This is a genomic window from Bacillus sp. BPN334, from assembly GCF_008368885.1.
Taxonomy (GTDB): Bacteria; Bacillota; Bacilli; order Bacillales; family Bacillaceae_G; genus Bacillus_A; species Bacillus_A wiedmannii.
Genome location: NZ_QOZW01000002.1, coordinates 1 through 57,671 on the forward strand (window position 1 = coordinate 1; position 57,671 = coordinate 57,671).

Sequence of the window (57,671 nt, forward strand, 5' to 3'; positions counted from 1 at the left end):
AATAACGATAAGAAAGAATTCATTTAAATATGAATTCTTTCTTATCGTTATTTATGCAATACTCTAATGAGATTATTTTTCACTTTTTCTCTTGCTTTTTTATCACTTGCGTAGTAAAGTGATAGTAAGATTCACGATAGGAAGTGATCAAACATGCGTGATAATACGATAGGGTCATTAATATGGTTACGCTTAATACGATTTACGAACCAAAGTAATCAGATGTCAAATGAGTTTTTAAAACGGTTTGATTTAACGACAGCTCAATTTGATGTGCTTTTGCAAATACGTACGTATCAGCCACTCACACAAATGGAGTTAGCTGAAAAGGTAACTGTTACACAAGGCGGTATTTCTCGAATGTTAACTCGTCTTGAAAAAGAAGGATATATTGTACGAAAACAAGATTGGAAAACGAAAACAATTAGTCTTACAGAGCAAGGGGAAGCAGCTTTAGAGAGAGCATTGCCAGAGCAACTTGCATTTCAATCATCGTTTTTTGATGATGTATTAAATGAAGAAGAGCAGAAAATATTATACGAGCTAATGACGAAAGTTCATAAGCATAGCGAAAAAAAAGAATTGCCGCAAGAGTAATTTTTTTTACACTATCAATTGACTAATCAAGTGAAAAATAATTGAAGAATATGAATACGACTGAATTAAAGGAGAGAGCAACTATGGAAAAATACCGTATGGATACAAGTAAAGGAATAGAGTTTGGATTATATTCAATTGGGGATCATGTTTTAAATCCGCATAATGGAGAGAAAATTAGTGCAGAACAAAGAATTCATGAATTAATTGAAACAGCTAAGTTAGCGGATGAAGCTGGACTTGATGTATTTGCTGTCGGTGAAAGTCATCAAACTCATTTTACAACGCAAGCTCATACAGTTATTTTAGGAGCTATTGCACAAGCTACGAAAAATATAAAAATTGCAAGTTCAGCAACGATAGTAAGCACATCTGATCCGGTACGAGTATATGAGGATTTTGCTACAATTGACTTGATTTCTAATGGACGTGCAGAAATCGTGGCTGGTCGTGGATCTCGTATTGGGGGATATAGTTTACTTGGTTATGACGTGAATGATTATGAAGAGTTATTTGAAGAGAAGATGGATCTTTTATTAAAAATTAATAACGAGGAACATGTAACATGGAACGGACAGTTCAGAGCGCCGCTTGCACATGCATCGGTGATTCCGAGAGCGAAGAATAATAACTTACCAATTTGGCGTGCAGTTGGTGGCCCGCCAGCTAGTGCGATTAAAGCAGGACGTGCGGGTGTACCTATGATGATAACAACACTAGGTGGTCCAGCTATTAACTTTAAAGGGTCAGTAGATGCTTACCGTGAGGCTGCGGCGCAAAGTGGATTTAATCCAGCAAGTTTGCCAGTTGCAACGACGAGTTTATTTTATACAGCAAAAAATTCACAAGATGCATTTAGTGAATACTATCCTCATATTAATGCTGGTATGCTTACACTGCGTGGTGGTGGGTATCCGAAGCAACAATTTACAAATGCAGTAGATTACCGTGACGCATTAATGGTTGGTAGCCCGCAACAAATTATTGAAAAAATGCTTTACCAATATGAATTGTTTGGACAACAACGTTTTATGGCACAAATTGATTTTGGTGGTGTACCACTTAATAAAATTGAGAAAAATATTGAATTAATTGCTACTGAAATTTTACCGGCTGTTAGAAAACATACAGCGAAATAATTTAAAAAATACCGAGAGTCTAATCGATTCTCGGTATTTTTTATGTATGAATTCAGTTTGAAAAAATGATAAAAAAATGAATTTTCAGTCTAGAAAGAGGGAGGGGATTTTCTATTTTCGAATAACAATATTTTGTGTTTGAATTTTAAAAATACATTTTCTTCTTGACAAAAAACTAACTGATTTCTCCTTTAGTTTAGAGGACATTTTTCTGCGTGAAAGTCAAGTGTATGAAGAGGGAAATGATTATTTTATTGATATGGAAGTAAGTCTTATATTAAAAAAATACATTTTATTAATGAGAAAAATATAATTCAAAAAAATGACAAAAGACATATTTCAGACAAAATGATGTCAATAATACGTCAAAAATCAGTTGAATTTACTATGCAGGTATATTATACAATTCGATTAACGGATAAAACACTACTGAAATAGTGAAAAGGTAAATTTTATGAGAAAGTTCTTTTGTAATGATCTTGAAAACTGAAAATTTATATTTTCTAAAAGTACATAAACAAATTTATCTTTCTATATTTCTAAGATTTGAGTTGTTTTATTCATACAACTCAATCGAAAATACGATATAAAAAATTATGAAGGAAGTGATTGTAGTATGGAAACGCTCGAATTGGCACGAATACAATTCGCATCAACAACGATTTTCCATTACTTTTTTGTTCCGCTGTCTATTGGTTTAGCTTTTATCATTGCATTAATGCAAACGTTATATGTGGTAAAGGGACAAGAAATTTATAAGAAGATGACGAAGTTTTGGACACAAATATTCCTTGTAAACTTTGCGGTAGGTGTAGTAACTGGTATTCTACAAGAATTCCAGTTTGGTATGAACTGGTCAACCTATTCACGTTTCGTAGGTGATGTGTTTGGTCCATCACTTGCGATTGAAGGTTTATTAGCATTTTTCATTGAGTCTACATTCCTAGGTTTATGGGTATTCGGTGAGGATAAATTGCCGAAGCGTGTTCACCTTTTATGTATTTGGCTCCTTTCAATTGGAACAATGTTATCAGCATTTTGGATTTTAACTGCAAGTGCATTTATGCAATCGCCAGTAGGGTATGAAATGGCAGCAGATGGACGTGCACAAATGAATGATTTCTTAGCGATTATTCAAAACCCACAATTATGGGTACAATTCCCGCATACAATTACAGCGGCAATTGCAACTGGTGCATTCTTTATTGCAGGTGTGAGTGCATGGAAAATAACAAAAGCTCAAGAAACTGAAGTGTTTAAAAAATCGTTCCGCATTTCTATCATTGTTGGAACACTTACAACTGCGCTAGTATTATTCTTCGGTCATGCGCAAGCACAACAATTAATTAAGACACATCCAATGAAAATGGCAGCAGCTGAAGCGTTATGGAATACGAGTGAGGATCCAGCGCCATTTACAGTATTTGCGAAAATTGATGCAGAGAAGCAAGAAAATTCGTTTGAAATTCAAATCCCTTATATGCTAAGTCTATTATCATTTGATAAATTTAGTGGTCAAGTAGAAGGAATGAATCAAATTCAAAAACAATATGAAGAAAAATATGGGCCTGGAGATTATATACCGCCAGTACACACTATGTTCTGGAGTTTTAGAGCGATGGTAATGAGTGGAACATTTATGCTTCTTCTAGGAGCATACGGATGGTTCTTATCAAGAAAAGATCGTTTAGCTGAAAAAACTTGGTATTTAAAATTAATGGTGTATGCAATTGCACTACCGTTTATCGGTAATACAGTAGGATGGATTATGACTGAAATGGGACGTCAGCCTTGGGTAGTTTTCGGTGTTATGAAAACGGAAGATGCTGTATCTCCAAATGTTACGTTCGGAGAAGTATTATTCTCTTTAGTTTCGTTCACATCACTATATTTAATTATAGGTGGAATTACTATTTACTTATTCGTTCGTGTCATTAAAGGACATGAGAATAAGAAAACGAAACAGGATTCTCAAAGCCATGATCCATTTGATAAGGAGGATGAGTATGTTATCTCTTAATGAGTTGTGGTTTATCATTATTGCAATTTTATTCGTAGGCTTCTTTGTACTTGAAGGTTTCGATTTCGGTGTAGGTATAGTTTCAAGGTTTTTAGGGGAAAACGATTTAGAGAAAAGAATATATTTAAATACAATTGGTCCATTTTGGCACGCGAATGAAGTATGGCTTGTTTGTGCTGGTGGAGCTATGTTCGCAGCATTCCCGCACTGGTATGCAACTTTATTTAGCGGGTTTTACATTCCGTTTGTATTTATGCTTCTTGCTTTAATTATAAGAGGGGTTTCCTTTAAATTCCGTGCGAAAATAGATAATCATAAATGGAAAGGTTTTTGGGATTGGGGTATGTTTTTAGGAAGTTTACTACCACCTATCCTTTGGGGGGTTGCAATTGCTAACTTTATGGTAGGTATTCCAATTGATGAAACGAAAAATGCTGTAGGTGGATTCTTACCATTACTACATCCATTTGCATTACTTGGAGGAGTTATGTTCCTTCTGCTATGTATTGTTCACGGATTGCAATTCCTTACTATACGTACAACTGGTAAGTTAAGAGAACGTGCACGTATTGCTGCGTTGAAAATTGCACCGCTTGCAATTATAGCACTCCTTATTTTTGCCGGATTGGGATTATGGAAAACAGATATTTTCACTGCCCATGGTACAGAGTGGATTATGGTTCCGATTGGAGCTTTTGTAGCATTATGTGCGTCAACATTATTAAATAAAAGAAGAAGAGATGGTTGGGCTTTCGTTATGACGAGTTTAACAATCATTTTACTAAGTGCGAGTGTGTTCGCCGGCATGTTCCCACGTGTCTTAATTAGCTCGTTAGGGTCAATATACGATTTAACAATTTATAATGCAGCATCAGGAGATTATGCACTAAAACTGATGACGTATTTTTCAATTGCTATATTGCCATTTGTTTTGGGAAGTCAAATATGGAGTTTCTATGTGTTTAGACAACCTGTTAAGTCAGATAAAGATTTGGAGTACTAATGAAAAGAAAAAGAGGACTTCCGTCGTATCCTGGTAGCCGAGTTTTATATGTAGTGTTAACAATCATTAGCATTTTAGAAGCTGTAAGTATTATTGCGCAAACAGTGTTTTTAGCGCGGGCTATTACGTTTTTATTTCAAGGAGAAACTGTGCAATCTTTGTTAAATGAAACGGTTTATTTTGGGATCACGTTTGCAGTACGTCATATGCTAGTGCGAATATCGCAAATATTAGTGGAACGTTTCGCTGAAAAAACAGGATCACTACTGAGAAAACAATTAATAGAGGCGTATTTCACATTAGGTCCACGTTATGTTCAAACTGCTGGAACTGGTCATCTGGTTACCTTATCGATAGAAGGTATTGAGAAGTTTAAAACATATATAGAATTAACAATTCCTAAAATGATTAGAAGTAGTATCATACCGGGGCTAATTGTACTATATGTTTTTACGCTAGATATTGAGTCTGGAATCATTTTAGTTGTAACGATTCCTATCGTGATTATATTTATGATCCTACTAGGATTAGCAGCGCAAAAGATGGCGGATAGTCAGTATGAGTCGTATCGTGTACTTTCTAATCATTTTGTAGATACGTTAAAAGGATTAGAAACATTAAAGTATTTAGGTAAAAGTAAACAGCACGAAGGAAAGATTGAAAAAGTAAGTAAAAGATATAGAAAAGCAACGATGCGTACTTTGCGAGTTGCTTTTCTTTCTTCTTTTGCATTAGATTTCTTTACGAGTTTATCAATCGCATTTGTGGCGGTCGGATTAGGGATACGTTTAATAGATGGGACAATTGTACTATTGCCAGCCCTTACGATTTTAATTTTAGCTCCGGAATATTTTCTGCCGATTAAACAAGTTGGAGCGAATTATCATGCTACGTTAGATGGACAACTTGCAATGGAGCAAATAGAAGAGATTTTACAGCAACAAAAAGAAATAGGAACGAAAGAATCAAATGTAGGTCTAATATGGAATTCCTCTAGTAACTTGAAATTACAAGATGTAAAAGTAAAGAATGATGAATCGGAAAAATCTATATTAGAGGGAATTGATTTTACTTGGAAAGGTACCGGTGCTATAGGTGTAATTGGTGAAAGTGGGGCAGGGAAATCGACGTTAATTGACGTATTAGCAGGATTTTTAACTCCTTCGGGTGGAAAGCTGATAGTAAATGGTGTGGAAATTGACGGGGCTACTCGAGAAGATTGGCAAAAGAATATTGCATATATTCCACAGCAACCTTATATTTTCCCGCTTTCATTAAAAGATAACATTTGTTTCTATGAAACAAATACAACTGATGCAGAAGTGGAAAGAGTTATTAATGAAGTTGGTCTTCGTTCACTCGTTACATCGCTTCCGAACGGGATGTATGAAAGAATTGGAGAAGGTGGACGTATGCTTAGTGGCGGGCAAGAACAACGTGTCGCTATGGCGCGTGCTCTTTTAAGTAAAAAGCCAATTATTCTATTAGACGAGCCTACAGCACATCTTGATATTGAAACTGAATTTGAAATAAAGCAAGCGATGTTACGTCTGTTTGAAGGTAAGTTAGTATTTCTTGCAACACATCGTCTTCACTGGATGAAACAGATGGATCATATTCTTATTTTAAATAAAGGGGAAATGATAGAAAGAGGAACGTATGAAGAACTTTTAAAGAATGAGGCATTACATTTTCACAGGAAAGAGAGGGGATAGAGATGAGTAACTGGATTAAACCTTATATACAGCAAAATAAAGGTAGAATGACTTTAACTATTTTCCTTGGTCTTCTTGGAGTTAGTTCAGGTGCGATGTTACTTTTCATTTCAGGTTATTTAATCTCTAAATCTGCTCTTAGACCAGAAAATGTAATGGCTGTATATGTTCCTATCGTTGCAACACGTGCGTTTAGTATAGGACAAGCGGTATTTCATTATTTAGAGCGTTTAGTTGGACACGATGTCGTACTACGCATATTAGAAAAGATGAGAACGAAACTATACAGAATAGTAGAACCGCAAGCGTTATTTTTCCGTTCACGATTTCAAACGGGCGATATGTTAGGTATATTATCCGAAGATATAGAGCATTTGCAAAACCTATATTTACGTACAATATTTCCTAGTCTATTAGCATTAGTTGTATATAGCATATTCGTACTTGTTATCGGTGCATTTGACGTAGTATTTGCACTTATTGCAGCATGTATGTTGGCTATTATCGTTTTTCTGCTTCCGTTTGTATCATTACTTTTAATGAAGCAACATCATGTTACTTTAAAACAAGGAAGAAGCCGTTTGTATCAACAATTAACAGACGCTGTTTTTGGATTATCAGATTGGCAAGCAAGTGGTAGAAAAGATGAATTCATCGATAAGTATGTAGAGCAAAATAATGAGTTGTTAAAAACGGAAAAAAGAATGAAACGCTGGAATCATATTCGGGACAGTATCATTCAATTAGTAGTGGGGATTGTAGTTATTTCAATGATCATATGGACTGGAAATGAGGCGGCAAGTGAACAGATTGCACCTACCGTTATTGCGGCTTTCGTCTTAATGACGTTATCAGTCACAAACGCGCTTATCCCTCTTTCAGATGCTATCGATCGAATTCCATCATATGTAGAATCTGCTCATCGTCTAAATAAAGTAGAAGCTAATGATGTTTTACAGGATGAAAAGGAATTACATGAGGATAAAGATTATGTTGCATCAAAACATATAGACATTGAATTAAATAATGTATCGTATCGTTACCCAGATAGTAATGAATTTGTATTGAAAGAAGTATCACTGCAAATAAAGGCAGGAAAGAAAATCGCCATTTTAGGAAGAAGTGGAACAGGAAAATCTACTTTGTTAAAATTGTTAGCAGGTGCGCTAAGCCCGTTACATGGTGAAGTTTTATTGAATAGTGAACATGCTCATACGAATCTTATATCAAAATATATCTCTGTATTGAATCAAAAGCCGCATTTATTCGATACGACAATTGGAAATAATGTGCGAATCGGTAAACCAGAGGCTACGGATGAAGAGATATGGACAGCTTTAGAGAAAGCACAATTAGCTTCGCATATAGCTTCTCTTCCAGATGGATTGCAAACAAAAATGCATGAAATGGGAAAAAGGTTTTCTGGTGGAGAAAGACAACGGGTTGCTTTTGCTAGAACGCTAATGCAAGAGGCTCCAATTATTGTACTTGATGAACCTACGATCGGCTTAGATCCAAAGACAGAACTATCTTTAATAGAAACAATGTTTTCTGCAACAGAAGAAAAGACTGTTATTTGGATTACACACCACCTTGTAGGAATTGAACATGTAGATGAAGTTATATTCCTTGATCGTGGCCAAATTGTGATGCAAGGCAGTCATGAACAACTTCTGAAAGAAAACGAGAAGTATCGTAAGCTGTATGAGTTAGATAAAGGAATATAGTTTGAATAAGTAATAATTGTAAAATAGCTACGCCTAATGGTGCAGCTATTTTTTTGTTAAGAAATATATTCTTTTTAAGGTATAGATTTATCTCGCTATTTGCAGGGCAAGATCCGGCTGATGTGAGGAAGTTAGGCGGGAGATTAACTGTACGTAAAAGTCCGATTGGTGAGGGGGATAATCAGAAGGGATGGAGAAGCCCCCCTGATTAAAGTTTCGTTTTATTTGTCTTACATTATTTTATGATAGAAATCAAATGTATAAAAAACAGCTAATCAAATACTTAAATTATTGAATATGTATATTTTGGAGTGAAAAGTAGGATATTTTGTTATGGGCTTGCATAAAAGTATAAAGGTTTCATACGGTTTAAGTAATGTGATATTATGTCGCGTATATAAATAATATGCGAAAAGGTGGAGGGAAAAGATGGGGAAACGTTTTGAAAAAAGTGAAGAGGCGATAGAGCGAATTCCGTTGGTAAGTGTATTAATTCCTACTTATAATCGTCCTGGCTACTTTGAAAAAGCATTGTGTAGTGTATTACAACAAACATATTCTAATATAGAAATTATTGTTGGAGATGATAGCACGAATGACGAAACGGAAAATGTGTTACAAAAATACTTATGTGATCATTCAAATATTATTTATATAAAAAACAGGTCAACTCTCGGACAATTTGAAAATGCGCTAATGTTATTTAATGAAGCGAACGGTGAGTATATAAATTTTTTAATGGATGATGATATATTTCATATGAATAAAATTGAAAAAATGATGAAGTATTTTTTCAATGATTTAGATAATGAAATCAAGCTTGTAACATCTCATCGTCAAGTAATTGATGATAAAGGGAAAGAACTACGACATATTTATTCAACTGTCCGTTTATTTGAAGAGGATACGATTATAGAGGGAACAGAATTAGGAAATAGGGTAATTGTGGATCAAAAAAATTATATTGGAGAACCGACAACAGTTTTATTTCGTAAAAATGATTTACAAGAACCGTATGGGATTTTTGATAAGAGGAGGTATCTATGTAATGTAGATATAGCCTCATGGTTATCTTTATTAAGTAAAGGAAAAGCAGTATATATAGCAGAGACACTTAGTTACTTCCGATTACATTCAGGTCAACAGTTGAATGAATCTAATAAACTTATGGATGGAGTAGAGGATTTTTCACATAGTATTATAGTTGGAGAAAAGTATGGTTTTTTATCTACTGAAAAAGAGTTATATAAAGCGATAACTAATTTCCTAGACTATGCAAAAAAATTAGTTCCATCATCAATATTATATACATTAGACTACTACCGACAAATTAAGCGAAAGGAAATAAATATAGAAAAGAAAAAACAGTATCGGAATAACAACTCTCATTTACCGAAAGTCAGTATACTTATTCCTGCCTATAATAAACCTCATTACTTGGAATTAGCTCTCAAAAGTGCTTTGAATCAAACATATGAAAATATTGAAATAATAATTTCTGACGATAGTACAAACGGTGAAATTCAAGCGATGATCCAACCATATTTAAGTGAATATGAATGTATTACATATGTTAAAAATAAACCTCGATTAGAAGCAGAGAACTTTAATAAGTGTATAGAACTTGCAAATGGAGATTATATAAACTTTTTATTAGATGATGACTTATTTCATCCTGAAAAGATTAAAAGAATGATGAACTGTTTTTTTAGACTAGAAAACATTTCATTTGTGACGTCATATCGGGAATTAATTGATGAGAATGGAAAAGTATTACCACCATCAACATTGAATATGAAAATTGCAAAAGAAACTACACTTTTTAAAGGGAAAGAATTAGGTAATTATATGTTAAAAAACTTAAAAAATGTAGTTGGTGAGCCTACAACAGTTCTGTTTAATCGGAAATTTTTTGAAGGGGCTTTTGGGTGTTTTAAGGGAAAGGGTTATTCAGCTATTAATGACATTGCAACATGGCTAGATATGATGAAGAAAGGAAATGTAGTTTATATAGAGGAACCTCTTAGTTATTTTAGACAACATGGTGGGAAAAATCAAAAACAAATGCAATTTACATTAAGGGCAATTGAAGAATGGACTGAATTAATAATAGATGCATATAATAGTGGGTTTTTAAATCGTGAGCAAGATTATAAAACGTGTTTAACTCATTGTTTGGAAAATGTGGTGTCAATAATTAAGGATACGGTAAAAAATGGACAATTAAATCAAATTGATAATGAAAAGATGGAGAGGGAATTAAATAAGTTAGTTAATCGTATATTTGAGGAAGAAGTATGCTATTGTCAATTTTGCAATCAACAATTTGAAAAATTTTCTCCTTGGCCAGAACATTATGATTTTCCAAAATATAAATTTGAGATGTGGAATAAAGATACGGGAATTTGTTCGGTATGTGATTCGATGGATCGTGAAAGGTTATATCGTGTATATATTGAAATGGAAACGGAGTTATTAAGTGGAAATGATACTATGCTTCATATTGCACCTGAAGCGAAGTTAAGAAGTTGGTTTGCCCAGTATAAAAACATTACATATGTATGTGGAGATATTGAACCAAAGGATCCATTAATGCAGGAAATTGATGTTACTAGAATTCCATATGAAAATGATACATTTGATGTGATTTTATGTGGTCATGTATTACAGCACGTTCAAGATGATGAAAAAGCGATGAGAGAGTTATATAGAGTATTAAAGACAAATGGATGGGGAATTATTCAAGCGCCAATCGTAATGAATGTAGATAGTATTATAGAGAATGAATTAATTTTAACGCCAAAATTGAGAAGATTAGCTTTTGGTCATGAAGAACATGTAAGGATTTATAATCGATCAGGATTTATACAACGATTAATGAATGTAGGATTTAAGGTGGAATTGTATAACATAGCTGAAAAACAAGGAATGAGAAGTGCTAGGAAATTTGGTTTATCTGAAACTGATGTACTCTATATTGTCCGGAAATGAAGAATTGAGGGGAATTGAAATAATTCGCATAATACGGATTATGGGCAGTTAAATCGAAGTTTTGAAGAAGCATTAACCTTAAAAAAAGAATTAATGCTTCTTATTTTAATTATAGAGCGATGTGCATCTTATTTTTAGGTTTTAAATTTAGCTGACAAAGGCAATACTGAGCCATAGTGAATGTAAAGTTGGAGGGCGAGCGTATATGTTTGATGAGGATGGGATTGTTTTAATTATGGAACCAGCTGATGAAAGAAACTTGAGGAGATTTATTTTTTCGGTGCCAAAGTCAGTGTATGAAAAAAAGGGGCTTACATTACACTATGGAGCAGCTATAGGACAAGGATATATGGATATAATTGAAGATATTATTAGCGTACACATAGAAGTAGATGTGGTAACGATTATAGGACATGTAAGAGTCTAGATAGTTATTTAAAAAAGGGTATAGGCAATTTGGCTAGAAGTTATGATAGAGAAAATTGTAGACAATTATAAAGACGAAGGGAGTCTAAAATGAAAATCAAATCAATTTTATTAGTATTTATAGTTTCAATTGGTTTAATGGGATGTTCACTAGTAGAGCAAGGAAAGAACTCTTTAGATTATGCTCAGAAAGCGACAGACTACGTAAATGAAATAAGTGCATTTGCAAATGATGCACCAGCATTAGCTGAAAAAGCCGTTAATGATAGCGAAGCTCGAAAAGAATTAGAAACGAAGCTTAGTGAAATTAAAAAAGATATACCCGCTTTCAATGAATTAACGCCACCTGATGTAGCAAAGGATCTTCATCAGCAAATCGTCGGATATAACGAAAAGTTAAACACATTAATTGATACGGCGATGGCAAAGATAGAAGAAGGTAAAGTGGATGTAGAGCAATTTAAAAACTCTGAGCTTATGCAGACGATAGATCAAGTTCGTGATTTGAAAGACAAGGTTCAAAATTTAGGACAATAATAAAAAGGCTCCGTTTGTGATGAACGGAGCTTTTTTCTGTTTTCTAATGGAAAGTTTATAATATTTTCTTCCTATAATATAAGCTTTTTTTAATTCTTCCATTTCTCTAAAATATGTATTGTTTTATTGGTTGCATCCATGTTCACTTGAACACCTATCGGCATAGTGATCATCGGATGGGTATGACAACAATCAAAGTCAGCTAGTAAAGGGATTCTTTGATTTTGCAGTACTTCCAATAATATTTCGTAAGGTTTGCGATTTGTACCACAATCATCAAACTGCTCATGTTTTCCAAGAATAATACCTGAAACTTTATCAAATACGCCGTTAACCTTAAGTAATGAAAAGCTTCTTTCAATAGTAGCTGCATCTTTTGAGCTATCCTCAATAAATAAAATATCGCCTTCTTGAATGCTTGGCATATAAGAGCTACCCCAAATTCCTTCTATTGTATTTAAGTTCCCACCAATAATACGTCCAGTAGCTTGTCCGTTTGTTACAGAAATCCAATTGTTTGGTCTAAGTTCTTTTTCTTTCGTCTTCTCTTCCCAATTAATAAATTCATCTGACCAAAATAAAGGTTGTTTTATGTTGTAAGGAAGCAATTGATCATGTAGTAATGTTTCTACAAAATATTTGTATGTATTATCTACAAAAGGCTCAAATTCTCCAAAGGAGGGAATGAGTGCTGGACCGTAAAATGTAGGGATTCCTGTTTTTGCATAAATCCCTAATAATAAAGCTGTTGCATCTGAATAGCCAATCATTATTTTAGGGTTATTTTGAAAAGCATCATAATCAATATAAGGTAATAAGGAATTAGAATTCATACCGCCAATTGTTGACATAATACAAGATACATTAGGATTCCTTATTAAAGCATTCAGTTCCTCGGCACGCTCTTGTATACTGCCAGAGCGATAATAATCATATCGACCTGTTAGGGAACCTTCTAATATGTGAAATCCTTTCTGTTGTAAATAAGATTTCGCTCGTTCAAATCTTTTTGGAGAAGTGTATGTTGCTGGTGAAGAGGGCGAATAAATGCCGATTGTGTCTCCGTATTTTAATGTTTTTGGAAGTAGCATCGTAAGAATCCTTTCTATTAAGTAGTTAAATTAAGATAATATAACATTGAATATTCTTATATTTCGTTATTTTAATTGTAACATAAATGTATTAGATGAATAAATATGCCTTTTGCCTTGACGATATAAAGTAATTATTGTTATGGTTAAACGTGAGTGTATAAAAGGTTTGCTAAAGGAGTTTTGAAATGAAGCGGTTAAAATGGGGAAGGCTGACGATCCTAGTAGTCATTATTTTAGGGATATGTTGGTTCTTATTCCAAGGAACTCAAAAGAGTGCAACAAATATAGAGGGACAACCTTTACAAGTGGCAGAACTACCTCAAACAGGATTAGCTGAAAAAGTAGTGCCACCAAAGTACATACCACCTGAAATTGATGCAAAAGCAGCTATGATTATCGATGCGAGTAATGGAGATATTATTTATCAACATAATGAAAATGAAGCTTTTGCGCCAGCAAGTATGTCTAAGATGATGACAGCGTACCTTCTATTAGAAAATGTACATAATGGGAAAGTTCGCTGGGAAGATCCGGTGAAAATGAGTGCGAAAGCGGCACAAACAGAGGGTGCGAGAATCCCAGTCCAAGTGAATGACACATTAACTGTTAAAGATTTGTACCATGCATTAATGATTGAATCAGCAAATAATTCGGCTGTAGCTCTAGCAGAACATATGGCTAAGACGGAGAAAGATTTCGTGCAGCTTATGAATGAAAAAGCAAAGCAGTTAAAAATGTCGGATTATGCTAAATTCGCAAATGCATCAGGACTACAAGAACCTGATGGAAGTGAGACGAAGATGACAGCTGCTGATGTAGCAAACTTGGCGTATCATCTAATAAAAGACTATCCAGAAATATTAGAAGTGACTCACTTACGTCAAAGTCAGTTAGCATTTAATAATATTAATGTTGTAAGTACAAATGATATGTTAAACAAAAATAATAAAGCTTTATATATAGAAGGAATAGACGGATTAAAAACAGGATTCACAGATAGCGCAGGGTATTGTTTTACGGGTACAGCAAAACAAGGTGATACTCGTATTATTACAGTTGTAATGGGAACGAAAGGTAAAACGAAGCGTTTTACAGAGACGAACAAGCTAATGTCTTATGCATTTGGCTTAGTTAATTAAGTGAAATACTGAGTTGGATCATCATATAAGAAAGGCAATTTGTTGTTACTTATTATCGGTAACAATAAATTGCCTTTTTATTTTTAGCATTAGGAAGTAAAAATGTGAGTGTAATTATTTGAGTTTATTATTGTTTGTTGATAGTCTAAAGTTAGAAACTTATTAATGATAAGTTTTAAGAGGCGAAACATGATGTATACATATGAAAAAGCCTCAAATGAAAATTGGAGGGAATTATGATGGCAAAAGATTTTTACACAGCAATTGAAGACAGAAGATCTATTTACGCGATTAGTAAAGAGCAAGTAGTTTCTGATGAAAAAATTCAAGAAGTGATTTATCATGCTGTAAAACATACACCTTCAGCTTTTAACTCTCAGAGCGCTCGCGTTGTCGTCTTGCTAGGAGAACAACATGATAAGTTATGGGATATTACGAAAGAAACGTTACGAAAAATTGTACCTGAAAATAACTTTGCATCTACCGAAGAAAAAATGAATGCATTTAAAAGTGGTTATGGAACGGTTTTATACTTTGAAGACAGTCAAGTAGTGGAAAAACTGCAAGAAAACTTTGCATTATACAAAGAGAATTTCCCAACGTGGTCACAGCAATCCTCAGGAATGTTACAATTTGCAATTTGGACAGCTTTAGAAATTGAAGGATTTGGTGCTACATTGCAGCATTACAATCCATTAATTGATGAAGAAGTGAGAAAAGAATGGGAAGTTCCAGAAAGCTGGAAACTTACTGCGCAAATGCCGTTTGGTAAACCGGTGGTACCTGCAGGTGAAAAAGAATACCAACCTTTAGAAAATCGTGTAAAAATTTATAAATAATGTAGGAACTATAAAAGGTGAACAGGGATACAACCTGTTCACCTTTTATAAGTAATAAGGATTTTTTTGATAGGAATTTTTCATCTGATTTTTTAATTCGTTTTTACGTGTTTCAATAGTTGATACTTTTTGTAAGGTAATAAATGAAACGAATTGGAAAAAAGCATAGTACAATTCTATATTTTTATTTATAGGATCATCTATTATGTTTTTCATAAATATACCTCCTTTTTTAATCCCAATATTTGCGGGCAATAAGACTTCCATCTTAAAATTCAATGTACCGACCTGTAAAAGTTCGATAGGTTTCAGTGTAGGGTAAATAAAATTTGTATTGGTTAACATACCACTATATATATGATAATATAAATATCCTGGAAATTCCATAGTTAGTGAAAAGTAGGTAGTGAGGTGTGTGTTTTCGCCAAATTAGAACAGGATTCTTGAAGTTAAATCTTACAAATCGTCAAATCTTTTAAAAGCGATAGATAGTATCAAAAATAGTTTTCTAAAAATATTATACTATTGATAAAAAAAGTATTTTTTGTCATGATAAGAGTATGCTTCATGGAAGGAACTTTACTAGGAAATACATTCATTGCATTGGATTAGATAAATAGAGTTTTTCAAATTGGATAGAAAATGTATATTAAGATAATGAATGAAATGTCGAATTTTCAATAAAATACATAAGAGAATTGAAAAAAGCATTGCAAAAACAATAAGTTTAATGGTAAAGTTCACATGAAGTTCACACGGAATTCACTTCATTCGTTTAAAATGAACTCTGTGTGAAAAATAAAACTCTTGTTAAAAAATGGAACTTAATGAATATTTTACTTTGATAATATTGTAATGTATTAAGTTTATAAGTTTTTTTAAGAGGATAGTAGGGAAAGGAAGTAAAGACAACTTATGAAAAAAGTAATTGCAGGTTTAGCAGCAGCTTCTGTAGTGGGTGTTGCAGTTCCAGGTATGGATTCTGCTCAGGCACAAGTTTCAAATGAGGCGCTAAAAGAAATTAATGGACAAACTCAAACTCAAACGACTGTAACTGAAACAAAAAAGGTAGAAACAACTTCTGAATTAAAATACACGGTAACAGCTGATGTATTAAATGTACGTTCAGGTGCTGGTACAGGACATAACGTTATTTCTAAAGTGAAATCAGGTCAAGTACTACAAGTAATTGGACAAGAAAACGGTTGGTTCAAAGTAACTGTAAACGGTCAAACTGGTTATGTAAGTGGTGACTTCGTAACGACTGGTGGTAAAACAGGAACTACTGTTCAACAAGGAACTGGTACTTACACAGTAAACGTTTCTTCACTTAACGTACGTACAGGCCCAAGTACATCTCATACAGTATTAGGCTCTGTAAATAAAGGTAAAACAGTACAAGTTGTAGGTGAAGTACAAGATTGGTTTAAAATTAACTTCAATGGTGGAACTGGATACGTAAGCAAAGACTTCGTAACAAAAGGTGGTTCTGCTGTATCTAACGAAACAAAACAACCAACTACAAACAACAATACTACTACAGTTCAAACTGGTGGTTCTTATGTTGTTAACACTGGTGCTTTAAAAGTACGTACAGGCCCAGCTACATACAACGCTGTAATCGGTGGCGTAACAAACGGTACAGTATTAAACGTTACTGGTGCTGAAAATGGTTGGTACAAAATTAACCATAACGGCCGTACAGGTTACGTAAGCGCAGACTTCGTTAAGTTTGTAAAAGGCGGAGTAAACAACGTTACGAATAACAATAACAATAACGTTACAAATAACGTTCAACAACCAGGTAAAGACGTACAAAAACCAACAACAGGTGGAGATACATCTTCAATCGCTGGATTCGCTAGATCTTTAAATGGTTCACCATACAGAACTGCTGGTACAACACCTGCTGGTTTTGACTGCAGTGGATTCATTCACTACGTATTAAATCAAACTGGTCATAAAGGCGCTCGTCAAACAGTTGCTGGATACTGGAGCTCTAAAACAAAAACTAGCAATCCACAACCAGGTGATTTAGTATACTTCCAAAATACTTATAAATCAGGTCCTTCTCACATGGGCGTTTACTTAGGAAACGGTCAGTTCATTAGTGCAGAAACTGATGCAACTGGTGTACGAATTAGTTCTGTAAGTAACTCTTACTGGAGCAAGCACATGTTAGGTTACACAAAAGCATACTAAGAAAAAGTAGTTTTATATACTTTTCGTATAGAGAAAAGGCTTTCCAGGGAAACTTGGGAAGCCTTTTTATAGTTGAATAAATTGGGAGTGTAGTAGTTTTTACTGTAACTTCCCATTTAAAAATCGAGCGTATAGGTCATGAAAGTAGTTCGGACGAAATAAGTTTGCTGCATGTCCTGCAAGCGGTATTTCTTTATATAAAACGTTAGGAAGAATGGATTTTAAATCAAAAAGACAAGATTTATAGAGATGATCATGTTCACCCATTACCCATAGAATAGGATGGGGAAGTGATTTTAATTTAGATTTCAAATCAAATTCTAACCGGTGTCGTAATGATTGGGCAATAATTGATGAATGTAATTGCAATCCGAAACGGTAATAAATATTTCTTGAAATGACTGCGAACGGATTTGCCTTTAATATGCCACTTGGAAAAATAGTATTTGCGTATTGAGAGAGCCATTTAGAGTAATCGTCTCCTCGCTTCTCCCAAAACTTTTGAAATACGTTATATAAAAGGGAAGGGTTATTATAATGTCCACCAATATGACAAATGCTCAAAACTTTTTCTGGGTGCATTTGTGCAAAAATTGTAGAGATATAACAGCCGTAGCTTAAAGCGCAAATATGGGCCTTTTTAATGCCTTCTTTTTCGTATAAATTCAATAATTGATCTACGAGACGCTGTAATGAAAATTCGATAGCTTCTCCTTTATCGTCGCCGTGACCTAATAAGTCATAGGTAATAATGTTGTAAGAGGTGGAAAATCGTTTATGCTCTTTTTTGAAGGCACGACGATTGCCAACTAATCCATGAATAAAAATGATTGTTTCTTTTTCGGAATGTATACTTGTTTGCAAAAAGGATACTCCTTTCAATAACGGGAGATTTATATAGTATCGTAAATTGGTTATTTATAATTCACATAGAATAATATTTAGTACTAGGTAATAATATCAGATGTTTATATCTGTTGTAAAGATGCGTTTTTATGTATATTTTGTAAAAATAGAAAAAGTGTGTTTACATTCAGTTTACATTCGTATTGTATTCTATTTTTAGAAAGAACAGTTTGGTTTAACACGAGGAGATGAACAGGAATGGAAGTTAGAAATGAGATGAAGAAAAAAGGGAGCTGGAGGCAGTTTTTACGCCTTATTCAAGATACAAATCCTCCGAAAGGGATTCTTGCTTTTGCATTATTAATGAGTTTGCTTTCTACGGGAGCGAGTTTATTTATTCCGATGTTAACGAAGGGGTTAGTAGATAATTTTTCACTTTCTTCAATTAGTACAGGGCAAATTGTTGGGCTAGTTGCATTCTTTATTATGCAAACTATAGCTGCAGGATTGTCTATATATTTATTAAATTATATTGGACAGAAGATTGTAGCTGGACTGAGAGAACGTTTGTGGAAAAAGGTGCTTATTTTACCGGTAACTTATTATGATCAAAATAGAACAGGCGATACAATTAGTCGTATGACAAATGATACAGGAGTTGTGAAAACGTTAATTTCTGAGCATTTGTCAAATTTATTAACAGGCGGTATTTCAATTGTTGGATCATTAATTGTATTATTTGTTTTAGATTGGAAAATGACACTTTTACTTTTAACGGTTATTCCATTATCAGTACTCATTTTAGTTCCGCTTGGACGAAAAATGTATAAAATTTCAAAAGCACTTCAAGATGAAACAGCATCTTTTACTAGTGTATTAACACAAGTGTTATCAGAAATTCGTTTAGTGAAATCTTCGAACACAGAAAAAAAGGAATATGAAACTGGAAATAAAGGTATTGAAAAGCTATTACAATTTGGTTTGAAAGAGGGAAAAGTGCAAGCGTTAATTTCACCAGTTATGTCGTTTGTTTTAATGGCATTGCTTGTTATTATCGTAGGGTATGGTGGAATGCGAGTTTCTAGCGGTGCATTAACAACAGGAGAACTAGTAGCGTTTATTTTATATTTAGTTCAAATTATAATGCCAATGAGTCAATTATCTATGTTCTTTACACAATTTCAAAAGGCGATTGGTGCAACGGAAAGAATTAATACAATTTTAGAATATGAAGTAGAAGATCATGAAACTGGTGTGAAGGTCACAAATGCTAAGCAGCCGATCGTTCTTGAAAATGTGCATTTCGAGTATAACGAAGAAGAGCAAGTTTTAAAGAATATTGATTTCACAATTGAATCAGGAAAAGTAACAGCAATCGTAGGACCAAGTGGTAGCGGGAAAACGACGTTATTCTCACTATTAGAACGTTTTTACGAGCCAACTAGCGGTGCTATTAAATTAGGAAAAGACTCAATTACGAGTTATTCATTGCAATCATGGCGACGTCAAATTGGTTACGTTTCACAAGATAGTCCGTTAATCGATGGGACAATTCGTGATAATATTTGCTACGGTGTTGAGGGTGAAGTGACAGATGCAGAAATTGAAAAAGTAGCAGCGATGGCATATGTTGATGCATTTATTCATGATTTGCCAAACGGATACGCAACAGAAGTTGGAGAACGTGGTGTGAAGCTTTCAGGAGGGCAAAGACAACGAATTGCGATTGCTCGAGCGTTACTTCGAAATCCACAAATTCTTATGTTAGATGAAGCAACTTCAAGTCTAGATAGTAAATCAGAGTCTGTCGTTCAGAAAGCGTTAAATAACTTAATGAAAGGCAGAACAACGTTAGTTATTGCACATAGACTTTCTACTGTTGTGGATGCAGATAAAATTATCTTTATAGAAAAAGGGAATCTTACAGGAAGTGGTACACATGATGAATTATTACAGACACATGATATGTATCGTGAATTTGCAACGCAACAATTGAAAATTAAAGAGGGCGTATTATAAAATGAATCATCAGTGGGGTTTTTACTCCACTAATGATTCATTTTTAAAAGTTTTATAAAGGATGCGAATTAGAAAGGAAATGGTTTCTTTGATACCTAACATTTTAATAGTAGACGATGATCCGCATATTAGAGAACTTGTTTCTGTATTTTTAGAACGAGAAGGTTTTCAAACATATGAGGCAATTGATGGACTAGATGCACTTCAGAAAATAGACGAAGTAAAAGTTGATATGGTTATTCTTGATATTATGATGCCAAATATGGATGGATTTGATGTATGTTTTGAATTAAGGAAGTACTATGATATTCCGATTTTGATGCTAACTGCTAAAGGGGAAACGTCTCAAAAAGTAAAAGGATTTCACCTTGGCACCGATGATTATCTTGTAAAACCATTTGATCCTATAGAACTAGTAGTGAGAGTTAAGGCGTTATTGAAACGTTACCAAATTACAGTGTCGCAATCGATTCAAATTGGGAATGTACTGTTAAATCGTAAAACATTTGAAGTTACAGCCGGAGAACAAACAGTCACATTACCGCTAAAAGAATTCGAATTGCTCTTTACTTTAGGTTCTAAAGCAGGAAGAACATGTTCGAGAGAGCAGTTAATTGAAGATGTATGGGGATATGATTTTGAAGGGAATGAACGTACACTGGATGTTCATATTAATCGTCTACGTGAGAAGTTTCAAGAAGAGAAATCGAAATTTAGTATTAAAACGATAAGAGGATTAGGGTATCGCTTAGAGGTAAGTAAATGAGGAAAAGAAAACGAATGAGTAAGGTGAAGATGTTGAAAGTAACGGGAGCGGTATTAGCGCTTTTTTCTTTTCTCACTATAATTTGGTCTATCGCATTTTATGTAGCAACTAGTATATTGAATGCTTTTGAAGTAAACGTATCGTCGTTTGTTGCCTTTCTAATTAGTGATATGGTCGGTTTTATATTTATTGTTCTTATCTGGACATTGATTGGGATATTAATGAGACCAAAACGAGAGGCAATGATTTGGACTATTATTGAACCGATACAAAAAATTGCAAAAGGAGACTTCTCCGTAAAAATACGAAATGAAGAAAAGTATGATGGAGAAATTGGTGTACTCGTAAAAAGTATAAATGATATGACAGATGAACTGAATGCGATGGAGAAAATGCGCCAGGAATTTGTATCGAATGTTTCTCATGAAATACAGTCACCTTTAACTTCTATAAAAGGATTTGCTAGAGCACTACAAGATAACAATCTTTCGGAGGAAAAAAGAAAGCATTATCTTACCATTATTGAAACGGAAACGACGAGATTATCTAAACTAAGCCAAAATTTACTGAAACTAACTCTTTTAGAGTCAGAGGAGTATACACCAGAAAAAGCGACTTATCGATTAGATCAACAGTTAAAGCAAATTGTGTTAAATAGTGAACCGCTCTGGGCTGAAAAAGAAATTGAATTAGACCTTGATTTAGAAAAAGTGCATATAACTGCCGATCAAGAAAGTATGAGTCAAGTGTGGATTAATTTAATTCATAATAGTATTAAATTTACTCCAAGTCGTGGCACAATTACAATTCAGTTACAAGAACATGAGAAATTCGTAGAAATACGTATTCGTGACACTGGAATTGGTATATCTGAAGAACAGAAACAACATATTTTTGAGCGTTTTTATAAAGCGGACTCTTCACGAAATCGTACTTATGGAGGAAGTGGATTAGGTTTAGCTATCGTAAAAAAGGTACTCGACCTTCATCAAGGAAAAATAAAAGTCGAGAGTGAAGAGGGGAATGGGACAGAATTTATTGTTTGTATTCCAAATTCTGAAGAGAAATAGTGTTAGGAGGATATCTTCTAACACTATTTCTCTTTAAAAATACATTTTCCATTACTGCAACTATATTGATAAGCTTTTCCTTCGTTATTCATACGGTGTGAATAATCTGATTTTTTATCTTTCTTAAAGTCAACATATGCTTCTGCACCGTTTTTATCATTATCGATATCAATGAATTGAACATAGCGTATAGAATAATCTTTCTTTTCACTTAAACCTCTTTTTTTGCAGGTTTGTATGAATACCGTCTACTAACTCGTCAAACAATGACCAGTTTAAATTAAGACTTTCAAATGACTCAGTATGTCTTCCTAAAATGCCGTTGTCTTGTATTATTTTCTTATTCTTATCGTATGTATAAGAGTATGTAAAATAAGGTTCGTCTTTATATACGACCTCTGCATAATAGCCGATATTATAAATGAGAGTATATTTTCCGGTTATGCTTTGTATTTCTTTTTGCTTATAGCCTTTTATAGTATAGAGGTAGTCGCTAGTATCTTTTTCTATTACTTTATAATGTAATGGATTACCAAATATAAAGTACATAGCCAAAAATATGATACATAGTCCGACTGCAGTTAGTGATAAGAACCATTTTTTTCTTTTCATACACATGCACTCTCCTATGCAGGATTTATTTTTATTTTACATGAATTATGGCAAAAACATGAGACTTATCAATAAAAACTTTCCATAGTTACCTATAAGTAACCTACGCACATGAAAGTGCATCATTGCCTTTTTACATAAACACAGATACAATTTTAATATAATACATAACTGAGATGATTAAGGAGTGTTATACTTGGCAGAATTATTACAAGGTAAAAATGCTTTAATTACAGGAGCAGGTAGAGGGATTGGTCGTGCTGTAGCGATCGCATTAGCGAAAGAGGGCGTAAATGTAGGTCTTTTAGCTCGTTCAGAAGAAAACTTAAAAGCTGTAGCGAAAGAAGTAGAAGCAGAAGGCGTAAAAGCTGTTATTGCGACTGCTGATGTATCTTCATATGAAGAGGTAACGACTGCAATTGAAACGTTAAAAAATGGTTTAGGATCTATCGATATTTTAATTAATAACGCTGGTATTTCTAAATTCGGTAAGTTTTTAGAACTAGATGTTGCTGATTGGGAAAAAATCATTCAAGTAAACTTAATGGGTGTATACTATGCAACTCGTGCAGCTTTACCAAGCATGATTGAACAACAATCTGGTGATATTATTAACATTTCATCTACAGCAGGACAAAAAGGTGCACCTGTAACAAGTGCATATAGTGCTTCTAAATTTGGTGTTCTTGGCTTAACGGAATCGTTAGCGATGGAAGTTCGCAAACATAACATTCGTGTAACAGCTTTAACTCCAAGTACTGTAGCAACTGATATGGCTGTAGATTTAGGATTAACTGATGGGAATCCAGATAAAGTAATGCAAGCAGAAGATATTGCAGAGTTTATCGTAGCGCAGCTGAAATTAAATAAACGTACATTTATTAAATCAGCAGGACTTTGGTCTACTAATCCGTAAGGGATAAATGTATAAACAAAAGAAGGGATATTTATTCTGTAATGGAGTAGATGTCCCTTCTTTATTTTTGTTTATGAGACGGAATTTTCGGTATAATCAAATGTGAATAGTAGAAAAGTATTGAAAGGGATGGTATTTACATGAGTACGATTGAGAAATGGACGGCTGTTGATCAATATGTGAGTGATGTATTAATACCGAAAGATTCTACATTAGAAGAAGTACTTCAAGCAAACGCTGCAGCTAATTTACCAGCACATGATGTATCGCCAACGCAAGGGAAGTTTTTGCAACTATTAGTACAAATTCAAGGAGCTCGAAACATTTTGGAAATTGGTACTCTAGGTGGATATAGCACGATATGGCTTGCAAGGGGATTGCCACCTGGAGGCAGAGTTGTTACATTGGAGGCAAGTGAAAAGCATGCTGAAATTGCACGTAGCAATATTGAGCGTGCAAATTTGAATGATATAATTGAAGTGCGAGCAGGATTAGCTTTAGATTCTTTACAGCAAATCGAAAATGAGAATTATAAACCTTTTGATTTTATTTTCATAGACGCTGATAAACAAAATAACCCTACCTATTTTGAATGGGCACTGAAACTATCACGCCCTGGTACTATAATTATTGGTGATAACGTAGTACGTGAAGGAGAAGTTATTGACAATACGAGTAACGATCCTCGCATACAAGGGATACGTCGCTTCTATGAATTAATAGCTGCAGAGCCACGTGTAAGTGCTACTGCGCTTCAAACTGTCGGAAGTAAAGGATACGATGGGTTTGTAATGGCAGTCGTAAAAGAGTGACACGGTTCGAAAGTCTATTACACTTATAGTAGAGTTTAGGGGAGTGAGAGATAATGAATGAAGCAGCGCAACAATACTGGACGGAGTATTGGAAAGATGCTGAGATACCAAAATCGGTGAGTGCATGGAAATTTGGTGATACCCCAAATCGTCTTGCTAAGCAAGTAGTTGACGGAACGAAAACCGCAACTTGTTCTGCATATCTCTTCTATGAATTAAAGAATATACCGTTACCAACTACAGAGGACTACTCTGTTATTTTGGATCACGATGAAAATCCGGTAGCAATTGTAAAGACGATTGAAGTAACAATAGTACCTATGAATGAAATTACAGAAGAATTTGCAATTGCTGAAGGGGATGAAAGCTATAAAAATTGGAAGGAGATCCATGAAAGATATTTCAGAAGTAAATTGAATGAAGTGGGTCATGATTTTTCTGATGATATATTGCTTGTATGTGAACGATTTAGAAGAATAGATATAAAAAAATAGGAGGAGAGAAAATGAAAAAGATGTTTCAAAAATTATAACATGTATCGTGTACAACACAGCTAGCTCGTGGACCTCCAATATACTTGGAAATATAAGCTTATATAAAAATTGGAGGTTAGGAATAGATGAGAACTGAAAAAGACATGCTAGACTTAATTATTAATACAGCAAAAGAGGATGAAAGAATTCGAGCTGTCATCATGAATGGATCACGTGTAAATCCAAATGTGAAAAAAGATTGTTTTCAAGACTATGATATTATGTATGTTGTAAATGATATACAATCTTTTACGTCTAATCATAATTGGATACGTAGATTTGGAGAAATAATGATTGTACAAATGCCAGAAGAAATGTCATTAGTTCCAGCGGACGAAGACGGGAAATTTCCGTATTTAATGCAGTTTATGGATGGAAATCGAATTGATTTAACGCTCGTTCCATTTGATTTGATAAATAAGTTTGTTGGACAAGATAGTTTAAGTGAACTGCTTCTGGATAAAGATGATTGTATTGATGAATTTCCACCAGCAAGCGATAAAGACTACTTAATAAAAAAGCCTACAGAAAAAGAGTTTTTAGATTGCTGTAATGAATTTTGGTGGTGTAGTACGAATGTGGCAAAAGGACTATGGAGAGAAGAACTTTCTTATGCGAAAGGAATACTTGATGGCCCGGTGCGGGATATGTTTATCGTAATGTTAGAATGGCATATTGGTATGAAAACAGACTTTACAGTTAATGTAGGGAAGTTTGGAAAGCTTTTCGAGCAATATATTGAAAAAGATATGTGGGAGCAATTTAAACGGACCTATTCGGATGCTGAATATGAAAACATATGGGAGTCATTTTTTGTAATGGGCGATTTATTTAGAAAAGTTGCGAACGAAATTGCTAACACATATGGGTATCAATACCCGCAAGGTGATGATGACAGAGTGACAGGCTATTTAAAACATGTGAAAGCTTTGCCGAAAGATAGTGCATCGATTTATTAATTGTATAAAGCAGTAAGACTGTCCTAATTATGGACAGTCTTATTTTTGTTCATGAATAATAATTTCTCTAACAAAGTGCAGATGAATCACATATGAAATTTTAGGGAGGTTTTTATCATGTATTATTTTTATTCGTCAGAAATGTTTGCCCCATATCAATGGGGACTAGAACGAGATGTTTCGTACGCCTATATGCCATATCACTCATTTTATTATGGAGACTATATAAGCTCATTGCCATACGCATATATCCCTCAAAACTATACAGTACAAATGAAAGTATATGAGCGTGGATCGTGGACACCATTTTCTTGGGTCGAAAAATATGCGTATGCATTTTCAGGGTCGTACAATAAAGCGGAAGTCGCTCTTACATTTGATGATGGACCAGATTTAGAATTTACGCCGAAAATTTTAGATAAGTTAAAACAACATAATGTGAAGGCGACTTTCTTCTTGCTTGGTGAAAACGCAGAAAAGTATCCGAATGTAGTAAAACGTATTGCAAATGAAGGGCATGTAATTGGTAATCATACGTACAGCCATCCAAATTTAGCGAAAGTAAATGAGGCGGAGTATCGTAATCAAATTATAAAAACAGAAGAAATATTAAATCGTTTAGCTGGTTATGCACCGAAATTTATTCGTCCGCCATACGGTGAAATACTTGAAAATCAATTGAAGTGGGCAACAGAGCAAAATTTTATGATTGTACAATGGAGTGTTGATACGGTTGATTGGAAAGGAGTAAGCGCTGATACGATTACAAATAATGTGTTAGGGAATTCATTTCCAGGTAGTGTCATACTTCAGCATTCAACTCCAGGCGGGCATTTACAAGGATCTGTAGAGGCGCTAGACAAAATTATTCCGCAGTTAAAAACGAAAGGGGCACGCTTTGTAACGCTGCCAAGTATGTTCCAGACATCGAAAGAGAGAAAATAAAATGGATTTTAAATCACTCGGATTGTGTCTGTTATCTACTGATTATTAGCCCACTCGTACGGGCGCCCGACTTCAAACTCACTCATTGCATTTACAGAAATTTGAGGTGGGATTCTTATTGCACGCAAATAGCAGGATAAAGAATAGGAGTCCCAAGTACTTTAAAATGGGAGTCCTATTTTATTTATAAACTATTATTTTTTAGTAATTCTTTTCCTTGTTCTACAACGAATTCATAGTATGCAAGATCATACGGATAAATATCTTCAAATGTTATCGTTATCGGTGTATTGCTTAAAACAGAAATAGCCGTAAAAGATGAAATCTCTCTTTTTAATAGTTGTAGAAAAGGAGTTGCATGTATTTTCATCACATCGTCTACTTCTTCACCTGGTGCAAATGGAAGTGTATTGATGACATTATGAAAATACATATGACAAAATTCACGATCAGTAAGATTTGAAATTTCATAATCTATTTTAAAGATTCCTTTGTATGCTAAATCGGTAGTTTGAAAGAAAAGCCCTAGTTCTTCTTCAATTTCACGAAGACCGCCAATTTGTACATCTTCATTATGCATAATATGTCCAGCTGAAGTAATATCCCATATACCCGGAGCTTCTTTTTTATTTTTAGAGCGTAATTGGAAATATAAAAACATATCTTCAGCATCTTTTTCTACAAACCAACAATGAAATGTTTCGTGCCAATCACCGTCGCGATGCACTTCATCACGTAATTTCTTCCCAAGTATATTATTTTCAGTATCAAATATTGTTAACCACTCTGTCATTTAAATTCCCCTTTCTGCCAATTATATTATACAATATTTGTATTGAATTTTGGGAAAATAAAGAAAAAGGGGTGGGTATAAGTGGGGATAGAGAATAAGGAAATAAAATCGATTATTTCAACAGAGGAAGAGTTACGAAAAATATTGGGGCGACCAAGTGAGCGAGCTTTGAAAAAAGTTATTTCATCATTAGACCATCATTGCATAGATTTTCTGTCTAAATCTCCTTTTCTAGTATTATCTACTGCAAATAAATTAGGAGAGTGTGATGCTTCGCCGAGAGGAGACGCACCTGGATTTGTATACGTATTAAATAATAATAAAATTATCATTCCAGAAAGACCAGGCAACCGTCGTATAGACTCCATTTTGAATATTATTTCAAATCCGCACGTAGGGTTACTCTTTTTGATCCCTGGTCTTGGGGAGACACTCCGAATAAACGGCCGAGCATTCATTACAAACGATGAAGAAATTTTGCAAGAAATGCAGGCAAATGGACGCAATCCGTTACTTGGAATTGTTGTTGAAATAGAGGAATGCTATATTCATTGCGCAAAAGCTTTTATTCGTTCTAAGATGTGGGATTCAGAGTCATGGCTAAATAAAAAAGAGTTACCTTTAGCAGCAAAAATGTTGTTGGAGCATGCGAAAGTGAATGCTTCAGAAGAAGATATTGCACGTTCTTTAGAAGAAAGTTATACGAAAAGATTGTATTGAAAAAAACTTTATTAATATATTTTTAAAGGCGGATTTCTAATCGTTTTGGAATGGAATATTTATATATGAACTGTTGATTTACAAACTGGAGAAATAACGAAATAGGTAAATCGAGAGGTAGTTGCATAATGTTATTGTGAAATATAATAAAATAGTATCTTGAAAATAGTTAGTAAAAATAGGCTTGCTTTTTAAAAAGTTGATAACTATAATAAGTTAACAAATAGACATGAACGAAAAGTAACGATAAGGACACGGAATCATTTTTACGGTTTACAGAGAGGGGAGCCAAGGGTGTGAGCTTCCTAACACGAGAAATGATTTTACCACCTTTGAACTTCAATAGTGAACGAGTAATCTAGTAATTATTGACGGAATCAGCCGTTATCTGAACTTGAGCAATCTAGAAGGAAATAAGTCTGGATTGGAACAAGGGTGGAACCACGAAAACACATTCGTCCCTTTCCTAGGGATGAGTGTGTTTTTTTATTACTTTGAAAGGAGGTGCTGTAACATGAAACGATTTGTACGTACGGAAATAACCACCACCTGCATGATTAAAAAACAGAGCAAGGTGATTGATAGAGATAAAAAATAAAATTGTAGGAGGAGATTAGAAGATGAATAACGTTATTAATATTGGAGTGTTAGGCTTAGGTACGGTCGGAAGTGGTGTTGTCCATATTTTGAAAGAACATTATAAAAAAATTGCACTTGATACAGGGTATGAAGTGAAGGTAAAGACAGTCGTTGTACGTGACTTAGAAAAAGAACGTGATGTTTGCATTGATGGGATCGTAGTAACAAGTCATGTTGATGAAGTTCTAAATGATTCAAATATTGATATTGTAGTAGAGGTAATGGGCGGAATTGAAGAAGCAAAGCAACATATTGTTAAGGCTTTACGAAATAAGAAACATGTCGTGACAGCAAATAAAGATTTAATGGCTGTATACGGTGCAGAACTTCTTCAATTAGCGAACGAAAATGATTGTGATCTATGTTATGAAGCAAGTGTAGCGGGCGGTATTCCGGTGTTAAGAGGATTAACAGACGGATTAGCTTCAGATCAAATTGAAAAAATAATGGGAATTGTAAATGGAACAACAAATTACATGTTAACAAAGATGAGTCAAAAGGGATGGTCGTATGAAGAGGCTTTACAGGAAGCGCAAAAATTAGGTTTCGCAGAATCGGATCCAACAGCGGATGTAGATGGGTTAGATGCGGCGAGAAAGGTAGCCATTCTTGCAAACTTAGGTTTTTCGATGAATGTTTCTTTAGATGATGTGCAAGTAAGAGGGATTCGAAAGGTCGAAAAAGAAGATTTACAAATGGCTGAAAAGTTAGGATTTACTATGAAATTAATTGGTAAAGCAGAGAAACAAGGGTCAGCCATTCATTTAAGTGTAGAACCGACTCTTTTACCAAGTCATCATCCATTATCGAATGTAAATAATGAATTTAATGCAGTATATGTTCACGGTCAAGCAGTAGGAGAAGTAATGTTTTACGGGCCTGGAGCTGGGAAGTTACCAACTGGTTCTGCTGTAGTAAGTGATATTATTTCAATCGTTAAAAATATGAATCAAGTTCCGAAAAGTAAAAGTGCGTTAAAAGAACCAGAGCCATATGAGTTACAAGGGGATGAAGAAGTCGTTTCGAAATATTTCTTACGTATTTCATTACGAGATGAACCTGGGATGTTGCGAAAAATAACAGAATGTTTCGTTAATTATTCTGTAAGTTTAAAAGAAGTGATTCAATTACCTTTAAATCGCGAACTTGCAGAAGTCGTTGTTGTGACACATCAAACTTCAAAGTATCAATTTCAACGAGTACTAGGAGCGATAGAAGATGTCGCAAGTGAAATAAACAGTTATTACATTATTGAGGAGGAAAAACAATATGTATAAAGGATTATTAAAACAGTATGCTTCTTATTTACCGGTGAATGAAAATACACCTGATGTTAGCTTAATGGAAGGAAATACACCTCTTATTCCGCTATTAAATATATCAAAACAATTAGGGATTCAGTTATACGGTAAGTACGAAGGAGCGAATCCGACAGGTTCTTTTAAAGATCGTGGTATGGTAATGGCAGTCGCGAAGGCGAAAGAAGAGGGTTCAGAGGCAATCATTTGTGCATCAACAGGTAATACATCAGCATCGGCCGCAGCATACGCGGCACGCCTTGGAATGAAATGTATAATCGTAATCCCGGAAGGAAAGATTGCACATGGAAAATTAGCGCAAGCAGTCGCTTACGGAGCTGAAATCATTTCAATAGAAGGAAATTTTGATGATGCACTTAAGGCTGTAAGAAATATTGCTGCGGAAGAGCCGATTACATTAGTAAACTCAGTGAATCCTTATCGAATTGAAGGGCAAAAGACAGCAGCATTTGAAATTTGTGACCAGTTGCAAAGTGCACCAGATGTTTTAGCGATTCCTGTTGGGAATGCTGGGAATATTACAGCGTACTGGAAAGGTTTCTGTGAATATGAGAAAGAAAAAGGCTATAAGAAGCCAAGAATTCACGGATTTGAAGCGGAGGGAGCAGCTGCTATTGTAAAAGGACATGTCATTGAAGAACCTGAAACAATTGCAACAGCGATTCGTATCGGTAACCCCGCAAGTTGGTCATATGCAGTAGAGGCTGCTGAACAGTCTCACGGTGAAATAGATATGGTATCAGATGAAGAAATTTTACATGCGTATAGATTATTAGCAAAAACGGAAGGGGTTTTCGCTGAGCCGGGATCAAATGCTTCATTAGCAGGTGTAATTAAACATGTTCAATCTGGAAAAATCAAAAAAGGAGAGACAGTTGTTGCAATTTTAACTGGAAACGGCTTGAAAGATCCTGATATCGCAATTTCTTCTAATACATTAGACATTGCAAGTGTTTCAAATAATATAGAACAAATTAAAGAGCATATTAAAGGGGTGATTATGTCGTGATACCATTAAGTATTCGTGTTCCTGCTAGTACAGCGAATGTTGGACCAGGATTTGATTCAGTAGGAATAGCTTTGTCATTATATTTAGATGTGGTGGTAAAAGAAAAAGCTGATAGATGGCAAGTAATCCATTCCTTTGAAGAATCAATTCCGACAGACGATAAAAATTTAATCGTTAGCACGGCATGTAAAGTATGTCCTTCTTTATCACCTCAAATAATAGAAGTTACTGGTAATATCCCGCTTACAAGAGGTCTAGGAAGTAGTGCATCAGCAATTGTAGCAGGGATAGAGCTTGCGAATCAACTTGGTAATTTGAACTTAACGACTGATCAAAAAGTTCAAATTGCAACAAATTTTGAAGGGCATCCAGATAATGTTGCGGCTTCTATATTAGGAGGAACTGTAATCGGAGCACTTGATGGAAAGAATGTTTCGGTTGTAAGAATTGAAAGTAAGGAATTAGGTGTAATTTCTCTTATTCCAAATGAAGAGTTAAATACAGAGGAAAGCCGATCTGTATTACCAGATGTGTTTCCTTTTCATGAAGCAGTTAAGGCTAGTGCAATCAGCAACGTATTAGTAGCTGCGTTTTGTCAAAAGAAGTGGGAAGTTGTAGGGGAAATGATGGAAAGAGATCATTTTCACGAGCCGTATCGTTTAGAACTCGTACCGCTATTACCCTCAATTCGTAAATGTGCAAAAGAGTTTGGCGCATACGGCACAGCGCTTAGTGGTGCAGGTCCATCTATTTTTATATTAACGCCATATGATAAACGTCAAGAAATTGCTGAACAGTTAGCGAGAGTATTTACGTCTATGAAAGTGTGTGAGCTAGAAATCGATCATAGAGGAATTACTGTAAATAAAGAAGAACATATAGAACTATAAAAAAGCTAGCATTGCTAGCTTTTTTTGTTGTAAATATCTTTTCAGTTGGCATATATAAGAAAAGTAATAATGTATAATTTAGTAAAGCGTGTATTAATTTGGAGGTGATTATATGAATAAAGAGTCACCAGAAGAAAAAAGAGAACGTGTAAGGCAAAGTGAATTGAAAAATAATCCTACCGGTTCTTTACATGATGGACTCAACAGAGCTGAAACAGGTAGTCCAGTTGATATGGCGGGTGGTATGAATTGGAAAGGTACAGCGCTAGTAATTTTAGTGCTAGTTTTAGGGTATATTATATACACTTATTTTTTTAGTTAAGAAATGCATGTTAAAGCTTCGAATTATTTGCTTTTATATTTAGTGGAGATGAAAAAACACGGTTATTGTACTACATATACTTTAAGCAGATTATAGTTGTTCATACACATTTATTTATAATACTCAAAATAGAGCTAGCATTATGCTGGTTCTATTTTTTTGCCACATTCCTGTAACAAAGCTCCTGTATATTCAGTGGTGGAGGTGCAGAAGATGAAAAAAATGATAGCAATATGTCTTCTTACAACGATGCCATTTTCGACTTTAGTCGGGTGTGATGTAAAAGGTAGCAATACTGTACAAGAGTCTAAGGTAAAGAAAGCGACCTATAAAGAGTTCACTTACGATGTAAATCCAGAGACTTTCACGTTAACTGTAGAACATGATGGTGTAAAGGAACAGGCATCACAGCCGTTACCGAAAATGAAGGTGTCGAATGTAAAAAAAGACAAGGGTCGCACATCTTGGGAATATCCAGATCAAAAAGTAAAAGTGAATCTAGAAAAGAAAAAAGATCACTTAAATATTGAAGTGGAATCGACTGGTGCAGAAAGTTTTACATGGCCGAAAGTACAAGCTGAAAATTATACACTTCCGTTATGGGAAGGAAAGCAAATTCCGAGTAATGATGAAAATTGGAAGAAGTTTTTAAAGGATGATGCATATTCATTTGCTGAATCATTTTCTATGAAGTTTTTTGCGTTAAATGGTTCGAAATATTCCATTGTATATATTGCGAACAATATGTTTAATAATGAATTGAAATTTCATTCCGATCCGAAAATAGGATTTGATTTTATACATGAATTCCCGCGTATAAATAAAAATAAAGCATATGGATTTCAATTATATGTGACAAATAATGATGCAGTCAGTATTGCTAAACTGTATAAGGATAATATTGCTCAAAAAGGTGAATTTAAAACATTACAAGAAAAAGCTAGAAAAAATAAAGAGATTGAAAAACTTTATGGTGCGGCTCATTTTTATTTTTGGAATCAAAATGGTTTGTCTGACAGTAACATAAATTGGCCGAAGATAAGAGAACAAATAAATAGTCCTGTGTTTAGTCATATAAAAGGGCTTATTCAAAAGAATAGTTCGGAGCCTGGAGAACTGAGTGTGTTTGAGCAAGTAAGTAAACAAGATTTCATTGATAAGTACCAAAAAAATGTTATTTTGCGTTATGTAAATGAAGTATTATCAATGAAGGAATTGTATAAAAAGGATATTTTCCAAAATGTTGATCAGAAGGCTAGTGAGTTATTAAACAAAGGGGTAGATCACTTATCGAAGATGGAGTTATATAACTTAAATAAGCATGTATTAAAGTCGGCGCTCGGTGATGCGGTTGAAGAAGTAAGTAAATGGGGTAAGGCAGATGGAACGGATATTATAAAGGAAATGAAAGAATCAGGAATAGACAATGCATGGATTGGGCTACCGAACTGGGAACAAGGGTATATGCAGCCTGATTTCGTGACAGAAGCTAAGAAAATAGGATATTTAGTTGGTCCGTATGATTCTTATCATTCTATTCACGAAAAAGCTGATAAAAATTGGAATACAGCTTCTTTTCAGGATTCATCGCTATATGAAGAGGCAACTGTGACGAAGAAAAATGGAGAAAAAGTGCAAGGATTTTTAGGTAGAGGGCGAAAATTAAATCCAACTTTATCTCTTAATAGTGTAAAAGAGCGAATGAACGAGATATTACAAAATGGACCTAAATATAATTCATGGTTTATTGATTGTGATGCAACAGGTGAAATTTATGATGATTATTCGGCCAAACATATAACGACACAAGAACAAGATTTAAAAGCAAGGTTGCAACGAATGGATTATATTGCGCAAGAAAAAGGTATGGTAGTTGGCTCAGAAGGCGGAAATGACTTTGCAAGTAGCACGATTGCATTTGCTCACGGCATTGAAACGCCTGTTATTAAATGGGACGATGAAGATATGAGGAAAAATAAAACAAGTCCGTATTATGTGGGCGGATATTGGTCGCCGAATCAAAATGTTCCAGAAAAATATGCAAAACAAGTACCGTTAAAAGAAGAATATAAACAAGTACATTTAAATCCAGTATATTCGGTACCGTTATATAAATTAGTATACAACGATTCTGTAATTACAACGCACCACTGGGAATGGGGAAGTTTGAAAGTAAAAGATGAGGTAGGAAACCGAATGTTATATGAGTTATTGTATAATGTGCCTCCGTTGTACCATTTAGATGAAGTAGAGTGGAATAAACATAAACAAGAAATTACGCAGCATCTAAAAGTTTGGAATGAAGTTCATGAAAAGGCAGTAAAAGAAGAAATGACGAACTTTGCATATTTGTCAGAAGATAAATTAGTCCAATCTGCCTCATATGGAAAAGATATTAAAATTATTGTGAATTTCTCAAATGAAGAGATAGAAATAGATAAGGTGAAACTAAAAGCAAAATCCGCTTTCATTTATAATCATGGGAAGAAAACAATGTATACACCGTTCGAGAAAAAATAAAATGCAATGTATTGTTGCATTGCTGATTTTTTAGGTGAAAATTGAAGGATTCGAAACGGATAAATTTATAAATCTGTAATTTCGGATGTTGCGAAGTGTTAAATATTTGAAGTTGGAAAATAGTGACTTGCCAAAAATAAGCACGAGAGTATAATGTGAAATGGAATACATATTGGATTCATCATGTAACCTTACAAAAATGTAAGGTGTTTGAAAGGAAATTCAATATGAAGAATACTAGACATACATTATACTAGGGAAAGAGAAAGAGAGGCGAATGAAGATGAGCTCTGAATTAGAACAAAATACGAGAAGTAATAAAAAACGTTCTAAAAGAAGGTCAATAAAATGGTTCATTTTAATTCCATTTTTCCTACTTATTTTTGGAGGAGTAGGATATGGATCATTAATATATAATAAAGCAAAAGCTGTTGTAAGTGATGCGTATGCACAAATTGATAAGTCATCGAAGCGTGATAAAGAAGTTGAACCTTTAAAGGATAACATTTCAATTTTAATCATGGGTGTAGATGGTAGTGAAATGCGAAAAAGTCAATATGGTGAAGCTGTTCGCACAGATGCACTTTTATTAGCAACAATTAATAAAGATGATAAATCAGTTAAATTAGTAAGTATTCCGCGTGATTCACGTGTATATATCCCATCTAGAAAGAAATTAGATAAAATTACACACGCACACGTATTTGGTGGTGTTGAAAGTACACGAGATACAGTGGAAAGATTTTTAAATGTTCCTGTTGATTATTATGTGAAGTTTAACTTTGAATCATTCGTACAAATTGTCGATTCACTTGGTGGTATTGATATTGATGTACCTGTTACTTTCACAGAGCAAGATAGTAAAGACCAAGCGGGTATGATTCATTTAGAAAAAGGCTTCCAACATTTAAATGGAGAACAAGCACTTGCACTTGCAAGAACGCGTAAAATTGATAGTGACGCAATGCGTGGACAAAGACAACAACTTGTAATAGAAGCAATTGCAAAAAAAGCGATGTCTGTGCAATCAATTAGCAAAATGGGCTCTTTACTTGATGCGGTTGATAAAAATATGAAAACGAACTTAACTTTCGATGATATGCTTGCAATTACAAAAAATATGGCAGGATCTAATTTGGAAATGGAAAAAATGCAAATAGAAGGTACGGATAAACGTATCGGAGGTATTTATTATTACATTCCAAACGAAAAAAATGTAAAAGATATTTCGAAAAAATTAAATGAGCATTTAGGTGTAACGCCAAAACCAGTTCGAAATGAATAATAAAAAAAGATTGGCTTTCGCCAATCTTTTTTTATCGGAATGGATTTGTAACTTTTCTGTAACGATTTTTTATTTTAGAAAAATTATACTCATATGTATGAGAATATTGGAGAAGCAAAAAGTAAAGAGAAATAATGAAAATCTGTAATAAGGAAAGATATCATATGCAGAAATGGATAGGCATTATGGGAATCATTTTTATGTTGACTGGATGTAAAATGTCTGAAGCTCCAACAAGTTTAATGAGTGCTCCCGCCAATGAAAAATGGATTAATGAACTAAAAGAGCAAATAGATAAAGATTTGCCTGTTAATTATCGATTGCTTACTCCAATGTCTAATAAAGATAAACAGATGATTTGGTCAATGGATTTTAAACAAGATAATAAGAAAGAAGCCATCTTATTTTATAAATTACCGAATGAAGATCATAGCGTATATTTAGCTGTCTATGAAGAAGTTGGAAATGGCTGGAAAGTAAAGTCCACGCATAGATTTGATGGTGGAGATGTAGATATCGTTGAAGTCGGTGATTTTACAGGGAACGGGAAGCGAGAGTTATTAATCGGAATTTCTGTAAGTCGTGAATCGTTAGAACATGTTATGTATGTTTTTTCGGAAGAAAATGAAGATATGAAGGAAATATATAATCGAAGTTATACGAAGTTATTCATAGAGGATTTAAATAAAAATGGACTGAAAGATATAAGCCTTGTTACGTATGAAAAAGATGAGAAGTTGACAGTTGAGTTTATGGAACAATTTAAAACTTTATCTGAAGCATCATTCGATCCATTTATAAATAGCATTCAAAGAATACAAATGGGCCGCATTTCTGAATCACTAAAGGCGATTGTAATTGACGCAGGTGTTGGCGCTCATTCAGGGATAACATATGTAGCAAAATTTGATAAGGGTCATTATGAGGTATTGCCTATAGATGGGAAAGAAGATTTGTTCAATGAATATGTTGTAGAAAGTAAAGATGTTAATGAAGACGGCATTATTGAATTTGTTCGTACAGTGCGTCCGCAAGGTTGGGAAGATAAATCACATGGTGATAGTCCGCTTTTTGAACGTTACATACAGTGGAGTGAATCTGGAATTAAACCAATTGAAGAAAGATATATCGATATAGAAAAAGGATATTATGTGAAAATTCCTGAAGAGTTAATTGGAAAAATTACGATACCAGATGAGCAAAAGGAATCAAATTCTCAAAAGTTTTTGGAGACAAGTACAAATGAACTATGGCTTGAAGTCCATATATTTAAGCGGAAAGAATGGTTCAAAATAAAAGGATACGAAGCAACAGTTAAAACAGCTTCTCACGTATATGCTGTACCGAAACAATCACATTTTGAAAAAGTGAAAGCATATGTAAAACCGCTAGCGGATTATCAACAAGAGTAGGGAGGTGGAAATTATGCCAACAATTTTAGTTTTAGAAGATGAAATGCCTATTCGTAGTTTTATCGTCTTGAATTTGAAACGTGCTGGATTTTATGTGTTAGAAGCTAGTACGGGAGAAGAGGCGTTACAGATTTTATGTGAACATACTGTTGATGTAGCATTACTTGATGTAATGTTACCAGGAATTGATGGTTTTCAAGTTTGTAAATCCATCCGGGAAGAAAATAAGAAAATAGGTATTATTATGTTAAGCGCACGCGTACAAAATGAAGATAAAGTACAAGGACTAGGAATTGGTGCAGATGATTATATCGCAAAGCCGTTTAGTCCAGTGGAACTAACTGCACGTATACAATCGTTACTAAGAAGAATAGAAGTACATGATGAAAAAGCGAATACGATCATATCTGGCCCGTTTTCGTTAAATGTTATAGAAGAAAGATTATATAAAAGTGGACAGTTAGTTGATTTAACCCCTACAGAGTATATGATATTACAGTATTTGATGAATCAGGCTTCAAAGCCGGTTTCACGTGATGAAATTTTAAATATGATTTGGGGAACGAATTATGTAGGTGAGACGAAAGTAGTAGATGTAAATATGAGGCGGTTACGCCAAAAGATAGAATGTAATCCATCAGAACCTGAATTTATTCTTACTGTGTGGGGAAAAGGATATGTGTGGAAGGAAAGTATAAGATGAAAAGAAAAGTGACTTTATATTTTATGACGGTCATTATACTTATGCTTGTATTATTTGAAGTCGTATTTTCAATCTCCATTTATCGATATTATTATAATGGTATTGCGCAATATATAGAATCTCATGCGAAGACAAGTACACGATTTTTCTCTGAATACAATTCCCTATACTTTATTCGTTTGCAAGAATACAGCGGGGATATAATTGAGAGCTTTCAGTTAGAAGGAACTGAATTACAATTAATTGATCGACATGGTACGATTATACAATCGTCAAGTGGACAAAAGGTAGAAGGTAAAGTAGTTATTCCGTATTCGTTACTAGAAGGAGAAATGTATCATCAAGTGACTGCTACGAAAGAAAATGTGAAACAATTAGAAGTGATTAGTCCACTTATTCATCAAGGACAAACGATAGGTGTTTTGAAATATACGACTGTTTTAACGAGTGTAAATGCAAAGATTATTGAAATTATTATGTTTACTATTTCAGTTGGAATTGTCATTTCTGGTATCGTATTCTTAATCAGTAGACGATTAGCGAATTCGTTTGTTAAACCTATCGAATCTATTATTCATGCTTCTTCACAAATTGCAGAAGGTACATTAAAGAAGAAAATTAAAGAAGATTATCCAGGTGAATTAGGTGAGTTAGCATATAGTTTAAATCATATGTCTAATAAAATAGAAAAAGCGGAACAGATGAAAAATGAATTCATTGCTTCTATTTCTCATGAAATACGAACGCCTTTAACTGGAATTAAAGGTTGGAGTGAGACGTTAAAAACGGTAGATCATTTAACAGAAGAAGAGATAAAGCAAGGCATGGGAATTATTTCAGGTGAGACAGACCGATTGATTCATTTAGTAGAAGAATTGCTAGATTTTTCAAGATTACAATCAAATCATTTTAATTTATATAAACAAAATGTACAAATGTACGATATACTAGAGGAGACGATTTGGCAATTAACTCCTAACGCTGAAGAGAAACAAATTCAATTTATTAATACGATAGAAAGAATTGAATTGATGGGAGATCGAAATAGGCTAAAGCAAATTTTCTTGAATATCGTTCAAAATGCTATTAAATATTCACATGAAAAAGGTACAATTCATATTGAAGCGACTAAAAATGAAGGACAAGCAGTGATCAAGGTGAAAGACGAAGGGATTGGAATTGCTAAAGAGCATTTACCGTATATAGAACAGTCATTTTACCAGATTAATAACAATGCTACAGGTGCAGGTCTCGGTTTAGCCATCGTTAAAAAAATGATAGAGCTTCATGGAGGCACACTTAATTTTATAAGTAAAGAAGGAATAGGAACAACCATTTTGATAAAACTCCCACTATAATACATATATAGGTCTGTTTATATAGTGTAATAAAATAAATAGATGTATAATTATATTGGGTGATTTATATATAAGATTAATAGGGAGAGGAATTCGATAGAATGGAAAAAGCTTTTAAAATTAAACGAGTAGTAGTCGTTTTAATAGCGATTGCAGCAGTAGCTATTGGGTATTTCATGTTTCAATCCATTACTTCACCAGCAAAGGCTGTTGCAAAACAAGAAAACGTAGTACAGCTTGCAAGTGAACAACCGAAAGTAGAAATGAATAAAACGGCACCAAGTCGTTTTAATGGAAAAGAAAGAAAAGTTGCTTATCTTACATTTGATGATGGCCCAGGGAAATATACGGCTGAATTGTTAAATATGTTAAAACAGCATGATGCGAAGGCGACGTTCTTTTTAATTGGAGCGAATGTAAAAGAATTTCCGGATTTAGTGAAACGTGAAAATGCAGAGGGTCATTATGTAGGTATGCATAGTATGACACATAATTTTGCGAAGTTATATAAAAATGGCGAGTATGTAAATGAAATGAAAGAAAATCAAAGCTTAATCGCAAATATTATTGGAAAATCACCTAAATTAACACGTCCACCATACGGTTCGAAGCCTGGATTAAATGAAGGTCTTCGAAATAAAGTGGTAGAGGGCGGTTTTAAAGTATGGGATTGGACAATTGATTCATTAGATTGGAAATATAACAAAATGCAAGTTGATGCAGCGGCAGCACAAATTGCTCAAAACGTATTAACAAATGCAACAAAACCACAGGAAGTTATTTTAATGCATGACATTCACCCACAATCAGTTGCTGCTGTGCCAGCAATTTTAAAAGGGTTAAAAGAAAAGGGTTATGAGTTTGAAGCTTATCATGAAGAGAGTCACTTTCCAGTGAATCTTTGGCATGATAACCGTATGTAATGGAGGAATGAACGTTGAAGTATGGAAAAGTAGCAGTAGTTGGAGCACTATCAGTAGGACTATTAACAGGTTGTTTCGGTGAAAAACCAGAAGAAAATCTATACACAGCTTTTGAAACAGCAGCGACACAAGAAAAATCATTAGTTGATGAAGCGAAGAAATTAGAGAAATTAGAGAATGAAGGTCAAGAGCTATATTCTCAAATTTTACAAGAAGGTAAAGATCATAATGACGCTGTTATGAAGAAAATAGAGCAAGCTACTGCAAATGTAGATGACCGTGAAAAAGTATTGAAAAATGAGAAAGAAATGCTAGAAAAAGCTCAGAAAGAAACAAAATCTGTTCAAGGAAATATAGAGAAGCTTGAAGATAAGAAGTTACAAAAACAAGCGAAAGCGGTAGAAGAGTCGTATAAAAAACGTTATGATGCATTCCAAAAGATGAATGAAAATTATACGAAGGCGTTAGCGACTGAAAAAGAACTGTATGAAAAATTAAAAGTAAAAGAAACGAAATTAAAAGAGATTGGTGAAAAAGTTAAGGCTGTTAATGAATTAACTGTGGAAGCACAAAAATCAAAAGAGCAATTTAACAATTTTACAAAAGAGTATAATGACAGTAAATTAGCATTCTACAAAGATGCAGAGATTAAGATTAAAGATCAGAAATAAAGAAGAATCTTAAGCATAATAAAAAGCCGGAGAAACATCGTTACAAATGTTTTTTCGGTTTTTTACGTTGAATGAATAGAAAAGACTGGAATTGATATCATAAAAGAGTTATAGTGAATTATTCCAAGGGAAATATTGTAAAGTAAGGAGAATGGAAATATGTCATATGAATTTTTACTCAAATTAGGTTTAGCACTCTTTTTAGGATTATTCATCGGGATAGATAGGCAGCTAAAGAATAAACCGCTTGGTGTGAAAACAAGTATGGTTATTTCTGTAGCAAGTTGTTTAATTACGATGGTTTCAATTGAAGCCGTACATGTATATTCTGTTCCAGGGCATACAAATATGGATCCAATGCGTCTAGCTGCTCAAATTGTGAGTGGGATTGGTTTTCTTGGGGCAGGTGTTATTTTACGAAGAAGTAATGATGTTATTTCTGGATTAACGACAGCTTCTATGGTGTGGGCTGCTTCAGCTTTAGGTATAGCAATTGGGGCAGGCTTTTATTTACAAGCGACGGTTGCTATGATTTTAATTATTTTAGCAATTAACGTACTTCCACAACTTGTGAAAATTGCAGGTCCGTATTCATTAAGACAAAAAGATTTATCTATAAAAATTACTGTAAAAGAGCATCATGAGTTAGATGGTATATTTAAGCAAATTAAAAATTTAGGTATGCATGTGAAACGCGTAAAAATTAAAGATATAGATAGTGGAGCATTTCAGCAACTGGAAATGGTTATTTTAGCTCCAGAAGATTTATATACAACAGAGTTATATAGTTCCCTGAAAGAGATTGATCGTGTTGTTTCAGTTGAAGTGGAAAGTAGATAATTATGATAAAAAAGAGTGAAGTGCATTCGCTCTTTTTTATTTGGATTTTTAAGGAAAAAAATTGATATAATGATGAATAACAAGGGGGGAGAAATGATGGAAATACATATTAGAAGAGCGATAAAAGATGATATACGAGGTATAGCAAAGGTGCATGTTGATAGCTGGAAAACAACGTATAAAGGGATATTTGCTGACGAATTTTTAGAAAATATAACATATGAGCAACGAGAAAAACAATGGGAAAACATTTTTCAACAAGAAGATACATACCAATATAGATTTGTAGCAGAGACGTCAGATGAAACAATAATCGGATTCATTGACGGGGGAGTGGAAAGAAGTGGTGCATATAATTGTGATGGGGAATTATATGCGATCTACCTTTTACAAGAGTATCAAGGAATGAAAATAGGACAAAAGTTATTTCAATCTCTATTATCAGAATGTATAAATAATGATATGCAATCACTTTTAGTATGGGTTGTTACGAATAATCCTTCTAAAAATTTTTATGAAAAATTTAATCCAGAAAAAATTGATACAAAATTTTTAGAGCGAGTACAGGTAGAAGAGACAGCCTATTGTTGGAGAGATATAAATAATATTATTATGTAAACTTATTCTTTGAAAGAGGTATGCCAATTAAGGTATATCTCTTTTGTTTAACTATTTTGGATGGATTACTAATGAAAAATAGTAAGTATGTAGTTTGAAATTGAGTATTTTTTTCGTGAATTTTTAACTAGATTAAAGAAAAGAGAGAAAACAAGAAAAATTAAATTAGATAAAAAAATTCTGAAATATACTATTGAATTGAATATCGTTATCAATTAGAATCATAATTGATAACGATATTCAATTGTTGTTTATTATATAAAATTTCGATAGCTTTAATATAAAGAGGAGGACCAATATGCAGCATGCGAAACAAATCGCAGAACATGCAACATTACAAAGTTTTTTAAACTGTTATTTAAGAGAAACAGGGAGTGGAGAATGGATTACAGAGGATGAAAAAATGAAAAGTATCTTCAGTAATACGTTGAATAGAGATATAGTCCCCACATATTTATATTGTCGGCTATCGGCACAACACATTACTTTGTATGGAGAAGTTATATATAAATCAGCAACAGATCGCCATTTGTTTGGAGAACAATTTTATTATCAAATGGGAGAAAATAAGAATGTTATAAAAGCAGATTATGTTACAGTTATTACGTTCTTAATAAAAGAGATGTCTATCAACTACGGAGAAGGGACGAATCCTGCTGAACTTATGCTTCGAGTTATCCGTAGTTGTCAAAATATTGAAGAATTTACAAGGGAGAGAATAGAAGATACATCTGCATTATACGGTTTCCATACATCCTTTATAGAAGCGGAGCAATCTTTATTATTTGGACATTTAACGCATCCAACTCCAAAGAGTAGACAAGGTATTTTGGAATGGAAAAGTGCCATGTATTCTCCAGAATTAAAAGGAGAATGTCAGCTTCATTATTTTAGGGCACATAAAAGTATAGTAAATGAAAAATCATTATTGTTAGATTCTACAACAATAATTCTAAAAGAAGAGTTACGTAATGATGAGATGGTTAGTAAAGAATTTATATCGAAGTATTGTAATGAAGATGAATATTCATTACTTCCAATTCATCCGCTTCAGGCAGAATGGCTATTACACCAATCATACGTACAGGATTGGATAGATCAAGGAGTACTTGAATATATCGGTCCTGTCGGTAAGTATTATATGGCAACATCATCACTTAGGACGTTATATCATCCCCAATCAAAATATATGCTTAAGTTTTCATTTCCAGTAAAAGTAACAAATTCAATGCGTATTAATAAATTGAAGGAACTAGAGAGTGGTCTTGAAGGAAAGGAAATGCTAAATACAGCAATTGGTGAAGTGTTAGAGAAATTTCCAGGTTTTGATTTTATTTGTGATCCAGCATTTATTACATTAAATTACGGGGCAAAAGAATCTGGATTTGAAGTAATTATACGAGAGAATCCTTTTTATGGTGAACATGCAAATGACGCTACTTTAATTGCTGGATTAGTGCAAGATGCTATACCTGGGGAACGTACTCGTTTATCGAATATTATTCATCGACTAGCAGATTTAGAAGGTAGAAGCTGTGAAGAAGTAAGTTTAGATTGGTTTAGACGATATATGAATATTTCTTTAAAGCCGATGGTATGGATGTACTTACGTTATGGTGTTGCATTAGAAGCGCATCAGCAAAATAGCGTTGTTCAGCTAAAGAATGGTTATCCGGTCAAATATTATTTCCGTGATAATCAAGGGTTTTATTTCTGTAATTCAATGAAAGAGATGCTTAATAATGAGTTGGCTGGCATTGGAGAGCATACTGGAAATTTATATGACGATTATATTGTAGATGAGAGATTTCGTTACTACTTAATTTTCAATCATATGTTTGGTCTCATTAACGGTTTTGGCACAGCAGGATTAATTAAGGAGGAAATTCTTCTCTCTGAATTAAGGTCTGTACTTGAATCGTTCCTTCCGTATAACCGTGAACCTTCTACCTTTTTAAGAGAATTGTTAGAAGAGCATAAGTTGGCATGTAAAGCAAATTTATTAACGAGATTTTTCGATGTCGATGAGTTAAGTAATCCTTTAGAACAAGCAATTTACGTACAGGTACAGAATCCGCTTGTTAGAGAAGTGGCTGTACGTTCATAAATAACGTTAAAATTTCACGTAATACAAATAATGGTATTTTTTCGTAAGGCGGGGGAGTTATGAGAGTGGACATGTATCATACGAGAATATTGAAAGCGCTTGAATCAGAAGATTACATTTCAGTACGAAGAAGAGTGTTACGTCAATTAGTAGAGTCGTTAATTTATGAGGGAATTATTACGCCAATTCGCATAGAAAACGAAGAACAAATTCTTTTTCTTATACAAGGACTTGATGAGGACAACAAAAGTGTCACGTACGAATGTTACGGAAGAGAACGAATGACATTTGGACGTATCTCTATAGATTCATTAGTAATAAGAGTTCAAGAAGAAAAACAAGAAATACAATCAGTTTCGCAATTTTTGGAAGAAGTTTTTCGGATTGTTAACGTGGAAAAAACGAAATTAGATTCTTTTATTCATGAATTAGAACAAACGATATTTAAAGATACAATTGCACAATATGAAAGACATAATAAGGTGAAATATACTCAAAAATCGTACGATGACTTTGAAAGCCATTTAATAGACGGTCATCCATATCATCCTAGCTATAAAGCGCGCATTGGATTTCAATATCGTGACAATTTTCAATATGGATATGAATTTATGAGATCAATAAAAATTATATGGATTGCAGCGCATAAGAAATATGCGGCTGTAGGTAATGAAAATGAAGTGATTTATGACAATATTTTAAAAGGTGAGATAGGCGAGCATACATTAGAAGCGTATATGGAACAAATTCACAGTGCGGGATGCGATTCAAAGCAGTACGTGTTTATACCTGTTCATCCTTGGCAGTGGGAGAATTTCATCATTCCCAATTACGCTGATCATTTACAGGATAAAAATATTATTTATTTAGGAAAATCAGAGGATGATTATTGCGCGCAACAATCGATGAGGACGTTAAGAAATGTTACGAATCCAAAGAGACCATATGTGAAGTTATCGCTGAACATACTTAACACTTCAACACTCCGTACGCTGAAACCATATTCAGTTGTGAGTGCACCAGCTATATCGAATTGGTTAAGCGATGTCGTAAGTCAGGATTCTTATTTAAGGGATAAATCGCGCATTATTTTTCTAAAGGAATTTTCGAGTGTAACGTATGATACGAATAAGAAAGCCACATATGGTTCATTAGGATGCATTTGGCGTGAAAGCGTTCATAAATATTTAAATGAGAAAGAGGATGCGGTTCCCTTTAACGGCTTATATGCAAAAGAGAAAGACGGGACACCAGTTATTGATGCATGGTTAAACAAATATGGGATAGAAAATTGGCTACGATTACTGATTCAAAAAGCGATCATACCAGTTATACATCTTGTTGTAGAGCATGGAATCGCATTAGAATCACACGGACAAAATATGATTTTAGTTCATAAAGAAGGGCTACCTGTCCGTATTGCATTAAAGGATTTCCATGAAGGACTTGAGTTTTATCGTCCATTCTTAAAAGAAATGAATAAATGTCCAGACTTTACTAAAATGCATAAAACGTATGCGGATGGAAAAATGAATGATTTCTTTGAAATGGATCGTATTGAATGTTTACAAGAGATGGTATTAGATGCACTGTTCTTATTTAATGTAGGAGAATTAGCTTTCGTACTTGCAGACGAATATGATTGGAAAGAAGAAAGTTTTTGGATAATAGTTGTCGAAGAAATTGAAAATCATTTTAGAAAATATCCACACTTGAAAGATAGATTTGAAAGTATTCAGCTATACACTCCTACATTCTATGCTGAGCAATTAACGAAGCGTCGATTATATATGGATGTGGAATCGCTTGTTCATGAAGTTCCAAATCCATTGTATAGAGCAAGACAACTTATGAAACAAAAATCAGTTGTTACAGGGGGAAATTATGCTAATCGTTAATAAACAAGAGTATAGCAAAAGTGATTTTGATTTGAGATTACAAGTTTATGAGGAAATGGAACAATTTAAAGAAGCAGAAGGAAATAGATTTGCGCTTTGTCTGAAAGATCCATTCGATATTATTACGCTTGTTTTTTTCTTAAAAGAAAAGAAATTATCAGTATTGCTTATACATGAAGATACGCCAAAAGAAACGGCTATTGAAATGGCAAAGCGTGCAAATTGTATCGGGATATTATATGGAGAATATGGCGATTTTACGAAATTAGAAGTAGTGAACGCTTTACTCGAAGAGCCTTCTTTATTGCAATATAGTTCTGGAACTACCGGAGAACCAAAACTGATTCGTAGAGCATGGGCGGAAGTGGATACAGAAATTACGGCTTATAATGAAGCTTTAAACTGTGAAGTAGATGAAGTGCCGATTGTTATGGCTCCTGTTTCACATTCATACGGACTAATATGTGGTACGTTATCTGCAATTACGCGGGGAAGCAAACCTATCATCATTACAAATAAAAACCCTAAATTCGCCTTAAATATAGTTCGCAATACAGAAAAACATATCATATATGCAGTACCACTTATGTTACATATTATGGGGAGTTTCCCGCAAGGAACGTTTCAGTTTCATAAAATTATGACATCCGGAGCGCCTTTGCCAGAAGCATTGTTTTATAAACTAAAAGAAACGACAACATATATGATGCAGCAATACGGTTGTTCTGAAGCAGGTTGTATTAGTATATGTCATGATATGAAAAGCCATTTAGATTTAGGAAATCCACTACCTCATGCGAGTATAAGCATAGGTTCAGATGAAAATATGCCTGAAGAAATCGTAGTGAAAATGAACGATAAGGAAATTTTCACGAAAGATTTGGGGTATAAATCTGAGCGCGGCCTTCATTTTATGGGGCGCATGGATGATGTGATTAACGTTTCAGGATTAAAAGTCTTTCCTATAGAGGTAGAAGAAACGATGCTTCGACTAGAAGGTGTTAAAGAGGCAATTGTATATCGAGGGAAACATCCTGTGATGGGCGAAATAGTTAAAGCGAAAGTAATCTCTCATATTGATCCGGTTCGAATAAGAGAATGGTGTATACAGCATTTACCAGCTTATAAAGTTCCACATGAGATTGAAAGTGTAACTGAAATTCCGAAAAATAAAACTGGAAAAGTAAGTAGAAAGTTACTAGAGATGGGAGAGGTTACAACATGAGACGTGAAACATTAAAAAATGAAGTATTGAAAATTATGAAAGAAAAAATGGAACTAAAAAATGTAACGCATTTAGAAGAAACGATGCGTTTAAACCAAGATTTATATATAGATTCGGTAATGATGTTACAACTCATAGTTTACATAGAAATGGATGTAAAGCTATGCGTTCCAGAGGATGAGGTAGATCCAAAGGCATTTCTTACTGTAGGATCTTTACTTGATTTTATGGAGGAGCTACAGCTGGTATAAGAAGTAAATGTGAATAATTAACCTTTAGGAAAGTGGATGAGAATATGACTTCAATTAAAGTTCACTGTTTAGTGAGTTGTTTTTGTGAAATTATAAAAAGGCGTAGCGATATAGATTTCCGTCCATTTTATTTTGGATTATGGGACGGCGATTTTGATATAACAGAAGGCGGAATTATTTCGTATCACTCTGAAAACATTAACCATGATAATTACTTACTATGGTATGAAAAATTGTATGGTATGAAAGTGAACGAATGGTATGATCATGCAAAAGATAAAGATAGCAATGTAGAGACGTTTTTACAATTAGTAGAAAACAAGCCAGAAAATCGCTATGTCATTGTAATGGTTGATATGTCTCTATTGCCAGAGAGGGAAAATAAATTCCATCAAAAACCGTTTCCGCATTATTTAATGATATCGAAGACAGAGAAAGAAGAAGAATGGTTCATGCTAGACCCTGATTTTCGTTGGGAAGGGAATATGGAAAGAGAAAAAGTGCTTTACTCTGTTCAAGATAACCCATTTGGTGGAGGGTATTTCATTGATGTAGAAGAAATTCAGGAGCCAACAGAAGAAATGGTAGCGAGTTATTTCATAGAAACTTTCAAAAGAAATGACAATGAACTGACTATGGAGCTGAAAAATTTAATTATAAAAATGGCAAATGAAGAAGATGGGTATTCGCTTTCTGGTCTTGTAGCGGCAGTCAAACAAATACCAGTACTTGCGATTCGTAAATATAGTTATGAACATGCCTTTGCATACTTCCGTGAAACGTTGCAATATTCGGAGCAAGAGTTTGATTATTGGTGTGATCGGGTAGAGGATATTGTACAAGGATTTACAAATGTACAGTATCGAGCAATTAAAATGGCAATGACGAATAATAAAGGTATGTTATTATCAATTGTTGAAAAGTTGGATGAAATGAATGCAATTGAACTGCAAATTAAGGCTGAATTAGAGAGACAGTTTTTATCATGGAAAGAAATGAAAACAAACCAGTCTGTCTTAGCATTTTAAAAACCTAACTGAATTTAAGATAAGGGAGTTCAAACCTATGAAATATTCATTATGTACTATTTCCTTTCGTCATCAATTAATTTCATTTACTGATATTGTTCAATTTGCATATGAAAACGGTTTTGAAGGAATTGAATTGTGGGGGACTCATGCACAAAATTTGTATATGCAAGAGTATGAAACGACAGAACGAGAATTGAATTGTTTAAAGGATAAAAACTTGGGAATTACGATGATAAGTGATTACTTAGACATATCACTATCGGCAGATTTTGAAAAAACGATAGAGAAATGTGAACAACTTGCAATATTAGCTAATTGGTTTAAAACGAACAAAATTCGTACGTTTGCTGGACAAAAAGGTAGCGAAGATTTCTCGGAACAGGAGAGAAAAGAGTATGTGAATCGTATTCGCATCATTTGTGAAGTATTTGCTCAGCATAATATGTATGTACTTTTAGAAACACATCCAAATACGTTAACGGATACGCTGCCTTCTACTTTGGAATTATTAGGAGAAGTAGATCATCCGAATTTGAAAATAAACCTTGATTTTCTTCATATATGGGAGTCTGGTGCAGATCCAATAGACAGCTTCCATCGACTAAAGCCGTGGATACAACATTACCATTTTAAGAATATATCGTCAGCAGATTATTTGCATGTGTTTGAACCACATAATGTATATGCAGCAGCGGGAAGTCGAATTGGTATGGTTCCATTATTTGAAGGTGTGGTAAATTATGATGAGATTATTCAGGAAGTGAGAGATACTGACCATTTTGCTTCACTCGAATGGTTTGGACATCATGCGAAAGATATATTAAAAGAAGAAATGAAAGTATTAACAAATAGAAATTTAGAAGTAGTAACTTCTTAATATAAAATGATGTAAGAGTCTCTCATTGTAGAGACTCTTTTTTAAAAAATATAAATAACCAAAAATTACCATGTATTTAAATTAAAATTTAACACAATTTATATAAATAAGGAGGTGATTGGTAATGGCTAGAAATCGTAATTCTAATCAATTAGCATCACATGGAGCACAAGCAGCTTTAGATCAAATGAAATATGAAATTGCACAAGAATTTGGTGTACAACTTGGAGCTGACACTTCTTCACGTGCAAACGGTTCTGTAGGCGGTGAAATTACAAAACGTCTAGTAGCGATGGCAGAACAACAACTTGGTGGCGGATATACTCGCTAATTGTAGAAGGTTATAGGAGAAAGGAAGGATTCTTCCTTTCTTTTTTTTCAATTAATTGGTATGAATATATTGCGAACTGAATTCAAAGAATAGGAATAATACTATATTTTCCCCAATTTCTTTTGTTGTAAATGGGAAGTAGTAAAGATGTAATAGCCCTGGTGGAATGAAAAATTACGTTCCAGCAGGGCTATTATATGGTCAGAAATATACGATGAAAGGGTTCCGAAGCCAACATGTTAAAAAAAGAAAACTGTTGTTTAATTGCGCTTGCATCAGTTCCACTTGTTATGACATTAGGGAATTCAATGCTCATTCCAATCCTACCGACTATCGAAAAGGAATTACATATTTCATCGTTTCAAGTATCCATGATTATTACAATTTACTCTATTGTAGCCATTTTACTTATACCGATTGCTGGTTATTTATCAGATCGATGGGGACGAAAGATGATAATGGTTCCGAGTTTGCTGATTGCGGCTATAGGAGGAGCGATAACTGGTTGGGTATCATGGAAAGTTGATAATCCCTACACTTGGATATTGATTGGTAGAGCGATTCAAGGTATTGGTGCTGCTGGTGCAATGCCAGTTGTTATACCGTGTGTTGGTGATTTATACAAAGATGAAAAACAAGTTAGTACAGGTTTAGGAATCATTGAAACATCCAATACATTTGGAAAAGTGCTGAGCCCTATTTTAGGATCTGCTCTTGCCGCCGTTGTATGGTTCTTACCATTTTGGGCGATTCCAGTTTTATGCGTAGTATCAATTGTTTTATTACTTGTTCTAGTAAAGGCAAAGAAACAAGAAGGAGAAGTACCACCACTTAAAGAGTTTATAAAATCGATTATCTCTACGTTTCGAGAAAAGGGAAGATGGTTGATTGCCATTTTTGTATTAGGTGCAATTATTATGCTTATTTTATTCGGAATTCTCTTTTATTTGTCGACTATACTGGAATCAAAGTATGACATTCATGGTATATGGAAAGGGTGTGTACTTGCTATCCCGCTACTTGTACTGTCACTTAGTTCATATATGGCCGGTAAAAAAATTGGAGATAATCAAAATGTTATGAAGAAGTGTATTTATATTGGTTTTTTAATGGCAGCTGCATCAGTCATCATTCCTTTATTTATAAAAGGAATTTATTTACTACTTCTTTGTCTCGTTATCATGGGGATAGGAATTGGTATGGCACTCCCATGTTTAGACTCCCTAATTACACAAGGAATTGAAAAGGAGCAAAGGGGAACGGTTACATCTTTTTATAGTTCAATGCGATTTATCGGTGTAGCAGCTGGACCACCTCTATATTCTTTTTTCATGAAGGGTGCTGACCATGAAGTGTTTTATGTAACTAGTATTTTCGCTGGTATTGGTGCTGTTATAGCAATGATTTGGATTAAACCAGCAAAAGATGCAAAGACGGTAAAACAGAAAACGGAACCTACTTCATAATCTGTAAGAGAATTGCATGGTGTTTTAAGGAACATGCAATTCTCTTTCGTTCATTAAGAATACATAACTTGTTTTAACATATAAAGCGCGACGCCCCAAATGATGAGACCCGAAAACTTATTTAATAATACGATTGTCTTTCCAGTTGAGTCTATTCTTTTTAGAAATTTCCCCGCTAAGGCTAAGCTTATAAACCAAATCCAAGAAACGATAATAGTTGCAAGTGTGAAAGCCCATTTTTCACTTCCTATGTATTGAATAGAATTTGTTCCGATTACACCGATTGTATCTAAAATTGCATGTGGATTTAATAACGAAACCGATGCAGCAAAAAGGATTTGCTTTTTTAATGGCATACTGTTTTCTTTTTTTTTATCGTTGGAAGGGTTACTTCTCCAAATAACAAAGCCCATATATAGGAGAAAGAAAAATCCAATTATATATAACGTGTTAGTTAGCCAAGAAAAAGTAAGGAGTATAAGGGAGACACCCTGCACTGCAATCAATATGAGTAACGTATCACATATAGAGGCAGTTAATACTACAGGGGCTGCCCTCCAAATGTTTGGTTGGCTCGCACCTTGGTTAAAGACGAAAATATTTTGGACACCTAATGGAATGATAAGACCAAATGCAAGAATGATACCATGAATAATTGCTTCACTCATCATATTACCTCCTATTTTAATTCAGTATGATAGTGTATATTGTATAGAAGAAATGAAAATTTGTATCCATCCATATGGTTGGAGAGGTTACCAACCATAAAGAATATAAGGTGATATGATGGAAAGATTCGTTTGGAAACCGAATATGTCTCTAGCGACTCCTCTGTATAAACAAATAGAAACGTATATAAAAGAAAGAATCGTTAATGGAGAATGGACTGTTGGAACGAAATTACCTTCACAAAGAGATTTGGCACATACATTCGGTGTGAACCGGAGTACAATTGTAATGGCTTTCGATGAACTAGTGGCAAAGGGATACATTGAAGGAAATGGCAGGAAAGGAACAATTGTTGTAAATAATAATGAGAATGCTTCAACGTACGCGCCCCCACCTAATTGGCAGTCTTATGTAGAAACAGGACTTCATTATCCGAATCTGCCTGCTATTCAAGAGATTAATCAAGCTGAATTTTATCCGCATGTAATTCGTTTAGGAACCGGGGAGCTCGCGCCAAGTCTTTTACCTGAAAAAAAGATGAAAGAGATTATGAATAAGCTTTTAGCATCAAAGGTGACACTTGGCTATGAAGAGCCGAAAGGAAGTCTCTCTTTAAGGGAAAAGATTGCGGACTATTTAAAAGGACATGGTATAGATGTAACTCCTGATTCTATATTAATTGTTTCAGGAGCGATTCAAGCGTTGCAACTTATTTCTATGGGGCTTCTTCCAAAAGGGGCATCCATCTTATTAGAAAAACCATCTTATTTATATTCTCTTAATGTTTTTCAATCAGCAGGAATGCGTTTAATTGGTATACCAATGGATGAGAACGGTTTACATGCATCATATATTACGAAATATAAGAAGCAATTTAATGCATCTATTTTATATACAATCCCGTCTTTTCATAATCCGACGAACTTTAGTATGAATGCGAAGAAACGAATAGAAGTGATGGAAATATGTAACGAAATTGGTTTGCCTATTATAGAAGACGCGGTGTACCAAGACTTATGGTTTGATGAGCCTGTTTCAAAGCCTTTAAAAGCATATGATAAAAACGGAATTGTACTACATATTGGGAGTATGTCTAAAGTTATTAGTCCAGGGTTAAGAATTGGATGGATTGTTGGATCTGAGCCAGTCATTCAAAGATTGGCAGACATAAAAATGCAAACAGATTATGGTTCAAGTTCTATATCCCAGCAAATTGCAGCGGAATGGTTTGCAGATGGATTGTATGATGAACATTTACAGTTTGTAAGAACTAAGTTGAAAAAACGTAGAGATTTTATGTTGCAAATGTTAGAGAAATATTGTCGTGATATAGCAACATGGTATGAACCGACAGGTGGTTTTTATATTTGGTTACATATGAATGTACCCGTTTCGAACCGTAGCTTATTCGACAAAGCTTTGAAAGAAAAGATTTTATTAAATCCAGGTACTTTGTATGATAGAAGTGCAAACCAATTTTTGCGTCTATCCTATTCATACGCAACGTTAGAAGAAATTGAAATAGGTATCAAAAAACTTGCACAACTAATGAAAAAGTAAGAGGAGAAAATAATGAAACAATACGTAATTTGCCAAATTATCAATGGAGAAAAATATTTAGCTGCTTATGCGGAGTCGAAGCAGGATGCAATTGAAAAAGCAGAATTGTTAGGATTACGAACGGGAAATCGATACACAGTTATTACTGCGGAAGAAGCTGAAGGGTTAACGTATCCTTAAGCAACGAATAATAATGATGCAGCAGGAAGTAAATAAGCCTCGTAATCTATGATATTACTAGGCTTATTTTTTTTGAAAGCGTTACGTGTTCTCGTATGAAAAATAATAGTATTATGAGTCAAGTTGACGGAAATACCGATTTGTTTTTCGGTCCTGATTTCCGTTTCTATAGTCATCAATATATTGTCTGAAGTTCCAAGATTGTAAAAACTTATTTGCGGCGTTATAACCAGAATTGTAAAGCCACTCTTTTTCTTCCTTTGTTAACTCAAAGTTTGTACTTGTAATGGATCCTGTTGGAATTGTAATTGTTCTTGCTTTTGATTCCTTATCTAAATGACGTAAATCATGGGCTTGCATCATTGTTTTAAAAAGTCCTTTGAACATGGAGATAGGCTCGTTATAATGGGCAGGATCAGCTTGAATCTCATCTTTTACGAAATGAAATCCAAATGTTGGCCAGCGAGGAGAGGAAGGTGAGTCGAAAATCCAAATTGGGTAATTGCTTAAAATCCCTCCATCAACCATATAACAAGGTTGCTTCCATTTTGGGGTTCTCCATTTTACCGGTTCAAAGAAGAAAGGGATTGTACTACTCATTCTTACAGCTTTAGCAATAGAGAAGCGATAATTTAAAAATCCGTAGTTTGGTAAGTCATCAGGAAAGATAACCATTTTACCATTACTTATATCAGAAGCGATAATTTTAAGTTTATTTAAATCAGGTAAATCTGTAAATAAGTGAACTCCTTTTTTACGAAGTAATTCTTCAATCCATTCTTCTATAAATATATTAGAGTAAATACCAAGAGTAGTCCATGCGCTTAATCCTTTTCCGATAAAGGGGATTCTGTCAATAAAGGTTCTCTTCGTAAATGTATTATAATCGATATCAGTTATAATCGTTTTTAACTCTGAACAAGAATATCCTGCTGCTAGGAGCGCAGCGATAATGGAACCAGCTGATGTTCCAGCTACACGCTCCCATTCATAGCCTTTTTCAGCTAACGCGCAAATTGCCCCTACATGTGCAATCCCGCGTACACCGCCTCCTTCAAAAACACCATCAATCTTCATCAATCATACTTCCTTTCGAATAAAAGATTTGAAAATGGAAAAAAAGCACGTATTGTACGTGCTTTTTTACAATAGTTTTTAAATTTACTAGCAGCCTACAAAGCCGCCCCAACAGCTAGCTCCGATGATGATTAGAAGGATAAATAAAACGATTAATAAAGCGAAACCTCCATAACCACATCCACCACAACTACCGCCGTAACCGTAACCGCCGCAACTATATCCGTAACCCATGTGGAATTCCTCCTTAAATTAAAAATAAAAATGAACGAGGGGAAAATGTACTGGAAGAAATAATGAACTATCGTGTTTGTAGGAACAATGTATACTATGCTTTTTTTAACTTGTTCGCGTATGAAGGAAGAGCCCGTTTTTTTGGAGGCTTGTTGTTTTTACAAAGAATGGAGTATAATTTTTGTGCGATGATACAAATAAGTATGTAAATATAAGGAGAATTTATGAATAAACAAATTGAAGTATTAATTGATAAATATGGGCTGACACATTTAAAAGAAGAACTTATTAATACTGTATTTCCTAGTGTGAAAGTTGTGCCAAAGCAGGAGGAAACAGTTGCGGTAGGTAGTTCGAAAATGGGAGGAGTTCCTGATTTACCATCTGCATTTGAATACCCAATGTACAAAGGAAACCCGTTACAGTTTATCGCTCAATTTAATTTAAATGATTTACAAAATGTTGGTATGGAGTACAATCTACCTAAGACAGGAATATTATACTTTTTCAGCGTTGAAAATTACTTTGAAGAAGATGTGAATCCAACTGAAGCGGGACGTGTACTTTATTATGATGTTCCTGTAGAGCAATTACGAAGGGCCGATGAATTGCAAACAAATTATAACCAGTGTGCAACTACTTTTGAACTGACATATAAATTGCCAGAGCTTTTCATTGAAGATGAGGCTGATTCAGATCGTTTCTTACAATTGCTTGAAGAGTTAATTCCAGATAACTACGATAACCATCAAATGTTTGGTGAGCCATTCTCTGTACAAGAGGAAGTATTATATGAGACAGGAGAATATATGGGGATCGACCCGCAGCAAATGACACTTTTATTCCAAATTGACTCAGATACTAAAAATTGTAATATGATGTGGGGAGATTTAGGGATGCTTTATTTCTGTATTGGAAATGAAGACTTGAAAAATCAACGTTTTGAAAATGCATGTTGCGTATTACAACCTTTTTACAATGTTAAATATGCATAATCTCATATGACCTATACGAAAAAGTATTGTATACTCTGAAACTATACGATACTTTTTTCGTATAGTTATAGAATGTAAGGAGTGACGAGATGGGAAAGACAAGTAAGTATGTGACAGCTACCCTGCTTTGTTCAACAATAGTAATGGGAGGCTTACAGGCGTCATCTGTATCTTATGCAGCTACGAATTCAACTGTAGCGACATCACAATCAGATGCAAAGTTGTTAAATGATGTTAGAAAAGAATTAAAACAACAGGTTGATAATCGAGAAGAAAATATTACAATCACATATAAATCAAAAGATAGAAATGCTAGAAATGTTATGGACCAATTGTATGGCGAGTTTAATAAAGTTGTAGACGCAGATGAGTATGTAAAATATAATGTAGCGTCTACTAAATATTCTATTAAAGGGTTACCAGGAAACTATACGTTTACACTGCAAGTGAAATACCGTGAATCAAAAGAGCAAACACAATATGTGAAATCTCAGGCAAAAGCAATTATCGGTTCAATTGTAAAACCAGGAATGGATGAGCATGAGAAAGTAAAAGCTATTCACGATTATGTTGTGAAACATGTATCTTATGATACGTCTTATAAAGCGTATACAGCATATGAAGCATTAGCGAATCGTTCTGCCGTTTGCCAAGGATATACGTTATTAACATATGAATTGCTACAAGAAGCGGGTATCCAAAATCATATTGTAACAGGTACAGGAAATGGACAAGCTCACGCATGGAATATAGTGAACATTGAAAACAAATGGTACCACCTTGATACGACATTCGATGATCCAGTACCGGATAAAGCTGGGCGCGTAACATATTCATATTT

At 34.2% G+C, this 57,671-nt stretch carries 54 protein-coding genes, 1 pseudogene and 1 other annotated feature (1 of these 56 running past the window's edge); of the genes and pseudogenes, 47 read left to right on the plus strand and 8 right to left on the minus strand.

Features of this window, described 5'->3' with window-relative positions:
• Nucleotides 1-153: 153 nt before the first annotated feature.
• The 10 genes from DN393_RS01070 to DN393_RS01110 all read left to right on the plus strand — a co-directional run bounded on the left by DN393_RS01070 (nucleotide 154) and on the right by DN393_RS01110 (nucleotide 12,155).
• Nucleotides 154-597, plus strand: a complete 444-nt coding sequence (locus tag DN393_RS01070; RefSeq protein ID WP_001205523.1) for a MarR family winged helix-turn-helix transcriptional regulator — start codon at nucleotides 154-156, stop codon at nucleotides 595-597.
• An 83-nt stretch (nucleotides 598-680) separates the two neighbouring features.
• Entirely contained in the window at nucleotides 681-1,736 is a 1,056-nt protein-coding gene (locus DN393_RS01075; protein ID WP_064476357.1) for an LLM class flavin-dependent oxidoreductase, read from the plus strand.
• A 616-nt stretch (nucleotides 1,737-2,352) separates the two neighbouring features.
• A complete protein-coding gene (gene cydA / locus DN393_RS01080; RefSeq protein WP_064476356.1) occupies nucleotides 2,353-3,756 on the plus strand; it encodes a cytochrome ubiquinol oxidase subunit I in 1,404 nt (467 codons plus the stop codon).
• Nucleotides 3,743-4,759, plus strand: a complete 1,017-nt coding sequence (gene cydB / locus DN393_RS01085; protein WP_064476355.1) for a cytochrome d ubiquinol oxidase subunit II — start codon at nucleotides 3,743-3,745, stop codon at nucleotides 4,757-4,759. Before cydA ends, cydB begins: the two co-directional genes overlap by 14 nt.
• Entirely contained in the window at nucleotides 4,759-6,474 is a 1,716-nt protein-coding gene (gene cydD, locus DN393_RS01090) for a thiol reductant ABC exporter subunit CydD (RefSeq protein WP_064476354.1), read from the plus strand. Before cydB ends, cydD begins: the two co-directional genes overlap by 1 nt.
• Nucleotides 6,475-6,476: 2 nt before the next feature.
• Nucleotides 6,477-8,201, plus strand: a complete 1,725-nt coding sequence (cydC, locus tag DN393_RS01095) for a thiol reductant ABC exporter subunit CydC (RefSeq protein WP_149173261.1) — start codon at nucleotides 6,477-6,479, stop codon at nucleotides 8,199-8,201.
• A 53-nt stretch (nucleotides 8,202-8,254) separates the two neighbouring features.
• Complete coding sequence (locus DN393_RS31335) at nucleotides 8,255-8,413, plus strand: hypothetical protein (RefSeq protein WP_179958496.1); 159 nt, start codon at nucleotides 8,255-8,257, stop codon at nucleotides 8,411-8,413.
• Nucleotides 8,414-8,630: 217 nt separating this feature from the next.
• Nucleotides 8,631-11,192 (plus strand): glycosyltransferase, encoded by a 2,562-nt coding sequence (locus DN393_RS01100; RefSeq protein ID WP_149173262.1) that lies wholly within the window; start codon nucleotides 8,631-8,633, stop codon nucleotides 11,190-11,192.
• A 205-nt stretch (nucleotides 11,193-11,397) separates the two neighbouring features.
• Complete coding sequence (locus tag DN393_RS01105) at nucleotides 11,398-11,619, plus strand: hypothetical protein (RefSeq protein WP_048543215.1); 222 nt, start codon at nucleotides 11,398-11,400, stop codon at nucleotides 11,617-11,619.
• A gap of 89 nt (nucleotides 11,620-11,708) precedes the next feature.
• Complete coding sequence (locus DN393_RS01110) at nucleotides 11,709-12,155, plus strand: DUF6376 family protein (protein ID WP_048543214.1); 447 nt, start codon at nucleotides 11,709-11,711, stop codon at nucleotides 12,153-12,155.
• 89 nt (nucleotides 12,156-12,244) lie between these two features.
• Here DN393_RS01110 and DN393_RS01115 read toward each other — a convergent pair whose 3' ends face one another.
• Entirely contained in the window at nucleotides 12,245-13,246 is a 1,002-nt protein-coding gene (locus tag DN393_RS01115) for a S66 family peptidase (protein WP_064476351.1), read from the minus strand.
• A 188-nt stretch (nucleotides 13,247-13,434) separates the two neighbouring features.
• Between DN393_RS01115 and DN393_RS01120 the strand changes: the two genes are divergently transcribed.
• Both DN393_RS01120 and DN393_RS01125 read left to right on the plus strand, forming a co-directional pair.
• Complete coding sequence (locus tag DN393_RS01120) at nucleotides 13,435-14,388, plus strand: D-alanyl-D-alanine carboxypeptidase family protein (RefSeq protein ID WP_064476350.1); 954 nt, start codon at nucleotides 13,435-13,437, stop codon at nucleotides 14,386-14,388.
• Between the two features lie 236 nt (nucleotides 14,389-14,624).
• A complete protein-coding gene (locus DN393_RS01125) occupies nucleotides 14,625-15,227 on the plus strand; it encodes a nitroreductase family protein (RefSeq protein WP_176713072.1) in 603 nt (200 codons plus the stop codon).
• A 45-nt stretch (nucleotides 15,228-15,272) separates the two neighbouring features.
• Here DN393_RS01125 and DN393_RS01130 read toward each other — a convergent pair whose 3' ends face one another.
• On the minus strand, nucleotides 15,273-15,443 hold the full coding sequence (locus DN393_RS01130) for a DNA mismatch repair protein MutT (protein ID WP_141537796.1): 171 nt from the start codon (nucleotides 15,441-15,443) through the stop codon (nucleotides 15,273-15,275).
• A gap of 699 nt (nucleotides 15,444-16,142) precedes the next feature.
• Between DN393_RS01130 and entFM the strand changes: the two genes are divergently transcribed.
• A complete protein-coding gene (entFM, locus tag DN393_RS01135; RefSeq protein ID WP_000755538.1) occupies nucleotides 16,143-17,429 on the plus strand; it encodes an enterotoxin EntFM in 1,287 nt (428 codons plus the stop codon).
• Nucleotides 17,430-17,528: 99 nt separating this feature from the next.
• Here the strand turns inward: entFM and DN393_RS01140 are convergent, their stop codons facing one another.
• Nucleotides 17,529-18,293, minus strand: coding sequence for an alpha/beta fold hydrolase (locus DN393_RS01140; RefSeq protein ID WP_064476347.1), 765 nt, complete (start codon nucleotides 18,291-18,293; stop codon nucleotides 17,529-17,531).
• A 240-nt stretch (nucleotides 18,294-18,533) separates the two neighbouring features.
• Here DN393_RS01140 and DN393_RS01145 point away from each other — a divergent pair, with 240 nt between their 5' ends.
• The 3 genes from DN393_RS01145 (at nucleotide 18,534) to hitS (ending at nucleotide 22,130) form a co-directional block, all read left to right on the plus strand.
• On the plus strand, nucleotides 18,534-20,294 hold the full coding sequence (locus DN393_RS01145) for an ABC transporter ATP-binding protein (RefSeq protein ID WP_064476346.1): 1,761 nt from the start codon (nucleotides 18,534-18,536) through the stop codon (nucleotides 20,292-20,294).
• An 88-nt stretch (nucleotides 20,295-20,382) separates the two neighbouring features.
• Nucleotides 20,383-21,060 carry an envelope stress response regulator transcription factor HitR gene (hitR, locus tag DN393_RS01150; protein WP_064476345.1) on the plus strand — a complete coding sequence of 226 codons (678 nt, stop codon included), beginning with the start codon at nucleotides 20,383-20,385 and terminating at the stop codon, nucleotides 21,058-21,060.
• Nucleotides 21,057-22,130, plus strand: coding sequence for an envelope stress sensor histidine kinase HitS (hitS, locus tag DN393_RS01155; RefSeq protein WP_064476344.1), 1,074 nt, complete (start codon nucleotides 21,057-21,059; stop codon nucleotides 22,128-22,130). The genes hitR and hitS overlap by 4 nt, the downstream gene beginning before the upstream one ends.
• A gap of 23 nt (nucleotides 22,131-22,153) precedes the next feature.
• Here hitS and DN393_RS01160 read toward each other — a convergent pair.
• A pseudogene (locus tag DN393_RS01160) lies at nucleotides 22,154-22,742 on the minus strand (DUF3139 domain-containing protein).
• 196 nt (nucleotides 22,743-22,938) lie between these two features.
• On the opposite strand from DN393_RS01160, the gene DN393_RS01165 reads away from it, so the two are divergent.
• The 5 genes from DN393_RS01165 (at nucleotide 22,939) to DN393_RS01185 (ending at nucleotide 26,907) form a co-directional block, all read left to right on the plus strand.
• Nucleotides 22,939-23,658, plus strand: coding sequence for a 3-ketoacyl-ACP reductase (locus DN393_RS01165; protein ID WP_000818985.1), 720 nt, complete (start codon nucleotides 22,939-22,941; stop codon nucleotides 23,656-23,658).
• Between the two features lie 140 nt (nucleotides 23,659-23,798).
• On the plus strand, nucleotides 23,799-24,470 hold the full coding sequence (locus DN393_RS01170) for an O-methyltransferase (protein ID WP_064476343.1): 672 nt from the start codon (nucleotides 23,799-23,801) through the stop codon (nucleotides 24,468-24,470).
• 53 nt (nucleotides 24,471-24,523) lie between these two features.
• Nucleotides 24,524-24,964 carry an ASCH domain-containing protein gene (locus DN393_RS01175; RefSeq protein WP_064476342.1) on the plus strand — a complete coding sequence of 147 codons (441 nt, stop codon included), beginning with the start codon at nucleotides 24,524-24,526 and terminating at the stop codon, nucleotides 24,962-24,964.
• A 125-nt stretch (nucleotides 24,965-25,089) separates the two neighbouring features.
• Nucleotides 25,090-25,962: an aminoglycoside 6-adenylyltransferase gene (locus tag DN393_RS01180; RefSeq protein WP_064476341.1), complete on the plus strand. Its 873-nt coding sequence runs from the start codon at nucleotides 25,090-25,092 to the stop codon at nucleotides 25,960-25,962.
• A gap of 117 nt (nucleotides 25,963-26,079) precedes the next feature.
• Nucleotides 26,080-26,907 carry a peptidoglycan-N-acetylglucosamine deacetylase gene (locus DN393_RS01185; protein WP_064476340.1) on the plus strand — a complete coding sequence of 276 codons (828 nt, stop codon included), beginning with the start codon at nucleotides 26,080-26,082 and terminating at the stop codon, nucleotides 26,905-26,907.
• A 184-nt stretch (nucleotides 26,908-27,091) separates the two neighbouring features.
• On the opposite strand, the gene DN393_RS01190 is transcribed toward DN393_RS01185, so the two are convergent.
• The gene (locus tag DN393_RS01190) at nucleotides 27,092-27,700 is read right to left on the minus strand and encodes an NUDIX hydrolase (protein WP_064476339.1); all 609 of its coding nucleotides are present in this window, start codon (nucleotides 27,698-27,700) and stop codon (nucleotides 27,092-27,094) included.
• A gap of 81 nt (nucleotides 27,701-27,781) precedes the next feature.
• Here DN393_RS01190 and DN393_RS01195 point away from each other — a divergent pair, with 81 nt between their 5' ends.
• From DN393_RS01195 to DN393_RS01305, 22 genes are all read left to right on the plus strand, one after another.
• Nucleotides 27,782-28,420 carry a pyridoxamine 5'-phosphate oxidase family protein gene (locus DN393_RS01195; RefSeq protein WP_064476338.1) on the plus strand — a complete coding sequence of 213 codons (639 nt, stop codon included), beginning with the start codon at nucleotides 27,782-27,784 and terminating at the stop codon, nucleotides 28,418-28,420.
• A 234-nt stretch (nucleotides 28,421-28,654) separates the two neighbouring features.
• Nucleotides 28,655-28,886, plus strand: a binding site (T-box leader).
• Between the two features lie 154 nt (nucleotides 28,887-29,040).
• Nucleotides 29,041-30,336: a homoserine dehydrogenase gene (locus tag DN393_RS01200; protein ID WP_149173263.1), complete on the plus strand. Its 1,296-nt coding sequence runs from the start codon at nucleotides 29,041-29,043 to the stop codon at nucleotides 30,334-30,336.
• Nucleotides 30,329-31,387: a threonine synthase gene (gene thrC, locus DN393_RS01205; protein ID WP_098096288.1), complete on the plus strand. Its 1,059-nt coding sequence runs from the start codon at nucleotides 30,329-30,331 to the stop codon at nucleotides 31,385-31,387. The genes DN393_RS01200 and thrC overlap by 8 nt, the downstream gene beginning before the upstream one ends.
• A complete protein-coding gene (gene thrB, locus DN393_RS01210) occupies nucleotides 31,384-32,277 on the plus strand; it encodes a homoserine kinase (RefSeq protein WP_048559639.1) in 894 nt (297 codons plus the stop codon). Before thrC ends, thrB begins: the two co-directional genes overlap by 4 nt.
• Before the next feature lie 112 nt (nucleotides 32,278-32,389).
• Nucleotides 32,390-32,599 (plus strand): DUF6366 family protein, encoded by a 210-nt coding sequence (locus DN393_RS01215; protein ID WP_064474235.1) that lies wholly within the window; start codon nucleotides 32,390-32,392, stop codon nucleotides 32,597-32,599.
• A gap of 213 nt (nucleotides 32,600-32,812) precedes the next feature.
• Nucleotides 32,813-35,119: a glycoside hydrolase gene (locus DN393_RS01220; RefSeq protein WP_149173264.1), complete on the plus strand. Its 2,307-nt coding sequence runs from the start codon at nucleotides 32,813-32,815 to the stop codon at nucleotides 35,117-35,119.
• Nucleotides 35,120-35,402: 283 nt separating this feature from the next.
• Entirely contained in the window at nucleotides 35,403-36,404 is a 1,002-nt protein-coding gene (locus DN393_RS01225) for an LCP family protein (protein ID WP_000093639.1), read from the plus strand.
• Between the two features lie 164 nt (nucleotides 36,405-36,568).
• Complete coding sequence (locus DN393_RS01235; protein WP_064474233.1) at nucleotides 36,569-37,816, plus strand: hypothetical protein; 1,248 nt, start codon at nucleotides 36,569-36,571, stop codon at nucleotides 37,814-37,816.
• Nucleotides 37,817-37,829: 13 nt separating this feature from the next.
• A complete protein-coding gene (locus tag DN393_RS01240) occupies nucleotides 37,830-38,519 on the plus strand; it encodes a response regulator transcription factor (protein WP_064474232.1) in 690 nt (229 codons plus the stop codon).
• Nucleotides 38,516-39,877 (plus strand): sensor histidine kinase, encoded by a 1,362-nt coding sequence (locus DN393_RS01245; RefSeq protein WP_149173265.1) that lies wholly within the window; start codon nucleotides 38,516-38,518, stop codon nucleotides 39,875-39,877. Before DN393_RS01240 ends, DN393_RS01245 begins: the two co-directional genes overlap by 4 nt.
• Before the next feature lie 101 nt (nucleotides 39,878-39,978).
• Nucleotides 39,979-40,800 (plus strand): peptidoglycan-N-acetylglucosamine deacetylase, encoded by an 822-nt coding sequence (locus DN393_RS01250; protein ID WP_064474230.1) that lies wholly within the window; start codon nucleotides 39,979-39,981, stop codon nucleotides 40,798-40,800.
• A 14-nt stretch (nucleotides 40,801-40,814) separates the two neighbouring features.
• Nucleotides 40,815-41,471 (plus strand): YkyA family protein, encoded by a 657-nt coding sequence (locus DN393_RS01255; RefSeq protein WP_064474229.1) that lies wholly within the window; start codon nucleotides 40,815-40,817, stop codon nucleotides 41,469-41,471.
• Nucleotides 41,472-41,630: 159 nt separating this feature from the next.
• On the plus strand, nucleotides 41,631-42,311 hold the full coding sequence (locus tag DN393_RS01260) for an MgtC/SapB family protein (RefSeq protein WP_000119503.1): 681 nt from the start codon (nucleotides 41,631-41,633) through the stop codon (nucleotides 42,309-42,311).
• Nucleotides 42,312-42,407: 96 nt separating this feature from the next.
• A complete protein-coding gene (locus DN393_RS01265) occupies nucleotides 42,408-42,929 on the plus strand; it encodes a GNAT family N-acetyltransferase (protein ID WP_000402429.1) in 522 nt (173 codons plus the stop codon).
• A gap of 298 nt (nucleotides 42,930-43,227) precedes the next feature.
• Nucleotides 43,228-45,036, plus strand: coding sequence for an IucA/IucC family protein (locus DN393_RS01270; protein ID WP_064474228.1), 1,809 nt, complete (start codon nucleotides 43,228-43,230; stop codon nucleotides 45,034-45,036).
• Nucleotides 45,037-45,095: 59 nt separating this feature from the next.
• Nucleotides 45,096-46,934, plus strand: coding sequence for an IucA/IucC family protein (locus DN393_RS01275; RefSeq protein WP_149173266.1), 1,839 nt, complete (start codon nucleotides 45,096-45,098; stop codon nucleotides 46,932-46,934).
• Nucleotides 46,921-48,159, plus strand: coding sequence for a 3,4-dihydroxybenzoic acid-AMP ligase AsbC (asbC, locus tag DN393_RS01280; RefSeq protein WP_064474226.1), 1,239 nt, complete (start codon nucleotides 46,921-46,923; stop codon nucleotides 48,157-48,159). Before DN393_RS01275 ends, asbC begins: the two co-directional genes overlap by 14 nt.
• Nucleotides 48,156-48,410, plus strand: a complete 255-nt coding sequence (gene asbD / locus DN393_RS01285; protein WP_064474225.1) for a petrobactin biosynthesis protein AsbD — start codon at nucleotides 48,156-48,158, stop codon at nucleotides 48,408-48,410. Before asbC ends, asbD begins: the two co-directional genes overlap by 4 nt.
• 44 nt (nucleotides 48,411-48,454) lie before the next feature.
• A complete protein-coding gene (gene asbE / locus DN393_RS01290; RefSeq protein WP_064474224.1) occupies nucleotides 48,455-49,438 on the plus strand; it encodes a petrobactin biosynthesis protein AsbE in 984 nt (327 codons plus the stop codon).
• A 37-nt stretch (nucleotides 49,439-49,475) separates the two neighbouring features.
• The gene (locus DN393_RS01295) at nucleotides 49,476-50,318 is read left to right on the plus strand and encodes a sugar phosphate isomerase/epimerase family protein (RefSeq protein WP_064474223.1); all 843 of its coding nucleotides are present in this window, start codon (nucleotides 49,476-49,478) and stop codon (nucleotides 50,316-50,318) included.
• Between the two features lie 124 nt (nucleotides 50,319-50,442).
• Entirely contained in the window at nucleotides 50,443-50,649 is a 207-nt protein-coding gene (locus DN393_RS01300; RefSeq protein ID WP_000113545.1) for an alpha/beta-type small acid-soluble spore protein, read from the plus strand.
• 236 nt (nucleotides 50,650-50,885) lie between these two features.
• Nucleotides 50,886-52,115, plus strand: coding sequence for a bacillibactin exporter BcbE (locus DN393_RS01305; RefSeq protein ID WP_064474222.1), 1,230 nt, complete (start codon nucleotides 50,886-50,888; stop codon nucleotides 52,113-52,115).
• 53 nt (nucleotides 52,116-52,168) lie between these two features.
• On the opposite strand, the gene DN393_RS01310 is transcribed toward DN393_RS01305, so the two are convergent.
• Nucleotides 52,169-52,783: a LysE/ArgO family amino acid transporter gene (locus DN393_RS01310; protein WP_064474221.1), complete on the minus strand. Its 615-nt coding sequence runs from the start codon at nucleotides 52,781-52,783 to the stop codon at nucleotides 52,169-52,171.
• Between the two features lie 118 nt (nucleotides 52,784-52,901).
• On the opposite strand from DN393_RS01310, the gene pdxR reads away from it, so the two are divergent.
• Both pdxR and DN393_RS01320 read left to right on the plus strand, forming a co-directional pair.
• Nucleotides 52,902-54,344 (plus strand): MocR-like pyridoxine biosynthesis transcription factor PdxR, encoded by a 1,443-nt coding sequence (pdxR, locus tag DN393_RS01315; protein WP_064474220.1) that lies wholly within the window; start codon nucleotides 52,902-52,904, stop codon nucleotides 54,342-54,344.
• A gap of 12 nt (nucleotides 54,345-54,356) precedes the next feature.
• A complete protein-coding gene (locus DN393_RS01320) occupies nucleotides 54,357-54,524 on the plus strand; it encodes a DUF3933 family protein (RefSeq protein ID WP_000816376.1) in 168 nt (55 codons plus the stop codon).
• Nucleotides 54,525-54,635: 111 nt separating this feature from the next.
• Here the strand turns inward: DN393_RS01320 and DN393_RS01325 are convergent, their stop codons facing one another.
• Both DN393_RS01325 and DN393_RS01330 read right to left on the minus strand, forming a co-directional pair.
• Complete coding sequence (locus DN393_RS01325) at nucleotides 54,636-55,601, minus strand: patatin-like phospholipase family protein (RefSeq protein ID WP_064474219.1); 966 nt, start codon at nucleotides 55,599-55,601, stop codon at nucleotides 54,636-54,638.
• 87 nt (nucleotides 55,602-55,688) lie between these two features.
• Nucleotides 55,689-55,835: a YjcZ family sporulation protein gene (locus tag DN393_RS01330; protein ID WP_000540425.1), complete on the minus strand. Its 147-nt coding sequence runs from the start codon at nucleotides 55,833-55,835 to the stop codon at nucleotides 55,689-55,691.
• Between the two features lie 224 nt (nucleotides 55,836-56,059).
• Between DN393_RS01330 and DN393_RS01335 the strand changes: the two genes are divergently transcribed.
• The gene (locus DN393_RS01335) at nucleotides 56,060-56,830 is read left to right on the plus strand and encodes a YwqG family protein (protein WP_149173267.1); all 771 of its coding nucleotides are present in this window, start codon (nucleotides 56,060-56,062) and stop codon (nucleotides 56,828-56,830) included.
• 89 nt (nucleotides 56,831-56,919) lie between these two features.
• Nucleotides 56,920-57,671: the 5' portion of a transglutaminase domain-containing protein gene (locus tag DN393_RS01340; RefSeq protein WP_088048526.1), read on the plus strand. 409 nt of this gene lie beyond the right edge of the window; only the first 752 of its 1,161 coding nucleotides appear in the window; it begins with the start codon at nucleotides 56,920-56,922; its stop codon lies off the right edge, out of view.

Excerpts from the sequence above, each read along its gene's own strand:
- DN393_RS01070 (WP_001205523.1), top strand. The coding sequence starts at position 154 with ATGCGTGATAATACGATAGGGTCATTAATATGGTTACGCTTAATACGA.
- DN393_RS01075 (WP_064476357.1), top strand. The coding sequence starts at position 681 with ATGGAAAAATACCGTATGGATACAAGTAAAGGAATAGAGTTTGGATTA.
- cydA (WP_064476356.1), top strand. The coding sequence starts at position 2,353 with ATGGAAACGCTCGAATTGGCACGAATACAATTCGCATCAACAACGATT.
- cydB (WP_064476355.1), top strand. The coding sequence starts at position 3,743 with ATGTTATCTCTTAATGAGTTGTGGTTTATCATTATTGCAATTTTATTC.
- cydD (WP_064476354.1), top strand. The coding sequence starts at position 4,759 with ATGAAAAGAAAAAGAGGACTTCCGTCGTATCCTGGTAGCCGAGTTTTA.
- cydC (WP_149173261.1), top strand. The coding sequence starts at position 6,477 with ATGAGTAACTGGATTAAACCTTATATACAGCAAAATAAAGGTAGAATG.
- DN393_RS01100 (WP_149173262.1), top strand. The coding sequence starts at position 8,631 with ATGGGGAAACGTTTTGAAAAAAGTGAAGAGGCGATAGAGCGAATTCCG.
- DN393_RS01105 (WP_048543215.1), top strand. The coding sequence starts at position 11,398 with ATGTTTGATGAGGATGGGATTGTTTTAATTATGGAACCAGCTGATGAA.
- DN393_RS01110 (WP_048543214.1), top strand. The coding sequence starts at position 11,709 with ATGAAAATCAAATCAATTTTATTAGTATTTATAGTTTCAATTGGTTTA.
- DN393_RS01115 (WP_064476351.1), bottom strand. The coding sequence starts at position 13,246 with ATGCTACTTCCAAAAACATTAAAATACGGAGACACAATCGGCATTTAT.
- DN393_RS01120 (WP_064476350.1), top strand. The coding sequence starts at position 13,435 with ATGAAGCGGTTAAAATGGGGAAGGCTGACGATCCTAGTAGTCATTATT.
- DN393_RS01125 (WP_176713072.1), top strand. The coding sequence starts at position 14,625 with ATGATGGCAAAAGATTTTTACACAGCAATTGAAGACAGAAGATCTATT.
- DN393_RS01130 (WP_141537796.1), bottom strand. The coding sequence starts at position 15,443 with ATGAAAAACATAATAGATGATCCTATAAATAAAAATATAGAATTGTAC.
- entFM (WP_000755538.1), top strand. The coding sequence starts at position 16,143 with ATGAAAAAAGTAATTGCAGGTTTAGCAGCAGCTTCTGTAGTGGGTGTT.
- DN393_RS01145 (WP_064476346.1), top strand. The coding sequence starts at position 18,534 with ATGGAAGTTAGAAATGAGATGAAGAAAAAAGGGAGCTGGAGGCAGTTT.
- hitS (WP_064476344.1), top strand. The coding sequence starts at position 21,057 with ATGAGGAAAAGAAAACGAATGAGTAAGGTGAAGATGTTGAAAGTAACG.
- DN393_RS01170 (WP_064476343.1), top strand. The coding sequence starts at position 23,799 with ATGAGTACGATTGAGAAATGGACGGCTGTTGATCAATATGTGAGTGAT.
- DN393_RS01175 (WP_064476342.1), top strand. The coding sequence starts at position 24,524 with ATGAATGAAGCAGCGCAACAATACTGGACGGAGTATTGGAAAGATGCT.
- DN393_RS01180 (WP_064476341.1), top strand. The coding sequence starts at position 25,090 with ATGAGAACTGAAAAAGACATGCTAGACTTAATTATTAATACAGCAAAA.
- DN393_RS01185 (WP_064476340.1), top strand. The coding sequence starts at position 26,080 with ATGTATTATTTTTATTCGTCAGAAATGTTTGCCCCATATCAATGGGGA.
- DN393_RS01190 (WP_064476339.1), bottom strand. The coding sequence starts at position 27,700 with ATGACAGAGTGGTTAACAATATTTGATACTGAAAATAATATACTTGGG.
- DN393_RS01200 (WP_149173263.1), top strand. The coding sequence starts at position 29,041 with ATGAATAACGTTATTAATATTGGAGTGTTAGGCTTAGGTACGGTCGGA.
- thrC (WP_098096288.1), top strand. The coding sequence starts at position 30,329 with ATGTATAAAGGATTATTAAAACAGTATGCTTCTTATTTACCGGTGAAT.
- DN393_RS01215 (WP_064474235.1), top strand. The coding sequence starts at position 32,390 with ATGAATAAAGAGTCACCAGAAGAAAAAAGAGAACGTGTAAGGCAAAGT.
- DN393_RS01220 (WP_149173264.1), top strand. The coding sequence starts at position 32,813 with ATGAAAAAAATGATAGCAATATGTCTTCTTACAACGATGCCATTTTCG.
- DN393_RS01225 (WP_000093639.1), top strand. The coding sequence starts at position 35,403 with ATGAGCTCTGAATTAGAACAAAATACGAGAAGTAATAAAAAACGTTCT.
- DN393_RS01235 (WP_064474233.1), top strand. The coding sequence starts at position 36,569 with ATGCAGAAATGGATAGGCATTATGGGAATCATTTTTATGTTGACTGGA.
- DN393_RS01240 (WP_064474232.1), top strand. The coding sequence starts at position 37,830 with ATGCCAACAATTTTAGTTTTAGAAGATGAAATGCCTATTCGTAGTTTT.
- DN393_RS01245 (WP_149173265.1), top strand. The coding sequence starts at position 38,516 with ATGAAAAGAAAAGTGACTTTATATTTTATGACGGTCATTATACTTATG.
- DN393_RS01250 (WP_064474230.1), top strand. The coding sequence starts at position 39,979 with ATGGAAAAAGCTTTTAAAATTAAACGAGTAGTAGTCGTTTTAATAGCG.
- DN393_RS01260 (WP_000119503.1), top strand. The coding sequence starts at position 41,631 with ATGTCATATGAATTTTTACTCAAATTAGGTTTAGCACTCTTTTTAGGA.
- DN393_RS01265 (WP_000402429.1), top strand. The coding sequence starts at position 42,408 with ATGGAAATACATATTAGAAGAGCGATAAAAGATGATATACGAGGTATA.
- DN393_RS01270 (WP_064474228.1), top strand. The coding sequence starts at position 43,228 with ATGCAGCATGCGAAACAAATCGCAGAACATGCAACATTACAAAGTTTT.
- DN393_RS01275 (WP_149173266.1), top strand. The coding sequence starts at position 45,096 with ATGAGAGTGGACATGTATCATACGAGAATATTGAAAGCGCTTGAATCA.
- asbC (WP_064474226.1), top strand. The coding sequence starts at position 46,921 with ATGCTAATCGTTAATAAACAAGAGTATAGCAAAAGTGATTTTGATTTG.
- asbD (WP_064474225.1), top strand. The coding sequence starts at position 48,156 with ATGAGACGTGAAACATTAAAAAATGAAGTATTGAAAATTATGAAAGAA.
- asbE (WP_064474224.1), top strand. The coding sequence starts at position 48,455 with ATGACTTCAATTAAAGTTCACTGTTTAGTGAGTTGTTTTTGTGAAATT.
- DN393_RS01295 (WP_064474223.1), top strand. The coding sequence starts at position 49,476 with ATGAAATATTCATTATGTACTATTTCCTTTCGTCATCAATTAATTTCA.
- DN393_RS01300 (WP_000113545.1), top strand. The coding sequence starts at position 50,443 with ATGGCTAGAAATCGTAATTCTAATCAATTAGCATCACATGGAGCACAA.
- DN393_RS01305 (WP_064474222.1), top strand. The coding sequence starts at position 50,886 with ATGTTAAAAAAAGAAAACTGTTGTTTAATTGCGCTTGCATCAGTTCCA.
- DN393_RS01310 (WP_064474221.1), bottom strand. The coding sequence starts at position 52,783 with ATGAGTGAAGCAATTATTCATGGTATCATTCTTGCATTTGGTCTTATC.
- pdxR (WP_064474220.1), top strand. The coding sequence starts at position 52,902 with ATGGAAAGATTCGTTTGGAAACCGAATATGTCTCTAGCGACTCCTCTG.
- DN393_RS01320 (WP_000816376.1), top strand. The coding sequence starts at position 54,357 with ATGAAACAATACGTAATTTGCCAAATTATCAATGGAGAAAAATATTTA.
- DN393_RS01325 (WP_064474219.1), bottom strand. The coding sequence starts at position 55,601 with ATGAAGATTGATGGTGTTTTTGAAGGAGGCGGTGTACGCGGGATTGCA.
- DN393_RS01330 (WP_000540425.1), bottom strand. The coding sequence starts at position 55,835 with ATGGGTTACGGATATAGTTGCGGCGGTTACGGTTACGGCGGTAGTTGT.
- DN393_RS01335 (WP_149173267.1), top strand. The coding sequence starts at position 56,060 with ATGAATAAACAAATTGAAGTATTAATTGATAAATATGGGCTGACACAT.